At 70.3% G+C, this 57671-nt stretch carries 49 protein-coding genes and 2 tRNA genes (1 of these 51 running past the window's edge); 19 read left to right on the plus strand and 32 right to left on the minus strand.

Annotated elements, in window-relative coordinates:
* From Asi03nite_RS31495 to Asi03nite_RS31530, 8 genes are all read right to left on the minus strand, one after another.
* Positions 1–1295, minus strand: a 1295-nt coding sequence (locus Asi03nite_RS31495) for a chaplin family protein (protein ID WP_203684150.1), incomplete at its 3' end; no start/stop codon positions are given.
* Positions 1296–1574: 279 nt separating this feature from the next.
* Entirely contained in the window at positions 1575–2612 is a 1038-nt protein-coding gene (locus Asi03nite_RS31500) for a hypothetical protein (RefSeq protein ID WP_203684151.1), read from the minus strand.
* 149 nt (positions 2613–2761) lie between these two features.
* Positions 2762–3640 carry a hydroxymethylglutaryl-CoA lyase gene (locus tag Asi03nite_RS31505; RefSeq protein ID WP_203684152.1) on the minus strand — a complete coding sequence of 293 codons (879 nt, stop codon included), beginning with the start codon at positions 3638–3640 and terminating at the stop codon, positions 2762–2764.
* Positions 3640–4971, minus strand: a complete 1332-nt coding sequence (locus Asi03nite_RS31510; protein WP_203684153.1) for an acetyl-CoA carboxylase biotin carboxylase subunit — start codon at positions 4969–4971, stop codon at positions 3640–3642. Before Asi03nite_RS31510 ends, Asi03nite_RS31505 begins: the two co-directional genes overlap by 1 nt.
* Before the next feature lie 113 nt (positions 4972–5084).
* Positions 5085–5690, minus strand: a complete 606-nt coding sequence (locus Asi03nite_RS31515; protein ID WP_203684154.1) for a TetR/AcrR family transcriptional regulator — start codon at positions 5688–5690, stop codon at positions 5085–5087.
* Between the two features lie 209 nt (positions 5691–5899).
* The gene (locus Asi03nite_RS31520; RefSeq protein ID WP_203684155.1) at positions 5900–6286 is read right to left on the minus strand and encodes a hypothetical protein; all 387 of its coding nucleotides are present in this window, start codon (positions 6284–6286) and stop codon (positions 5900–5902) included.
* 350 nt (positions 6287–6636) lie between these two features.
* Positions 6637–7536, minus strand: coding sequence for a sulfurtransferase (locus Asi03nite_RS31525; RefSeq protein ID WP_203684156.1), 900 nt, complete (start codon positions 7534–7536; stop codon positions 6637–6639).
* 20 nt (positions 7537–7556) lie between these two features.
* Positions 7557–8327: an SGNH/GDSL hydrolase family protein gene (locus Asi03nite_RS31530; protein WP_203684157.1), complete on the minus strand. Its 771-nt coding sequence runs from the start codon at positions 8325–8327 to the stop codon at positions 7557–7559.
* Positions 8328–8462: 135 nt separating this feature from the next.
* Here Asi03nite_RS31530 and Asi03nite_RS31535 point away from each other — a divergent pair, with 135 nt between their 5' ends.
* The 3 genes from Asi03nite_RS31535 to Asi03nite_RS31545 all read left to right on the plus strand — a co-directional run bounded on the left by Asi03nite_RS31535 (position 8463) and on the right by Asi03nite_RS31545 (position 11298).
* Positions 8463–10196: a proline--tRNA ligase gene (locus Asi03nite_RS31535; protein WP_203684158.1), complete on the plus strand. Its 1734-nt coding sequence runs from the start codon at positions 8463–8465 to the stop codon at positions 10194–10196.
* Positions 10197–10222: 26 nt separating this feature from the next.
* Positions 10223–10612 carry a CBS domain-containing protein gene (locus Asi03nite_RS31540; RefSeq protein ID WP_203684159.1) on the plus strand — a complete coding sequence of 130 codons (390 nt, stop codon included), beginning with the start codon at positions 10223–10225 and terminating at the stop codon, positions 10610–10612.
* 257 nt (positions 10613–10869) lie between these two features.
* On the plus strand, positions 10870–11298 hold the full coding sequence (locus Asi03nite_RS31545) for a SufE family protein (protein WP_203684160.1): 429 nt from the start codon (positions 10870–10872) through the stop codon (positions 11296–11298).
* A 347-nt stretch (positions 11299–11645) separates the two neighbouring features.
* Here Asi03nite_RS31545 and Asi03nite_RS31550 read toward each other — a convergent pair whose 3' ends face one another.
* Positions 11646–12197, minus strand: a complete 552-nt coding sequence (locus Asi03nite_RS31550) for a YbaK/EbsC family protein (protein WP_203684196.1) — start codon at positions 12195–12197, stop codon at positions 11646–11648.
* 390 nt (positions 12198–12587) lie between these two features.
* Between Asi03nite_RS31550 and Asi03nite_RS31555 the strand changes: the two genes are divergently transcribed.
* Positions 12588–13040 (plus strand): hypothetical protein, encoded by a 453-nt coding sequence (locus tag Asi03nite_RS31555; protein WP_203684161.1) that lies wholly within the window; start codon positions 12588–12590, stop codon positions 13038–13040.
* Here Asi03nite_RS31555 and Asi03nite_RS38655 read toward each other — a convergent pair.
* The 7 genes from Asi03nite_RS38655 to gyrB form a co-directional block, all read right to left on the minus strand.
* A complete protein-coding gene (locus tag Asi03nite_RS38655; RefSeq protein ID WP_275409510.1) occupies positions 12959–13897 on the minus strand; it encodes an NUDIX domain-containing protein in 939 nt (312 codons plus the stop codon). The genes Asi03nite_RS31555 and Asi03nite_RS38655 overlap by 82 nt on opposite strands.
* A gap of 432 nt (positions 13898–14329) precedes the next feature.
* Positions 14330–14402 (minus strand) — tRNA-Ala (locus Asi03nite_RS31565).
* Positions 14403–14412: 10 nt separating this feature from the next.
* Positions 14413–14541 carry a DLW-39 family protein gene (locus tag Asi03nite_RS38170; protein ID WP_221501918.1) on the minus strand — a complete coding sequence of 43 codons (129 nt, stop codon included), beginning with the start codon at positions 14539–14541 and terminating at the stop codon, positions 14413–14415.
* A gap of 101 nt (positions 14542–14642) precedes the next feature.
* A tRNA-Ile gene (locus Asi03nite_RS31570) sits at positions 14643–14716 on the minus strand.
* Between the two features lie 77 nt (positions 14717–14793).
* Entirely contained in the window at positions 14794–15690 is an 897-nt protein-coding gene (locus Asi03nite_RS31575) for a DUF3566 domain-containing protein (protein WP_203684162.1), read from the minus strand.
* 3 nt (positions 15691–15693) lie between these two features.
* Positions 15694–18207 (minus strand): DNA gyrase subunit A, encoded by a 2514-nt coding sequence (gene gyrA / locus Asi03nite_RS31580; protein WP_203684163.1) that lies wholly within the window; start codon positions 18205–18207, stop codon positions 15694–15696.
* Between the two features lie 116 nt (positions 18208–18323).
* Positions 18324–20276, minus strand: a complete 1953-nt coding sequence (gyrB, locus tag Asi03nite_RS31585) for a DNA topoisomerase (ATP-hydrolyzing) subunit B (RefSeq protein WP_203684164.1) — start codon at positions 20274–20276, stop codon at positions 18324–18326.
* Positions 20277–20805: 529 nt separating this feature from the next.
* Between gyrB and Asi03nite_RS31590 the strand changes: the two genes are divergently transcribed.
* Complete coding sequence (locus Asi03nite_RS31590; RefSeq protein ID WP_203684165.1) at positions 20806–21372, plus strand: hypothetical protein; 567 nt, start codon at positions 20806–20808, stop codon at positions 21370–21372.
* Positions 21373–21478: 106 nt separating this feature from the next.
* Here Asi03nite_RS31590 and Asi03nite_RS31595 read toward each other — a convergent pair whose 3' ends face one another.
* The 6 genes from Asi03nite_RS31595 to dnaA all read right to left on the minus strand — a co-directional run bounded on the left by Asi03nite_RS31595 (position 21479) and on the right by dnaA (position 29601).
* Entirely contained in the window at positions 21479–21847 is a 369-nt protein-coding gene (locus Asi03nite_RS31595) for a hypothetical protein (protein WP_203684166.1), read from the minus strand.
* Positions 21848–21996: 149 nt separating this feature from the next.
* Positions 21997–22515: a DciA family protein gene (locus Asi03nite_RS31600; protein ID WP_203684197.1), complete on the minus strand. Its 519-nt coding sequence runs from the start codon at positions 22513–22515 to the stop codon at positions 21997–21999.
* A gap of 474 nt (positions 22516–22989) precedes the next feature.
* The gene (recF, locus tag Asi03nite_RS31605; protein WP_203684167.1) at positions 22990–24120 is read right to left on the minus strand and encodes a DNA replication/repair protein RecF; all 1131 of its coding nucleotides are present in this window, start codon (positions 24118–24120) and stop codon (positions 22990–22992) included.
* Positions 24121–24123: 3 nt separating this feature from the next.
* Positions 24124–24996, minus strand: coding sequence for a phosphogluconate dehydrogenase (NAD(+)-dependent, decarboxylating) (gene gnd, locus Asi03nite_RS31610; protein WP_203684168.1), 873 nt, complete (start codon positions 24994–24996; stop codon positions 24124–24126).
* Between the two features lie 39 nt (positions 24997–25035).
* On the minus strand, positions 25036–26169 hold the full coding sequence (gene dnaN / locus Asi03nite_RS31615; protein WP_203684169.1) for a DNA polymerase III subunit beta: 1134 nt from the start codon (positions 26167–26169) through the stop codon (positions 25036–25038).
* 1602 nt (positions 26170–27771) lie between these two features.
* Positions 27772–29601, minus strand: coding sequence for a chromosomal replication initiator protein DnaA (gene dnaA, locus Asi03nite_RS31620; RefSeq protein WP_239103062.1), 1830 nt, complete (start codon positions 29599–29601; stop codon positions 27772–27774).
* Positions 29602–30211: 610 nt separating this feature from the next.
* Between dnaA and rpmH the strand changes: the two genes are divergently transcribed.
* The 9 genes from rpmH (at position 30212) to Asi03nite_RS38175 (ending at position 39410) form a co-directional block, all read left to right on the plus strand.
* Positions 30212–30349 (plus strand): 50S ribosomal protein L34, encoded by a 138-nt coding sequence (gene rpmH, locus Asi03nite_RS31625; RefSeq protein ID WP_203684171.1) that lies wholly within the window; start codon positions 30212–30214, stop codon positions 30347–30349.
* 36 nt (positions 30350–30385) lie between these two features.
* Positions 30386–30742 carry a ribonuclease P protein component gene (gene rnpA / locus Asi03nite_RS31630; RefSeq protein ID WP_203684172.1) on the plus strand — a complete coding sequence of 119 codons (357 nt, stop codon included), beginning with the start codon at positions 30386–30388 and terminating at the stop codon, positions 30740–30742.
* Entirely contained in the window at positions 30739–30996 is a 258-nt protein-coding gene (yidD, locus tag Asi03nite_RS31635; RefSeq protein WP_203684173.1) for a membrane protein insertion efficiency factor YidD, read from the plus strand. Before rnpA ends, yidD begins: the two co-directional genes overlap by 4 nt.
* Before the next feature lies 1 nt (position 30997).
* Positions 30998–32029: a membrane protein insertase YidC gene (yidC, locus tag Asi03nite_RS31640; protein WP_203684174.1), complete on the plus strand. Its 1032-nt coding sequence runs from the start codon at positions 30998–31000 to the stop codon at positions 32027–32029.
* A 137-nt stretch (positions 32030–32166) separates the two neighbouring features.
* Positions 32167–32769, plus strand: a complete 603-nt coding sequence (locus Asi03nite_RS31645) for a Jag family protein (RefSeq protein WP_203684175.1) — start codon at positions 32167–32169, stop codon at positions 32767–32769.
* A 277-nt stretch (positions 32770–33046) separates the two neighbouring features.
* Positions 33047–34066 (plus strand): 16S rRNA (guanine(527)-N(7))-methyltransferase RsmG, encoded by a 1020-nt coding sequence (gene rsmG, locus Asi03nite_RS31650; protein WP_307834045.1) that lies wholly within the window; start codon positions 33047–33049, stop codon positions 34064–34066.
* A gap of 825 nt (positions 34067–34891) precedes the next feature.
* Positions 34892–35878, plus strand: coding sequence for a ParA family protein (locus Asi03nite_RS31655; RefSeq protein WP_444978651.1), 987 nt, complete (start codon positions 34892–34894; stop codon positions 35876–35878).
* Positions 35875–36936, plus strand: a complete 1062-nt coding sequence (locus Asi03nite_RS31660) for a ParB/RepB/Spo0J family partition protein (RefSeq protein ID WP_203684176.1) — start codon at positions 35875–35877, stop codon at positions 36934–36936. The genes Asi03nite_RS31655 and Asi03nite_RS31660 overlap by 4 nt, the downstream gene beginning before the upstream one ends.
* Before the next feature lie 1409 nt (positions 36937–38345).
* A complete protein-coding gene (locus Asi03nite_RS38175) occupies positions 38346–39410 on the plus strand; it encodes a hypothetical protein (protein WP_239103063.1) in 1065 nt (354 codons plus the stop codon).
* Positions 39411–39932: 522 nt separating this feature from the next.
* On the opposite strand, the gene Asi03nite_RS31670 is transcribed toward Asi03nite_RS38175, so the two are convergent.
* Together Asi03nite_RS31670 and Asi03nite_RS31675 are read right to left on the minus strand one after the other, a co-directional pair.
* On the minus strand, positions 39933–40892 hold the full coding sequence (locus Asi03nite_RS31670) for a D-alanine--D-alanine ligase family protein (RefSeq protein WP_373872192.1): 960 nt from the start codon (positions 40890–40892) through the stop codon (positions 39933–39935).
* A gap of 8 nt (positions 40893–40900) precedes the next feature.
* Complete coding sequence (locus Asi03nite_RS31675; RefSeq protein ID WP_203684178.1) at positions 40901–42199, minus strand: aminotransferase-like domain-containing protein; 1299 nt, start codon at positions 42197–42199, stop codon at positions 40901–40903.
* 165 nt (positions 42200–42364) lie between these two features.
* On the opposite strand from Asi03nite_RS31675, the gene Asi03nite_RS31680 reads away from it, so the two are divergent.
* Entirely contained in the window at positions 42365–43015 is a 651-nt protein-coding gene (locus Asi03nite_RS31680) for a GNAT family N-acetyltransferase (RefSeq protein WP_203684179.1), read from the plus strand.
* 137 nt (positions 43016–43152) lie between these two features.
* Here the strand turns inward: Asi03nite_RS31680 and Asi03nite_RS31685 are convergent, their stop codons facing one another.
* The 8 genes from Asi03nite_RS31685 to Asi03nite_RS31720 all read right to left on the minus strand — a co-directional run bounded on the left by Asi03nite_RS31685 (position 43153) and on the right by Asi03nite_RS31720 (position 52044).
* Positions 43153–44304, minus strand: a complete 1152-nt coding sequence (locus tag Asi03nite_RS31685; RefSeq protein ID WP_203684180.1) for an N-acetylmuramoyl-L-alanine amidase — start codon at positions 44302–44304, stop codon at positions 43153–43155.
* 103 nt (positions 44305–44407) lie between these two features.
* Positions 44408–44734, minus strand: coding sequence for a thioredoxin (trxA, locus tag Asi03nite_RS31690; RefSeq protein ID WP_203684181.1), 327 nt, complete (start codon positions 44732–44734; stop codon positions 44408–44410).
* 16 nt (positions 44735–44750) lie between these two features.
* On the minus strand, positions 44751–45710 hold the full coding sequence (trxB, locus tag Asi03nite_RS31695; protein WP_203684199.1) for a thioredoxin-disulfide reductase: 960 nt from the start codon (positions 45708–45710) through the stop codon (positions 44751–44753).
* A gap of 102 nt (positions 45711–45812) precedes the next feature.
* Positions 45813–46793 carry an RsmA family anti-sigma factor gene (locus Asi03nite_RS31700; protein ID WP_203684182.1) on the minus strand — a complete coding sequence of 327 codons (981 nt, stop codon included), beginning with the start codon at positions 46791–46793 and terminating at the stop codon, positions 45813–45815.
* Entirely contained in the window at positions 46790–47500 is a 711-nt protein-coding gene (gene sigM, locus Asi03nite_RS31705; RefSeq protein ID WP_239103058.1) for an RNA polymerase sigma factor SigM, read from the minus strand. The genes Asi03nite_RS31700 and sigM overlap by 4 nt, the downstream gene beginning before the upstream one ends.
* A gap of 98 nt (positions 47501–47598) precedes the next feature.
* Complete coding sequence (locus tag Asi03nite_RS31710; protein WP_203684184.1) at positions 47599–49152, minus strand: protein kinase domain-containing protein; 1554 nt, start codon at positions 49150–49152, stop codon at positions 47599–47601.
* A 206-nt stretch (positions 49153–49358) separates the two neighbouring features.
* Complete coding sequence (murJ, locus tag Asi03nite_RS31715; protein WP_203684185.1) at positions 49359–51119, minus strand: murein biosynthesis integral membrane protein MurJ; 1761 nt, start codon at positions 51117–51119, stop codon at positions 49359–49361.
* A 49-nt stretch (positions 51120–51168) separates the two neighbouring features.
* A complete protein-coding gene (locus Asi03nite_RS31720) occupies positions 51169–52044 on the minus strand; it encodes a hypothetical protein (RefSeq protein ID WP_203684186.1) in 876 nt (291 codons plus the stop codon).
* Positions 52045–52145: 101 nt separating this feature from the next.
* Between Asi03nite_RS31720 and Asi03nite_RS31725 the strand changes: the two genes are divergently transcribed.
* The 4 genes from Asi03nite_RS31725 to Asi03nite_RS31740 all read left to right on the plus strand — a co-directional run.
* Positions 52146–53576: a CCA tRNA nucleotidyltransferase gene (locus Asi03nite_RS31725; RefSeq protein WP_203684187.1), complete on the plus strand. Its 1431-nt coding sequence runs from the start codon at positions 52146–52148 to the stop codon at positions 53574–53576.
* 454 nt (positions 53577–54030) lie between these two features.
* On the plus strand, positions 54031–55488 hold the full coding sequence (locus Asi03nite_RS31730; protein ID WP_203684188.1) for a glycosyltransferase family 2 protein: 1458 nt from the start codon (positions 54031–54033) through the stop codon (positions 55486–55488).
* Positions 55485–56612, plus strand: a complete 1128-nt coding sequence (locus Asi03nite_RS31735) for a glycoside hydrolase family 113 (protein WP_203684189.1) — start codon at positions 55485–55487, stop codon at positions 56610–56612. The genes Asi03nite_RS31730 and Asi03nite_RS31735 overlap by 4 nt, the downstream gene beginning before the upstream one ends.
* Positions 56609–57671 carry the 5' portion of an ArnT family glycosyltransferase gene (locus tag Asi03nite_RS31740; protein ID WP_203684190.1) on the plus strand. 689 nt of this gene lie beyond the right edge of the window, so only the first 1063 of its 1752 coding nucleotides appear in the window; the start codon lies at positions 56609–56611; its stop codon lies off the right edge, out of view. Before Asi03nite_RS31735 ends, Asi03nite_RS31740 begins: the two co-directional genes overlap by 4 nt.

The raw sequence follows: 57671 nt of genomic DNA on the forward strand, positions 1-57671 counted from the left end.
CCCTTGTTGCCGTGCTGGGGTCCCATCACGTTGCCCGGAGCCTGGCCGCCCTTGGCACCACCGTGGCCCTTGTGACCACCGCCCTTGTGACCACCGCCCTTGTGACCACCGGCTTTGTGGCCGCCGCCCGCGCAGCCGCCCTTGTGACCGCCACCGTTGCCACAGCCGCCGCCGGGGTAGCCGGCGGGGTACTCACCGCCCGGGTAACCAGCGGGGTACTCCCCACCCGGGTAACCAGCGGGGTACTCCCCACCCGGGATCTTTCCGCCCGGGTACTCCCCACCCCCACCCGGGTAACCGCCGGGGTACTCGCCGCCCGGGTAGCCGCCCGGGTACCCGCCACCGCCCGGGTACCCGCCACCGCCCGGGTATTCCCCACCGCCCGGGTACCCGCCACCGCCCGGGTACCCGCCACCGCCCGGGTACTCCCCACCACCCGGGTACCCCCCGCCGGGGTAGCCGGTGTCGCCGCCCCCTCCGGCACCGGGGGCCTCGCCGCCGCAGGCCGGCCCGGCCTGACCAGTGCCCAGCAGAGAGCCGAGCGAGTTGCCGCAGCCGCTGATCGGGCCGATGAGCGGCGCGGCGTACTGTCCACTGCCGACCAGGCTGAGAGTGCCCTGGATGATGCCGTGGTCCCAGCCACCGGTGTGGTCGTCGCCGTGGTGCGACGTCACGGCGCTCCAGCCGAGACCGTTGTCCCCGATCGAGTTGGCGCAGACGCCGCGCGCCGAGGAGACCCCGCCGAAGAGCGAGGTCGCGTTGCCGCACTGGTTGACCGGGATGGTCACCGGCACGGAGAGCTGGGTGCCGTTCAGGAAGCCGACGTTGCCGCCGCTCGCCTGAGTCATGGCGTCCTCCCAGCCACCGTCGGCGACGTGGGTTCCCTCCTGAATGTGGTTGGCGCCGGAGCCGCGGGCCGAGCTCACGCCGAGCAGGCTGTCCGCGTTGCCGTTCTGATTGATCGGCACGGTCACCGGCACGGCGATCTGGGTGCCGCTCAGGAAGCCGGCGTTGTCGCCCGACCGCTGGGCGATGCCCTTGCCGGAACGCGAGGCGCGGGAGCCGTCGGAGACCCGGTTGACCCCGCCGCCGGCCGCGGAGGAGACGCCGCCCAGCGCGATCGCGTTGCCGTTGATGTTCACCGGCATGGTGACCGGGGCGGCGAACTGCGTGCCGTTCAGGGCGCCGAGGTTGGTGGAGGAGACCTGAGTAGCGCCCCGGCCGGTCGACCCGGCGGAGCCGTGCTGGCCGGCCTGGGCGGCCGCCGGGGCCAGCAGCAGGGCTCCGGCTGCCATGATTCCGACACTCAGCGTTTTACGAACCCACGTCTTCTTCATAGAGAAAATGCCTTTCAACAGGGTCGGCAAGGAGTACTGCTTGTTCAATTGGCTGGCTCCGGAACACCTTTTCGGGCACAGCGGCGCCCAGGCTCTGTTTCTCCGGTGGTGACCGCCCGGCGGCGTGCGCCCGGTGCGGTGATGATTTCGGCCGCCGTGCGATTCGCCGCTTGTGCGCAAACGGTTCGGGAATCGCGGGGCCGGGCGGGCGGACACAGCCCGCCGAACGTCACATGACTAGTCAGGTGAGACGGTCGGCGCCTCGGCGTCGTAGCGCCGGACGTCGGCGGCGGGCGCGACCGGGCAGCGGTGGCAGGCCACCGGGCCGATCGCGGTCCCGCCCGGAAGAACGGCCGCCGAGCCGCTCTCCGTGTTCGTTCCCGGGCCACCGGCCGGGATGCCGCTGACCGCCCCGAGGTTCATCCGCGTAGGCGCGGGTCCGTCGCCGGGCTGGTTCTCCCGGATCGTCTCCGGCGCGACCGGCCGGGCGGCCGGGGTGTGCCGGTGGACGTGCGGCCGGGAGCGCGCGCCGGCCCGCCGGGCCGGCGCGTCGGTCTCCGGAACGGCCCGCTGACGGGCCTGGACGCGCGACGCCGGGGGTCCCGACGGATCAGCAATCTCCGGTGCCGGGGCCGGCGTCCGCGGCAGAGCCGCCGGACCGGTCACATCGCTCTCGGCCACGGGCCGCTCCTGGCCGGCTGCGTCCCCGCCACCGGCTTGCAGCGGCGCGGTCGCCGTCAGCAGGGCGTCACCGAGAGGTTCCGCGTCGATCGAGGACTCGTCGTCCTCGACGGGCCCCTCCACCGGCGCGGGAGTTCCGGACACCGGGCTCTCGACAGCCGGGTCCGGGGTTCCGGGAGCCCGCTTCGCGAAGAGAGCCGACTCCTCGGACAGCACGGTGAGGACGCGCTGGTGGATCTCGGGCACGGGCTCCAGCGGCTGGACGGCCGCCTTCAGGAGTTCACCGACCACTGGTTCGTTCTCGGCCACCGGCTCGGCATCGTCCGTGGTGGTCCCGAACAGCGAGCCGGCGACCGGCTCGGCCTCGGGCCCCGCGGCGTGCGCGGCGGCGCCGGTGAGCAGCCACGCCACCCCGGCCAGACCACCGATGACGAGGGCACGCAGGACCCACCGGTGACCGGCACGTCCGGCGCGGCGCTCCGGCCGCCGCCCCGCCCCCTGGTGGTGGGGCGGGGCGAGCGGGGAACCTCCGCGGGTGGACGGCACGGGACCGGACGTCGCGCGCGGTGTGCGCTCGACCCTCCAGCCCGCCATCGGTCCCACCCCTCGTCGTCGGCCTCACGGTTGACGTCCCGGCAGTCCGGAACTGGCGATATCGGCCACTCGGTATTGGTAACGAGGTGAGCGAGCAGAAAGTCACGCGGGCAAATCAGAAAAATCATCGTTGGAATCGGGCGGAAGAATCACACCGTGCGAGTACGCGGACCGGCCCGTAGAACGCCCGACGGAAGTGTTCGCCCAACCAGACGTTCGGCCAGTTCGGCGGCCTGAATCAACTTGTCCAGGTCGATTCCGGTGTCGAATCCCATGTCGTGCAGCATGTGGACGACCTCCTCGGTCGCCACGTTGCCGGACGCGCCCGGCGCGTAGGGGCAACCGCCCAGACCACCGGCACTGGCGTCGAACTCCGTGACACCCAGCTCCAGGGCGGTGACGATGTTGGCGAGGCCGGTGCCACGTGTGTTGTGGAAGTGCAGGAGATCCGGCCGTACCTCGGAAAGCAGGTCTCTGACCCGGCGCGGCGTCGCCATCCCGGTGGTGTCGCCGAAAGCGATGCGGTCCGCGCCGTCGGCGCGGACCCGCGAGACGATGCCGGCCACCCGCGAGGGCGCGATATCCCCCTCGTAGGGGCAGCCGAAGCTGGTCGCCACGATCACCTCGAGGGTGGCGCCGGCCTCGTGGACCAGCGGGATCAGCCCGGCGATGTCGTCCAGCGACTCGTCGGTGGAGCGGTTGAGATTGCGCCGGTTGTGGGTGTCGCTGGCGGAGACCACCACCTCGATCTCCCGGAAGCCGGCGGCCAGCGCTCGCTGCGCGCCGCGGGTGTTCGGGATCAGCGCGGAATACCGTACCCGCGGGTCCCTGCTGATCCGGGACCACACCTCGTCCGCGTCGGCCATCTGCGGGATGGCCTTGGGGTGCACGAACGAGACCGCCTCGATGCGCCCTACGCCGGTCCCGCTGAGCGCGTCGATCAGCTCGACCTTGCCGCCGGCCGGGACCGGGTCCTCGTTCTGCAGGCCGTCGCGGGGCGCCACCTCGCGGATGCTGACGAAGGTCATCACTTCCCCCCTCTCATCCGGGCGACGATGCCGGTGTCGTAGTCGCCGGAGCGGAACTCGTCGTTCTCCAGCAGCTCGGCGAAGAACGGCAGGTTGTTCTTCGGGCCGGCGATCGCGAAGCCGGCGACCGCCGCCTCTGCCTTGGCCAGCGCGTCCGCGCGGTCGGCGCCGAACACGATCAGCTTGGCCAGCAGCGAGTCGTAGAACGGGGTGACCGTGTTGCCCTCGGTGTATCCGGAGTCGACGCGGGCGCCCGCCGGCTCCTGCCACGTCGTGATCCGGCCGGGCCCGGGCAGGAACCGCTTCGGATCCTCCGCGTTGATGCGCAGCTCGACGGCATGACCCGTGGTCTCCGCCGGCACCGTGACATCCTCGCCGGCGGCGATCCGCAGCTGCAGCTCCACCAGGTCGATCCCGTGGATCAGCTCGGTGATCGGGTGCTCGACCTGCAGCCGGGTGTTCATCTCCAGGAAGAAGAACTCTTCGGTGGCCGGGTCGAGCAGGCACTCGACGGTGCCCGCGTTGCGATAACCCACCGCCTCGCCGGCCTTGACCGCGGCCGCCAGGATCCTGGCCCGCAGCTCCGGGCCGACCGCCGGGGACGGGGCCTCCTCGACCAGCTTCTGGTTGCGGCGCTGCACCGAGCACTCCCGTTCGGAGAGCGCGACCACCCGGCCGTCGGCCAGACCGAGGATCTGCACCTCGACGTGCCGCACCCGCGGGAAGTAGCGCTCCAGCAGCACCGACGCGTCGCCGAACATCCGCTCGGCGAACGCCTGCACCTTGCCGAACTCGGTGCGCAGGGCCGCCTCGTCGGCCGCGACGCCCATGCCCATCCCGCCACCGCCGGCCGCGGCCTTCACCATCACCGGATACCCGATCGCGGCGGCCGCCTCCAGCGCGGCGTCGACGCCGGCGACCGGCTCCGGCGTGCCGGGCGCGACAGGCACGCCGGCCGCGGCCATCAGATTCCGGGCATTGATCTTGTCGCCCATCGCGGCGATCGCGTCGGCTCCGGGTCCGACCCACACCAGGCCGTTCGATTCGACGGTACGGGCGAAGCCGGCGTTCTCGCTGAGGAAGCCGTACCCGGGGTGGACGGCCTGGGCGTTGCGCTCCTTGGCGACGGCCAGGATGACGTCGGCGTTGCGGTAGCTCTGCGCCGGGTCGGCCGGGCCGATCCGGACCGCCTCGGCGGCCTCCCGGACGAACGGCAGGTCGGCGTCGGCGTCGGAATACACCGCGATCGTGCGGATACCGAGGCGATTGGCGGTGCGGATGATTCGGCGGGCGATCTCACCGCGGTTGGCGACGAGCAGCGACTCGATCATGAGGCTCCTGTAGGTCGGGGTGCCGGACGCCCTGTGGGACGACCGGTGTTTCCGCCCGGTGACATCGCGGATCACGCGGCGCCGCCGGGTGTCGCCTGTTCTCTTGCCGGCAGCTACCGGCCGGTGAGGGCGTGCATGGTGGCGTCGCGCAGCAGGTCGGCCCGCCGGCGCCGCTCCACCTCCCCGCCCAGGAACGGTGTCGAGTTCATCAGACCGAACGCGGCGTGGGCGAGCACCCGCGCCTCGGCCGGCTGCAGCTCGGGGCGCAGCAGGGTGAGCACACCCACCCATTCCTCCACATAGAGTCGCTGCAGCCGCCGGATCTGGCGCCGTGGCTCCTCCGGCAGGCGGTCCAGTTCGTGCAGGTGCAGCGCGATCACCGCGGGGTTGGCCAGCGCGAAGTCGACGTGGAAGTCGATCAGGTCGGCGAGCGCGGCCTCTGCCTCGGCCGGATGCCGGGCGACCCGCTCACGGCCGCCCTCCAGCAGGCTCTCACTGACCGGGATCAGCGCGGCGACCAGCATCGCCTCCTTGCCGGCGAAGTGGTGGTACAGCGCCGGGCCGGTGACGCCGGCCGCCGAGCCGATGTCGTCCATCGAGACGCCGTGATAGCCCCGGGCCGCGAAGAGTCCGACCGCGATCTCGAGAATTTCGTCGCGGCGTGACCGCCGCCGAGGCGCCGGCGGGGTGGTCCGGTGCCGCTGATCTACCGTCGTCACCTCGTCACTTTAACCCGTCGTCAAGTCCTTGCTTAACGGTCGTTCAGCCGATCGACGGCGGCGCGCGCCTCGGCGTACAACTCGTCGGCGTCCTAGTCACGCTCGGATATCTCCTCCGGCGTCCGCACGGCCGCGACCCGGCTGGCCGAAGTCGATCAGCGTCCGCGCCTGCGGCACAGACACCCGATCGGCGTCCTCGTGTGCCCCGATCAGGCGTAGCCGTTCGGGCGCGCCAACCAGACCGGCCACCGCTTCGGCAGCCCGCCCCGCCGCAGGAACATATAGGCCGGCTCGAATGCGAAGATCCAGTGTTCCCGGCGCACACCAGGCTCTTCAGCCACGCCGGCGGGAAGCTCCGCGTACCGACGAGTAACCATCGCGATCAGCTTCTCGGCCTTCTCGACCTCGTCGGCGTAGTTCAGCGCCATCAGCCGGCGCCGCGGCACGCGCGACCCGCCGGCCTCGCGCAGCGCCTCGGCCGGGGCCTGGAACGTCAGCGCCGCCTCGGCGTCCCGGTCCAGCTGGTAGAGCAACTGCCCGGCCTCCTCGCCGGTCTGGCCCCGCCCGGCCGGGTTGTCGGCCAGCAATTCGACCAACTCGCGGCAGATCTCCAGGGCCCGAGCGGTGTCGTGAAAATCACGCTACATACCGGCCAGTAGGAACCTGGTGTCATTCGCCGGAGCGGTCGGATCCAGCCGCTGGAAACCGAACAGTGTCTCCTCGGCCACCTCCGCCGCCTCCGGCAGACGACCGGCCGCCCGGTAGGCCCTGCGGGCGAACACGCCGACCGGCCGGGCCCCTGCCCGACCGCGAGCGTGACGGTCCCGACCAGGTCGTCACCGCCTCGGCGGGTCGCCGCACGGGCCTCGTCGAGACGGTTCACCGGGCTCCGGTGACTCGCCCGGACCAGCGGCGCGGTCCCCGGAGGCCGCGCCGCCCGGCGAGATCAGCTCAGGCCGCCCGGCTCCGCGCCCTTGGCGATCGGCGCGCGGACCAGGTTGCCCCACTCGGTCCACGAGCCGTCGTAGTTGCGGACCTGCGGGTAGCCCAGCAGATGGTGCAGCACGAACCAGGTGTGGCTGGACCGTTCACCGATCCGGCAGTACGCGATGACGTCGTCCCCCGTCTCCAGACCCAGCTCGTCGCGGTAGATCTTGACGAGCTCGTCGTACGCCTTGAACGTGCCATCGTCGTTCGCCGCGGACTTCCACGGCTTGCTCACCGCGCCCGGGATGTGCCCGCCGCGCAGCGCGCCCTCCTGCGGGTACGCCTCCATGTGGGTGAGCTCGCCGGTGTACTCCTGCGGCGAGCGCACGTCGACCAGCGGCCGCCCGCTGGCGATGTGCCCCATCACCTGGTCGCGGAACGCCCGGATCTCCGCGTCGTTGCGGACCGGCACCGGGTACTCCGCCTTCGGCCGGGCCGTCTTGTCCCGGGTCACCGGGCGCCCCTCGGCCACCCACTTCTGCCGGCCGCCGTCGAGCAGCCGTACGTCGCGGTGTCCGAAAAGACTGAAGACCCAGAGGGCGTACGCCGCCCACCAGTTGAAATTGTCGCCGTAGAACACGATGGTGTCGTCGCGGCCGATGCCCTTGGCCTCGCACATCGCGGCGAACGCGGCCGGGTCCAGGTAGTCCCGGGTGAGCTGGTCGTTCAGCTCGAGATGCCAGTCGACCTTGACCGCGCCCGGGATGTGCCCGGTGTCGTAGAGCAGCACGTCCTCGTCCGACTCGACGACCACCAGCCCGGGGGTGTCCAGATTGTCGGCGAGCCACTCGGTGGTGACCAGTTTGTCAGGGTGTGCGTAGGCCTGCAGCGCCTGCGCCGGATCGTTCGGAACTGACATGCCTGTCACGCTAGCCCTTCTCAGTCCCCGATCGGGCCCAGCACGGGGCGCTTCGCCGTGACGAGATCACCCGACGAACGCCCGCGCAGGTGACGGCCCACCCAGGGGGCCAGGTGCTCCCGGGCCCAGCGCAGGTCCGAGCTGACCGCCAGCCGCCACGGCGTGGGCTGCGGCGCCGACGGGACCAGCATCCAGTCCTCCTCGACCCCGACGCCGAGCGCGTTCAGCACGTGCCCGGCCACCCGCCGGTGCCCCATCTCGGACAGGTGCAGCCGGTCGTCGCTCCACATGCCGCGGTGCAGGTACGCGTGGTCGGCGAACAGGTCGATCAGATACGCCCCGTGCCGCTCGGCGATCTCCCGGAAGCCGTCGTTGAGGATCGCCGCCCGGCCGCCGATCATCCGCTGCCCGCCCGGGATGTGCACCGCCACGTCGGCGAACCGGAACATGATCACGTCGGCGCCGGTGGCCCGGATCCGGGCGATCACCGGATCGATCCGCTCGACCAGCGTGTGCGGATCCACCCGGGGCCGCAGAACGTCGTTCCCGCCGGCCGCGAAACTCACCAGATCGGGCCGCATGGCCAGCGCCGGTTCCAGTTGCTCGGCGATCACCTGGTCCAGCAGCCGGCCCCGGATCGCCAGGTTGGCGTAGCCGAAGTCGGGACCGGAGTCGACCGCGAGACGGGTGGCGACCAGGTCGGCCCATCCGCGATAGGTGCCGTCCGGATACTCGTCGCACATGCCCTCGGTGAAGCTGTCACCCATTGCCACGAAGCTGCGCCAGGCCATCGTTCCCCCCTAACGTCTGTTCAGCTTTGGTTGCCGGATCAGTCTCCACCGGACAGGTAAGCAGCGGAACGTGACGATGGCGACACCTGGATAAGCAGGTGATTTAGTACTACCGCATCTCTACGCTGTGTGGCCATGCTGCTTCGGATGTCCACCCTGCTGCTCAAGACCCTGCGTGAGGAGCCGGCGGACGCGGAGGTGCCGAGTCATCGGCTCCTGGTGCGCGCCGGATTCGTCCGCCGCGCCGCCCCGGGCGGCTACACCTGGCTGCCACTCGGCAAGCTGGTGCTGGACCGGGTCACCACGATCGTCCGCGAGGAGATGGCCGCCGTCGGTGGCCAGGAGGTCTCGTTCCCGGCCCTGCTGCCCCGGGAGCCGTACGACGTGAGCGGCCGCTGGACCGAGTACGGCGACGACATCTTCACCCTCAAGGACCGTCGTGGCGCCGAGCACCTGCTCGCACCCACGCACGAGGAGATGTTCACCCTGCTGGTCCAGGACCTGACCAGCTCGTACCGCGACTTCCCGCTGGTGCTCTTCCAGATCCAGACGAAGTTCCGCGACGAGGCGCGCCCCCGCGGCGGGCTGCTCCGCGGCCGCGAGTTCCTGATGAAGGACGCCTACTCCTTCGGTCTGACAGATCAAGACCTGATTGCGGCGTACGACCGGATGCGCGCCGCCTATCAGCGAATCTTCCACCGTCTCGGTCTGGAGCACACCGTCGTCTCCGCGGTGTCGGGCGCCATGGGCGGCTCCGCGTCGGAGGAGTTCCTGGCGGCCGCCGACGTCGGCGAGGACACCTTCGCCGGCTGCACCGCCTGCGACTACGCCGCGAACACCGAGGCCGTGACGACCCCGGCGCCACCCGCCCGGCCGGTCACGGCGCCGCCCGCGGCGGTGCACGACACGCCGGACACCCCCACCATCGCGGCCCTGGTCGACGTGGCCAACGAGCGCCGGCTGGCCGGCCGGTCCGACTGGACCGCCGCGGACACGTTGAAGAACGTGGTGGTCACCGTGCACCACCCGGGCCGGCCCGACGAGGTGGTCGCGATCAGCGTGCCCGGCGACCGCGAGGTGGACCTCAAGCGGCTGAACGCCGCGCTCGCCCCGGCCACCGCCACCCTTTTCGACGACTTCGCGTCCCGCCCCGACCTGGTCAAGGGATACATCGGCCCGCAGGGCGGCAAGGTGCGTCACCTCGTGGATCCGCGTGTCGCGCCCGGCACCGCCTGGCTGACCGGGGCGAACCAGCCGGGCCGGCACGCCACCGACGTGGTGTCCGGCCGCGACTTCACCCCGGACGGCACGGTCGAGGCCGCCGAGGTGCGGGCCGGCGACCCCTGCCCGGCCTGCGGTGACGGTTCGCTGACCATCCGCCGGGGGATCGAGATCGGTCACATCTTCCAACTCGGCCGGCGCTACACCGAGGCGTTCAAGGTGGACGTTCTGGGTGCCGACGGCAAGCCGGTGCGGCCCACCATGGGCAGTTACGGCATCGGGCTGTCCCGGGCCGTCGCCGCGATCGCCGAGCAGCACCACGACGAGCGCGGGCTGCTCTGGCCGGCCGAGGTGGCGCCGGCCGACGTCCACATCGTCGCGGCCGGCCGGGACGGGCAGGTGGCGGCCGCGCTGACACTGGCCGAAACGCTGGTGCGGGCCGGGATCCGGGTGCTGGTCGACGACCGGCCGAACGTCTCGGCCGGCGTGAAATTCACCGACGCCGAGCTGATCGGCATCTCCCGGTCCGTCGTGGTCGGCCGCCGCTTGACCGAGGGGTACGCCGAATGGCGTGACAGGCTTACCGGAGAGCGCAAGGATGTGCCCCTTGTGGACGTACCCGGGGTAATCGTGGCGACACTGGGGTAAGCGGATGTCGACGGGAGGGCAGAGGCATGGCGAGGCTGGTTGTTGACGCGATGACCCGGCGGGTGGTCTACCTGCCGGAGGACACCCCGCTCGACGAGGCCGCGCAGGCCATGCGGGACCAGGGCATCGGGGACGTGGTGGTGACGCACGGGCCGACCATGGCGGGCATCGTCACCGACCGGGACATCGTGGTCCGGGCCGTGGCCGAGGGCCTGTCCCCGGCGTCGACCACGCTGGGCGCGATCGCCACCCGTGAGCTGATCATGATCGAGCAGAGTGCCACGGTCGAGGAGGCGGTCCAGGCCATGCGCTCCCGCGCGGTCCGCCGCCTCCTGGTCTGCGACGCCGACCGCAAGGCGGTGGGCCTGATCAGCCTCAGCGACGTGGCCCTCCTCCCCACCTCGGCCGCCGCCTGACCGGCCACCGCAACCCTCCGAGCTCCGGCCCTCCCACGTCGGCCGCCGCCCGCTCAGCCGCCACGGCTCTCCCGGCTCCGGCCCGCCCACGTCGGCCTCCGCCCGCTCAGCCGCCACGGCTCTCCCGGCTCCGGCCCGCCCACGTCGGCCGCCGCCCGACCGGCCGTCGCCTCGCCCGTGCCGGCCGGCGGGTCAGGTGACGCGGCAGTCCTCCCTCGGCCGGTCGGTCCTGCACCTTTGCGCGTAGGTTGGTGTTCGTGAGCGACATGCCGCCGAAGCTGGCCCAAATCGTCGAGGAGTTCGCCTCCGCGCCCCGCGACGTCGTCCTGGAAATGCTGCTGGAATTCTCCGACGCGGTGCCGCCCCTGCCCGCCGAGTTGGCCGGGCACGAGGGCATGGAGCAGGTCCCGGAGTGCCAGACGCAGTTCTTCCTCAGGGCCGAGGTCCAACCGGACGCCACAGTGGTCAGCTGGTTCGACTGCCCGCCTGAGGCGCCGACCACCCGGGCGTTCGCCGGCATCCTCGCCGAAGGCCTGGCCGGCGCGTCCGCGACCGAGATCCTGGCCGTGCCGGACGATCTCTACGCTCGCATGGGCCTGGGCCAGGCGATCAGCCCGCTGCGCATCCGCGGCGGCACAGCGATCCTCGGCCGCCTGAAGCGACAGATCGCCGAGCAGTCGAGCTGAGCCTCGCCACGCACGGACGCGCCGCCCGCCAGCTGACCTCCGCGCCGCCCGCCGGGCCGACTTCCGCGCCTCCGGCCGACTTACGCAACTCCGGCCGACTTCCGCAACTTAGGCCGACTTCCGCAACTCCCGCCGCCGGCTGCCCGCTGCCGGCTCTGGCCCAGGCAGCCGGGTGGATCGGCTTGGACGCGGTCGTTCGCCCAGCAGTCCGCCATCCTGCTGGCCGGCTTCGCGGAGACCGAGCGCCGTAAGACCGTAGACACGCTTCAATGACGTTTCACGTGGAACGGTATCGACGCCTATCTACAGAGAGCCCGCAGCCGGCTTGAGTTCCCGGACGCGACCGGTCAGCCGACCTCTTTGGCGAGACCTTCGATGACCTGCGCGCCGGGGAGAGCGCCCAACGCCGGGCCGGCCACCACGATCTTGCTGTGCCGAACCCCCGAGCCGATGATCACGTGCGGGGTGGCGACGACCCGGGAGTCGACAAGGATCGGCCAGTCGGCGGGCAGTCCGATCGGAGTGATCCCGCCATATTCCATCCCGGTCAGCGACACCGCCTCATCCATCGGCGCGAAACTGCACTTCCGGACGTCGAGGTGCCGCCGGATCACCCCGTTCACATCGGCCCGGGTGGTGGCGAGGACGACGCACGCGGCGTACTTCGTCACCTCCCCACGCCGACCGGCCACAATCACGCAGTTGGCGGACTCGGCGAGCGTCACGCCATAAGCCGCGCAGAACGCCGCGGTGTCGGCCAGCCCCGGGTCGATCGGCGCCACCAGCACCTGATCGCCGTCGACTGGGGCGTCCTCCGGCCACACCGCCAGGGCCTTTGCCACCGGCGCGGCGAGCAGATCGGGTCGGGACTGGGCAGGTTCGGTCTTCAGGCTTCCCATCACGTCCGACATCATGACCCCGATCGGCACCGTCAACCACATGGCGCCCCGATGGCCCGCCTCCACCGTGATCCGGCCCACCGCAGTCGATGCCGTTCCAGCCGGCCGCCCGGTTCCCGGAGGCGCACCACTCGTCGTCGGAGCGAACATCCGGATGCAGGGGGCATGGCCCGCGCCTTCGCGCGCGAGCCGGCCCCGGCGGCACGGTTCGCACCTTCGCGCGAGCCGGCCCCGGCGGCACGGTTCGCACCGTCGGTCCTCGCACGCTTCACCGAGCGACGGTAGGGGGAAGGCCCGGAGGCGGCACGGGCAGCGCTGGCCAAACGACGCATATCCGGCTCACCAGGACGTCCTGCCGGGCTGGGCTCAGGTTTTGGCGGATCATGCCGAATGTCTGAGAACGTGAGGGAGGACGAGGTCACGCAGGAACGCAGGACGGCACGCGTCGGAACGGTGAGCGGGCTGGCGTTGATGACCGGCGCCACCGCCATGGCCGCGGTAGGCGGCGGTCACCACTCCGTCTTCGCCACGGTTCTGCTGGGCCTGCTGGCCCTCGGCATGGCACACGCCTTCACCGTCGAGATCCGCCGCCAGGCCCACCGCCGCAGCAACGGACGCTGGGGCCGGCCCGACCTGATCAACATCGCGCTCCTGGCCGGCTGGGCGGTCGTCTCGCTGACGATCGCGGCCTTCCCCTTCCCCTCCTCACCGGTCCGGGTCCTCGCCCTCCTGCTGACCGCCAGCTACGCCACGGCATGCGCCTACTTCGTCGTCGAACGCCGCCGAGCCGCCTCCGTCGTCCTCCCACCCACTCCGTCGATGACCGAGTCGTCCCGGGTCTGACGGGCCGCGAGGGAAGCCCGGGCGGAGGACGGCCTGGCAGGGGAAGCCGGCCGAGACCCGGCGGACGAACCCCGAGAGGAGCCAGCAGTGCGGGCCGCCGACGGAGCCTCTCCCGACGACGCAGGCCGAGACCCGGACGCAGGCCGAGACCCGGCGGACGAACCCCGAGACGAACCGGAAGAGCCGGCCGCGGAAGCCGAAGAAGCGCTGCCCGGGGAAGCCCCACCCGGGGACGTCCCGCCCGAGGAGGTCGATGCGACCGGTGCGGCCATCGTCGGCAACACCACCATCAGCGGCGGCACCGGCACCCCGCTCGTCTCGATCGGCAGCTCCGGCACCGGCAACCAGTCCAACCCGAGCGGCTCCGGCCCGGACCCGTCATCGCGCCCGACCCGTGGCTCCCCGTCGGCCACCGACACCGCGAAGACCGACGTCATCCCCGACGGATACGGCATCTCCAGCACATACCGCAGCTCACTGACCACCAGCCCGGTCTCCTCGAAGACCTCGCGGCGCACGGCCTCCTCGGCCGTCTCACCGGGCTGCAGCCCACCCCCGGGCAAGGTCCACCACTCGCCGCCACCGGACCGGCGGCTGCGTTCGTGCACCATAAGCACACGGCCGTCCCGCACGATCACGGCGGCGGCCCGTCTTCGTTCGCTCACGAGTCGCAGGCTAACCGCCGGGATGCGCGCGCGCAGGCCTACATCATTCCTCTGTGGATAACTGGCAGCCCCGGATCGGGCAAATGCGTACCTACGCCTTCGGAAACGATGACCTGCGGCGCTCCAGCAACGTCCCGGTGAGCTTGATCCCACCCCGCTCCCCGATGTCCGTGATCGCCATCTTGGTGGCATCCGTCACGTCCGGACGGGGGGGCCACCTGTGCGCGGAGAACGGGAGGGCCGGTCGTGGCCCGGCGCCGGTGGTGTCGCCCCGCCAGAAGCCACCGTCTCACCGAGCCGGCAGATCACAATGGAGTCGTACTCACGCGAAGCCGAAGTCTCCGATTGGATGTCCTGATCGGACTGCGTATCGGCGCTCGCGCTCTGAGGGTCAGAACCCGGGCGAGCACGTCGCGACCCCAGGCGACGACGGCCCAGGCAACGATGACCCAGGCGCCACTGACTCCGATGCCGGTGACCCAGGTGCCGGTGACCCAGACGGCGGTGATTCAGGTGCCGGTGATTCAGGTGCCGGGTGATCGGAGCGAGGTGACGGAGCAGGACTCGTACCACCGGAAAAGAATCGAAGCCCGCATCCGGGAAGGATGCGGGCTTCTTCGTCCGTGGAGCCTAGGGGACTTGAACCCCTAACCCCCGCCTTGCAAAGGCGGTGCTCTGCCAGTTGAGCTAAGGCCCCGGACTGCGCCTCAGCGCAGGTCGGGAGCGGTCGTCGCCTCGTGCCACAGCGCGCGCTCGTCGCTGGAAGCCTTGACCTTCTTCACCACCAGCGCGGCGGCGCCGACGACAGCCGCCACGACGAGGAGCTTCTTCAGCATCGGTTACCCCACTCCGGGAATGCGGACGCACAAAGGGTTATAAGCATAACGGGCGATCCATGATCCGCTCTTGTGGCGGACCGGGACCGCCCGATCGCTCGTGGGGCTAGATGGAATCGAACCATCGACCTCAGAGTTATCAGCTCTGCGCTCTAACCGACTGAGCTATAGCCCCTCACCTGCGGACAGAACATTACCGTACCGGGTTGTGAGCCACCAAAGCGGGGGTGGCTCACAACCCGGTCAGCGAGATCAGTCCCGCTCCGCGAGGGTCAGCTCGATGCCGCCGACCAGGTCGGCGCAGACGTTGTAGATGAACGCCCCGAGCGTTGCCAGCGCCGTGAACAGCACGACGTTTACCGCGCCGATCAACATCGAGGTGCCGATGACGCCCCACGCGGTGATCCGGAAGCCGGCCGAGTTGTCGGTGCCACCGCTCGCGCTGACCAGTTCCTTCAGGCTGTCGTTGACCGAGGTCCACACACCCATGGTGTCCAGTGCCAGGTAGAGCACCGAGGTCGCGACGACCACCACGATGAAGAGCACGATCGAGACCGCGAACGCGAACTTCATCACGGACCACGGGTCGATCCGCTTGAGGTTCAGCCGGGCCCGCCGCGGGCCACGCGCAGCGGCCGAGGTGACCGTGGAGCGGGCCGAGCGAACCGCCTCGGAGACGCGGGCGGCCCCGACCGCGGAGGTCCCGCCAGGACCGGCCGGCGCGGTGGCCGACCCGGAGGCCGGCGCGGTGCGCTGTTTGGTGCCGGGCGGCGTCACCGTGGGCGTGGCCGCACCGGCCGGGCGCGTGGCGCCCGTGGTGCTGCCGGGCGTGCTCGCGGGACGCGACGAGGCGGTCCCGGGCGCGGCGCCCTTGCCCTTGGTCACGACCGGAACGGCCGCGGAGGCCTTGGCCACGGCGGGACCGCCGGACTGCCGTTTGGCGTCGGCGTCCGTTCCGGCAGCGGGTTCACCGGGCGGCGGGGCCATGCCCGGCGCCCTGGTGAACTTCGGCGGGGACGGGGCATCGGCGGGGACAGCGGCGCGCCCAGCGGACTCGCGTCCAGCCGACGCGGCGCCGTCCTTCTTCGCCGCATCGTCCGGAGTCGCTGAGGTCCCGGGGCCCCCCGACTTCGCCTGTGTCTCCGGCATCAACTAGTCCTGTTCGTCAGGCTCGTCGGCATTGCGAGCAAGCGCCACGATGGTTACACCTTCTGGGAGGTCCATCAGCTTGACCCCCATTGTGTTCCGATCCCGTGTGCGCCGTACAGGCTTCACGGGAGTCCGGATGACACCACCATTGCTGGTGATGGCAAACAGTTCATCCTCCGGGCTGATCACCAGAGCGCCGACAAGTCCACCACGACGTTCAGTGATCTTCGCGGTGAGCACCCCCTTGCCGCCGCGCCCCTGTACCGGATACTCCTCGATCGGCGTCCGCTTCGCATACCCACCGTCGGTGGCAACCAACACATCCATGCCCTCGCGAACCACCTCCATGGCGAGGAGCTCGTCGTTGTCGCCGAAACGCATGCCGATCACACCGGACGTCGCCCGTCCCATCGGCCGCAGCGCCTCGTCCGTCGCGTTGAAGCGGATGGCCTGGGCGTGCTTGGACACGAGGAGGAGGTCGTCCTCCGGGGCCACCAGAGCCGCGCCCACCAATTCGTCATCCTCCCGCAGGTTGATGGCGATAATGCCACCGCTGCGGTTGGAGTCAAATTCGTCCAGGCGGGTCTTCTTCACCAGACCATTCTTAGTGGCGAGCACAAGGTGGGGCGCGACCTGGTAATTCGGGATCTGGATGACCTGCGCGATGTGCTCGTCCGGCTGGAAGGCCAGCAGGTTGGCGACGTGCTGGCCCTTCGCCACCCGGTTCGCCTCGGGCAGTTCGTAGGCCTTCGCCCGATACACCCGGCCCTTGTTCGTGAAGAACAGCATCCAGTCGTGCGTCGAGATCACGAAGAAGTGCGAGACGATGTCGTCCTGACGCAGGGTCGCACCGCTCACGCCCTTGCCGCCGCGCTTCTGCGATCGATACATGTCGACCTTCGTGCGCTTGGCGTAACCAGTCCGTGTGATGGTTACCACAACGTCCTCGCGCGCGATGAGGTCCTCCATGGAGACCTCGCCGTCGAACGGGATGATCTGGGTCCGCCGGTCGTCCCCGAACTTCTGCACGATCTCGCCGAGCTCCTCGGAGATGATCGCCCGCTGCCGCTCCGGCTTCGCCAGGATGTCCTTGAAGTCGGCGATCTCCAGCTCGATCTTCGCCAGCTCGTCGACGATCCGCTGCCGCTCCAGGGCGGCCAGGCGGCGCAGCTGCATGTCCAGGATCGCGGTGGCCTGGATCTCGTCGACGTCGAGCAGCGTCATCAGGCCCTGGCGCGAGTCCTCGACCGTGGGCGAACGCCGGATCAGAGCGATCACCTCGTCGAGCATGTCCAGCGCCTTGGCCAGACCGCGCAGGATGTGCGCCCGCTCCTCGGCCTTGCGCAGGCGGTACGCGGTCCGCCGGCGGATGACTTCGATCTGGTGCTCGACGTAGTACCTGATGAACTGGGCCAGGTTCAGCGTGCGCGGCACACCGTCGACCAGCGCCAGCATGTTGGCGCCGAACGTCTCCTGAAGCTGGGTGTGCTTGTAGAGGTTGTTCAGCACCACCTTGGCGACCGCGTCGCGCTTGAGCACCAGGATCAGCCGCATGCCGGTGCGGCCGGACGACTCGTCGCGGATGTCCGCGATGCCGGTGAGCTTGCCCTCCTTGACCAGCTCCGCGACCCGCTCGGCGAGGTTGTCCGGGTTCACCTGGTACGGCAGCTCGGTCACCACGAGGCACGGCCGACCCCGCTGGTCCTCCTCGACCTCGACCACCGCGCGCATCCGGATCGAGCCACGACCGGTCCGGTACGCGTCCTGGATCGCCTGCTGCCCGACGATCAGGCCGTAGGTGGGGAAGTCCGGTCCCTTGACGATCTCGAGCAACGCTTCGAGGGTGGTCGCCTCGTCCGCGTCGATGTTGTCCAGACACCACTGGACGGCGGCCCCGATCTCCCGCAGATTGTGCGGCGGGATCTTGGTCGCCATCCCGACCGCGATGCCCTCGGAGCCGTTGACCAGCAGGTTCGGGAAGCGGGCCGGCAGGATCGTCGGCTCTCTGGTGCGGCCGTCGTAGTTGTCCTGCATGTCGACGGTGTCCTCGTCGATGTCCCGCAGCATCTCCATCGCCAGCGGGGACAGCTTCGACTCGGTGTACCGCATGGCGGCCGGCGGATCGTTGCCCGGCGAGCCGAAGTTGCCGTTGCCGTCGATCAGCGGGTACCGCAGCGACCACTGCTGGCCCATCCGGACCAGGGCGTCGTAGATCGACGAGTCGCCGTGCGGGTGGTAGTTGCCCATCACGTCGCCGACCACGCGCGCGCACTTCACGTACCCACGGTCGGGCCGGAATCCGGAGTCGTACATCGCGTAAAGGATCTTGCGGTGCACCGGCTTCAGGCCGTCCCGCACGTCGGGCAGGGCGCGGCCGACGATCACGCTCATCGCGTAGTCGAGGTACGAGCGCTGCATCTCGACCTCGAGACCCACCGGCTCGACGCGCTGGCTCACGCCGCCACCGGTCTCCTCCGGAATCGCGTCGCCGTCAGGGGGTTCGGGAATGTCAGTCACTGTTAACCCTTACTCAAGGTGAAGCCAGACAAATTCGGCCAAAGGCCCGCGAAATGCTGTGGATAACGTTGTGGAAAGAGGCCCAGCTCTGTGGACACGTGACCACCTGCCGGTCATCAGATGTCGAGGAACCGGACGTCCTTCGCATTGCGCTGGATGAACGAGCGCCGGGCCTCGACGTCCTCACCCATCAGCACGCTGAACAGCTCGTCGGCCACGGCCGCGTCGTCGAGGGTGACCTGACGCAGGGTCCGGGTCTCCGGGTCCATCGTGGTGTCCCACAGCTCGTGGAAGTTCATCTCGCCGAGACCCTTGAACCGCTGGATGTCGTCCGGCTTCGCGTTCGGCTTCTTCTGCTGCCGCAGCGCGATCAGCCCGTCCCGCTCACGGTCGGAGTACGCGTACTGCGCGTCGTCACCGCGCTTGTTCCACTTGATCTTGTAAAGCGGCGGGGCGGCCAGGTAGACGTGGCCCTGCTCGACCAGCGGCCGCATGAAGCGGAACAGCAGGGTGAGCAGCAACGTCTGGATGTGCTGGCCGTCGACGTCGGCGTCGGCCATCAGGATGATCTTGTGATACCGCAGCTTGCCGATGTCGAACTCGTCGTGGATGCCGGTGCCCATCGCGGTGATCAGCGACTGGACCTCGTTGTTCTTCAGCACCCGGTCGATCCGGGCCTTCTCCACGTTCAGGATCTTGCCCCGGATCGGCAGGATCGCCTGGTACTTGCTCTGCCGGCCCTGCTTGGCCGAGCCGCCGGCCGAGTCGCCCTCGACGATGAACAGCTCGGTCTCGCGCGGGTCGGTGGACTGGCAGTCGGCCAGCTTGCCCGGCATCGAGCCGGACTCCAGCAGCGACTTGCGCCGGGCCAGCTTGCGTGCCTGCTGCGCGGCGATCCGGGCGCGGGCGGCCTGGTCGGCCTTGGTGATGATCAGCTTGGCGTCGGCCGGGTTCCTGTCGAACCAGTCGGCGAGCTGCTCGTTCGCGACCCGCTGGACGAAGCTCTTCATGTCGGTGTTGCCGAGCTTGGTCTTGGTCTGGCCCTCGAACTGCGGCTCGCGCAGGGTCACCGAGATGATCGCGGCGAGCCCTTCACGGATGTCCTCACCGGACAGTTTCTGGTCGCCCTTGAGGAACTTCTTCTCGATGCCGTACCGGTTCACGATGCTGGTCAGCGCGGCGCGGAAACCCTCCTCGTGGGTGCCGCCCTCGTGGGTGTTGATCCGGTTGGCGAAGGTGTAGACCGACTCGCCGTAGGACTCGTTCCACTGCATGGCGATCTCGACGCCCATGCCGGCCTCGTTGTCCTCGGCGCCGAACTCGATCACCGTCTTGTGGATCGCGCTCTTGGTGGCGTTGAGGTGCCGCACGAAGTCCGAGATGCCGCCCGCGTACATGAAGGTGACCTTGCGGGGCTCACCGTTCTCGTCCACCTGGTCGGGGCGGGCGTCGGTGAAGTTGATGGTGAGGGCGCGGTTCAGGAACGCCATCTCCTGGAGCCGGCGGTAGATCGTCTGGAAGTCGAACTCCACCGTCTCGAAGATGGCCGGGTCCGGCCAGAACTGGACGGTCGACCCGGTGTGGTCGGTGGTCTCGCCCTTGATCAGCTCGTCGGGGACGGAGGCGTTGTACTTCTGCCGCCAGACGAAGCCGTTCTTGTGGATCTCCACCGCCATCCTGGTGGAGAGGGCGTTCACCACGGACACGCCGACGCCGTGCAGACCACCGGAGACCTTGTAGGCCTGGTTGTCGAACTTGCCACCGGCGTGCAGCACGGTCAGCGCCACCTCGACGCCCGGCTTCTTCAGCTTGGGGTGCAGGTCGACCGGGAAGCCACGGCCGTTGTCGGTGACCGAGACCCCGCCGTCGGCCAGCAGGACCACGTCGATGGTGTCGCAGTACCCTGCGAGCGCCTCGTCGACGGCGTTGTCCACCACCTCCCAGATCAGGTGGTGCAGGCCGCGCTCGCCGGTCGAGCCGATGTACATGCCGGGACGCTTGCGAACCGCTTCAAGGCCTTCGAGCACAGTGATGGAATCGGCACCGTACTCCTGATTGTTCTCTGCCACCCTCGGCCGCTTTCTCGCACTGGACCCGGTGAGGCCCCGCACGGGGTTGGCGAGCGTCAAGCAGCGATCGGCGCGCACGATGCACCGGTTGATGACACCGCGGAAGCAGCGGACCACCGGTGGAGCCGTGCACGCCGGTCGCCGCGGACAACCCGCGGATCGTGATCGGCTGGAAAAACCGCGTAGCGTGACGAAGGTGGCTGCGTGTAACAGCCCCGCCACCGTCAAGCACAGTTTTCCCGGTCGCTGTCGATTCTACTCCGCTGAAGCGAGTTGGCGAGGGTGCGGCACCCCTTCCGGGGGCCTGAGGCTTCCATAGCGCGATTCAGCCTGCCTCCCACGTCTCCCCCCACACGGAACCTTCGTCCCGCACAACGGCAAACGCTGTGGCCGGGCGCGCCTGCCGGACCCGGCCCGCACTCACTGCCACACTGCCTGTCAACGGCAGGCGCCGGTGTCGTAACCTCGCCCGCGCGGGCCGTGCATGGCCGAACGGACCGCATGGTCAGGTCGAGGAAGGGTTGCCCCGATGGCGCACGACAAGGGCCTGGACAACGTCGCGGTGCACTGGCCGCGGACGAACCAGTACTACGACCCGGTGGCTCCCGCCGAGTTCGTCGACTTCGGCGCGATCGCCGACGCCCCGGAGATCGCCGCGCCCACCGGTGCGCTCGCGCTGCACATCGCCAAGACCGGCACGGTCCGCGCCACGGCGTACACGGAGCTGGTCGACCTGTTGCTCGGCCTGGAAGGTGTGCTCTACGCCACCGACGCCGCCGCCGAGGACGAGGACCCGGTGATCGACCCGGACGGCTGCGCCTGGATCGCCGGCGGTTTGGAGCGCTTCGTCGAGGGCCACGACAAGTTCGGCGACCTGGTCACCTTCGACACGGTGGCCGAGGTGATGCGCACCGCGATCGCCGGCGGCCGCCTCGCCGAGCAGCAGCTGCGCTGGCTCGACCATCGGCTGGCGGCGCTGCGCGACGACGCCGGCAACGCCCCGCACTGGAGCTTCGCCCGCACCGAGCTCGCGGTCCTGGCCGGTTTCTACCGCCGCTGCGCGGAGCGCGGCTTCGCCGTCTTCGCCGACTACTGATCAGCGCTCCGCGGCTTGCTGAGAAGGTTCCGTGGATCGCCCATCACGGCTTCGCGGCTCGCTGACAGGCCGTTTCCGGTCACCCCGGCCGAACTGAGGATCAAATTCAGGAGCCGGATGTCCTATGTGGGCTTCTGGTCCAGGCCGCCGCTCCCGCGGGGGCCGGGCGCGGCGATCTGGCCGCTGGCGCGTCCAGAACGATCGCCGCACCCTTCTTTGTGCGTGGGTGGTTGCGCTCAAACCGTCCGTCACCTGCGTCGGAGTCCACCGGCGCACGGTCGTGCCCGCGGCCCAGCCACCACATCTCGACGACGATGACCAGCAGCAGCAGTCCGGCGCCGGCCCCCAGGAACAGCGACCACCGCATCCCGTCGCGGACCGAGCCACCGGACGCCGCCGCCCAGGCCGGACTGGCCGCGGCCGCGATGACACCGGGCACGAGCAGCAGAAGTACCAGCAATCGCCGTAGGGCCATGCCCGTTACGACGCTCGCCGGCGCCGATCGGTTGCACGGGCGGCCAAAGATCCGGATATGTCCCCCAGGGACACCCGGATACCGACCACCCTGGTCAACCAGTTGTAGGCGCCCCGCAACAGTAGGTATGCCGCGCAAGGCCAAGCGGCTCAGCCGTAGGTGTCGCGCGGGCCACGGCCCTGGACCCGGCGCGGGCCACGGCTCCACGACGGCGCCGCCGGGCCGTGGATGTTCAGCCGGGTGACGACGTTGTGCCCCACCTCGCCGGCGATCTGCTTGAGCAGCTGCCCGGTCAGCATCCGCAGCTGAGTGGCCCACGCGGTGGACTCCGCCTCCACGGTGAGCACCCCGGCGTCGAGCTTGACCGGCCGGCTGTGCGCGGCGACGTCCGGCCCGACCACCTTCTCCCACGAGCCGAGCACGGTCGCCTCGGCCGTGGGCCGCTCCCAGCCGCGCGCCTTCATCAGGCGCTGCAGCACCGCCCCGAACAGCTGGGGATCCCGCGGATCCGGCCCAGGACCGGAGTACCCGCGCAGCCGTTTCTCGCCGCCGCCCGCGCCACCGCGCCGCCGGGGCTGCCGAGCCGCCTCCCGTCGCTTCGCCAGCGCCGCGTCCAGCACGGCGCGGGCCAGCTCCGGCCCAGCCTTGGCCGCCCCGGCTCCGGCCACGTCGGCACCGCCCGCGTTCGGACCGGCGCCGCCGCCGGCAGCACCCGCACCGGCGTCGGGGCCGGCACCGAGCGTGCGGCCGGCGGGGCCGACGCCCGCGGCGTTCGACCGAGCACCGCTCCCGGTGGCGTCCCCGCCGGCGCGACGAGCGTTCACGCCACCGGCACGACCGCCACGTGGCGCGTCAGGTCCCGGCGACTGCCGATCGTCCGGCCCGCTCATTCCGCCACCCCCTGTGGATAACCACGGTTCCGCCCGCTGGCTGACGACCCGTCAACAGGCGCGCGAGCCCGGCCAGACCCGCCAACCTACACCCGACCCGGCGCGGGGCCGCCCGAACCGCTCCACGGCGCGCTGAGCCCGCGGGAACGGCAACGTGATCATGTGCCGTTCGCCGGCTCGTCCGTACCATCGATGGCAATTGCGGGCAAAGCCCGTGGTTCTCCACAAACCATCCACAGGCGGTCTCCGCGGTCAGAGCGCACGACGCACCGCCCCGGCGGTGACGTCGAAGCGCGCGCCGCGCAGCGCCGCCGGCACGTCCTCCGGCACCGCGCACGTCACCAGCAGCTGGGCGGCGTCGGACACCAGCGCCGCGAGCCGGTCACGCCGCCCGGCGTCCAGTTCCGCGAACACGTCGTCCAGCACCAGCACCGGCTCGATCCCGTCCGACCGCAACAGGTCGTACGCCGCGAGCCGCAGCGCCAGCGCGAACGACCACGACTCCCCGTGGCTCGCGTACCCCTTGGCCGGCAGCTCGCCCAGCGACAGCGCGAGGTCGTCCCGGTGCGGCCCGACCAGCGTCGTGCCGCGTTCGATCTCGGCCGGACGCCGCTCCCGCATCCGCTCCAGCAACGCCGCCTCGAGGGCCGGACGGTCGGCCGGCACGTCCTCGCCGAGCCGCGACGCGTACGCGATCGACGCCGCCGACTTCCCGGCCGCCACCGCGTCGTACGCCTTGGTCAGGTGCGGTCCCAGGGCCGCCGCCAGCTCCAGCCGGCCGGCCAGCAGCTCCGCCCCGTGATGGGCCAGGTGCTGATCCCAGACGGCCAGCGTCGACAGGTCCTGGCCGCGTGTCCCGCCCACCTTGCGGGTCAGGTACGCCGTCCGCAGCAACGCGTTGCGCTGCTTGACCACCCGGTCGTAGTCGGCGCGCACCCCGGCATACCGCGGTTGCCGGGCGACCAGCAGGTCGTCCAGATAGCGGCGCCGCTCGGACGGATCACCGCGGACCAGTTCCAGGTCCTCCGGGGCGAAGAGCACCATCCGCAGCGCGCCGAGCACCTCGCGCGGGCGCCGCACCGGCGACCGGTTGAGCCGGGCCCGGTTCGCCCGGCCCGGCACGATCTCCAGCTCGACCAGCAGCTCGCGGCCATCGTGGACGATTGCGCACCGGATCACCGCCGAGGCCGCGCCGAAGCGGACCAGCGGAGCGTCGGTGGCCACCCGGTGACTGTCCAGTGTGGCCACGTAGCCGAGCGCCTCGATGAGGTTGGTCTTGCCCATGCCGTTCTGCCCGACCAGCACGGACACGCCGGGATCGAGATCGACAGCCACCCGCTCGTAGGAACGGAAGTCGACGAGCTCGACCCGGCGTACATGCATGGATCAGCGCTTGACGGCGTGGCCGCCGAACTGGTTGCGCAGCGCCGCGACGGCCTTCATCGCCGGCGAGTCGTCCTGCCGGGACGCGAAGCGGGCGAACAGCGACGCGGAGATGACGTGCGCCGGCACGGCGAGGCGGACCGCCTCGTCGACCGTCCACCGGCCCTCGCCGGTGTCCTCCGCGTAGCCCCGGATGTTCGCCAGCTTCGGGTCCTCGTCCAGGGCGCGGTCCAGCAGGTCGAGCAGCCACGACTTGACGACGCTGCCCTCCCGCCAGCTCTTGATCACGGCCGGCACGTTCTCCACCAGCTCGGAGGCCTCGAGGATCTCGAAGCCCTCGGCGTACGCGTGCATCAGGCCGTACTCGATGCCGTTGTGCACCATCTTCGCGTAGTGACCGGCGCCGTGGGTGCCGGCGTGCGCGAAACCGAACTGGCCGGCCGGCTTGAGCGCGTCGAAAATCGGCCGGCAGTGCTCCACGATCTCGGCGTCGCCGCCGACCATCAGCGCGTACCCGTTGGTGAAGCCCCAGATGCCGCCGGAGACCCCGACGTCCAGGTAGTGGATGCCCTTCGGCTTCAACCGGTCGGCACGCGGCTGGTCGTCGGTGAACTTGGAGTTGCCGCCGTCGATGATGATGTCGCCCTCGGAGAGCAGCCCCGCGAGCTCGTCGATGGTGTCCTCGGTGATCTTGCCAGCCGGCACCATGGTCCAGACGACGCGCGGAGCGGCCAGCTTCTCCACCAGCTCGGCCAGGTTGGCGACGTCGGTCTTGTCCGCGTTGTGGTCGAATCCGACAACTTCGTGGCCCGCGGCACGCAGTCGTTCCCGCATGTTGCCACCCATTCGGCCGAGACCGATCAGGCCGAGTTGCATGGTGTTCCCCCTAGAAGTGCGAATGTTCCTCGCTCAGTATCAGCGCGTTACCCGGATCGGCATGATCAGATAGCGGTATCCCGGGATGATTTCGCCACTTTCGCCAGCGGGGGAGATCACAGCCGGCTTGAACGCGTCGACGAAGGAGAGGACCGCGGTGGGGGCGCCGAGGTTCTGCAGGCCGTCGATCAGATACTGCGGGTTGAAGCCGATGGTCAGCGCCTCACCGGTGAACTCGGCCTCCATGGCCTCGCTGGCGCGCGCCTCCTCGGTGGTGCCGGCCTCGACCACCAGGCCGTCCTCGCCGAAGCTGAGCAGCACCGGGGTGGTGCGCTCGGCGACCAGCGCGACCCGGCGGACCACCTCGACGAGCGCGGCCACGCCGACCCGTGCCTCGGCGTTGTGCGAGGCCGGGAAGAGCGAGCGGACCGGCGGATAGTTGGCGCCGTCGAGCAGGCGGCTGGTGGTGCGCCGGGTGCCGCCGGCGAAACCGATCATGCCCTCGCCGGCGTTGCCCTGGGCCAGCGCCAGGGTGACCGAGCCGCCCAGCGGGCCCAGCGCCTTCGCCGTGTCGTTCAGCGTCTTCGCCGGGACCAGCGCGTTCAGGCTGATGTCCGGGTCGTCCGGGTTCCACTCGATCTCGCGCATGGCCAGCCTGTACCGGTCGGTGGCCAGCATCGCCATGGTCGTGCCGTTCAGCTCCAGGCGGACGCCGGTCATCATCGGCAGCGTCTCGTCCCGGCCGGCGGCGATGGCCACCTGCGAGACCGCTGAGGCGAACGTGGCGGCGTCGACGGTGCCCGCGCTGGACGGCATGTCCGGCAGGGTCGGATAGTCCTCCACCGGCATCGTGGGCAGGGTGAAACGCGCGCTGCCGCAGACCAGCTCCAGGTGCGCGCCGACGGCGGCGATGTCGACGGGCTTGCCGGGCAGCGCCTTGGTGATCTCGGCGAGCAGGCGCCCGGAGACCAGGGCGGCGCCGTCGGCGTCGGCCTGCACCTCGACGGAGACCTGGCTGGAGACCTCGTAGTCGAACCCGGAGACCTGCAGGCGGCCGTCTGTCACTCGCAGCAGGACACCGGCGAGCACCGGCACTGACGGCCGGCTGGGCAGGCTCTTGGCTGTCCACGCCACGGCGTCGGCGAGCGAGTCTCGCTCCACCCGGAACTTCATGCTGTCCTCCGCGATGCTTCCTCTACGGGGCGTAGGAGCCCACTGAAACTCTATGGCGCTGACGGTGTTCACGTGTGCCCGACCCCGGGTGCGGCGGGCGGTGCGCGGCAGCGGGCCGGCTCGCCGCACGGCACTGACCTACCTTGCCTTGCCCGGCTCCGGAAGCGAAGGGCCGCCACCTGCCGGTGTTGACGCTCTTCCGACTGAATTCCGCGACCCGTCGCCGATGGGCCGGTCCGGAGGTCTGTCACATCTCCGGGCCTGACTGTCTCAACGAGGGGCCGGTGCCCGGAGGCATCGGCGGGATCTGTCCCCCGTCTCTTCCCGGTGGTCCCTCGACGGGGCGCCGGGCTCAGCGGTGCTGAAGCCTGGCACCGATCCCGCTCGGTGCCAAGTGCTCTCGCACCAGCGGCCTGGAGGCCGAGCCTCCAGCCCTTCCACAGCGTGATGATTGCCTTTTGACTCCTATTAGAGAAATAACTAGTCGTCTTCGTAGGCCCTGTGCACTCTGTGGAGAACTTGCGTTTTGGCTGGTGAGAAGCTTATCCACCGGTGAATGACCTGTGGGAAACCCGGGTATAACCGGGGGTCTGTGTCCACAGCGAAGGACTTCCACACGGGTTATCCACCGTTGTCCACCGGCTATCCACCGGTAATCCACTGGGTTTGTCCCCGTCCTGTGGATGACGGTCGGGCCGCCGGCATCCCGTCGTCCACAGATCCTTCAACAGGTAATCCACACCCGTCCACAGGCAGTTGACTAACTGTCTAACGCTCCGTGTCTGTCCACATCGATTTCCCCAGGAGTTGTCCACATCTGTGGTGAACGGGGTGAGCGTTGTCCACCGACTGGGGATAACGCCTGTGGATTCCTGTGGACAAGTGTGGAAAACGTTGGCACGAAACGTACCCGTTCTGGCGTTGACAACTTTGCTCTGGCCGCCCTAAAAAGTTGACATGGAAGGGCATCGATTTAACCAGGTCCGGCCGGATTCTGGGGACAGATCTGTGGACAACCCCGTGTAAAAGCGGTGGATAACTGTGTGGGTTCTCCGTCGTTGCAGGTCAATCCCGTTGTCAGGTGCCTGTGGGGAACTTTGGATTTCTGTGGGAAACCCGGAGACGGGCTGTTGACGCGGTCGGGCGAGGTGCGGGCCTGTGGGCATCCGCGGGGCGATCCCTGTGCGACGCGCGTGGGCGCCTGTGGGAAACCTCGGTTTTTCCTGATCAGGCCGCCTGCGGCACGGTAGGGCCGGCACAACGGGGCGGTGGCGGCGCGACGGGGATGGCAGAGGTGCGACCGGGCGGTGGCGAGCGGCGCGGTGGGCACGACGAGGCGCTGAGCGAGGCGATACCGAGCGGTCGGCGGAGGCGTGGCGCGGCGCCGGCGGGGCGACGTGATCGAGTGGCGCGCAGGCGATAAGCGCGGACGCCGAGGCGGGTCGAGCGGAGCGTGGTGTGAGGCCTTGACCGGGCGGGAGCGGCTGGCCCGAGCTCAGCCACGGCGGGCGGCCCGGAGGGGGTCCGGAGCGGCAGCGGCGTCGGGGGGCCGCTCGGCGGGAGAGGGCGATGCGGTGGTGGCGGGCGCGGCCCGTACCGGAATCAGGTGTTCTGTTTGATCCTGTTGGTCAGCTCGGCGATCTGGTTGTAGAGCGAGCGCCGCTCGGCCATGTGTTGGCGGATCTTGCGGTCCGCGTGCATGACCGTGGTGTGGTCGCGGCCGCCGAAGGCCTGGCCGATGCGTGGGAGGGAGAGGTCGGTCAGCTCACGGCAGAGGTACATGGCGACCTGGCGGGCGTTGACCAGGACCCGGCTGCGGGAATGTCCGCGCAGGTCCTCCAGGGAGACGCCGAAGTAGTCAGCGGTGGAGACCATGATCTGGTCCGCGGTGATCTCCGGGCCGGCGCCGTCCGGCATGAAGTCGCGCAGCACCTCCTCGGCCAGCGAGAGCTGGACCGGGGAGCGGGTGAGGCTGGCGAACGCGGTCACCCGGATCAGGGCGCCCTCGAGTTCGCGGATCGAGTTGGAGACCCGGGACGCGATGAACTCCAGCACGTCGTCGGGGGCGTACATGCGCTCCTGCGCGGCCTTCTTCTGCAGGATCGCGATGCGCGTCTCCAGGTCGGGCGGCTGGATGTCGGCGAGCAGGCCCCATTCGAACCGGGTGCGCATCCGGTCCTCCAGCGTGGCGAGCTGCCGCGGGGAGCGGTCCGAGCTGATCACGATCTGTTTGTTCGCGTTGTGCAGCGTGTTGAAGGTGTGGAAGAACTCCTCCTGCGTCCGCTCGCGGTTCTCCAGGAACTGAATGTCGTCGATCAGCAGGATGTCGACGTCGCGGTAGCGGCGCTGGAACGCCTGCGTCTTGTCGTCGCGCAGGCTGTTGATGAAATCGTTGGTGAACTCCTCGGTCGAGACGTAGCGCACGGAGCGTGCATGCCCCAGGGTGGTTGCGTAATGACCGATGGCGTGCAGGAGGTGGGTCTTGCCCAGCCCGGAGCTGCCGTAGATGAAGAGCGGGTTGTACGCCTTCGCCGGCGACTCGGCCACCGCGACCGACGCCGCGTGCGCGAACCGGTTGGACGAGCCGATGACGAACGTCTCGAACATGTACTTCGGGTTGAGCCGGTTGCCGTCGTTGCCGCCGGGGCGCGGGGACGTGCCCGGACCGCGCAGGTCGATCGGAGTGCGGCCCGGACCGTTGTCACCGCGGGACGGCATGGGGTCGTCGCGGCGGTCGTCCGGGCGGCGCTGGTTCTCACGGAGCTGTGCCGGGTCGGCGGGCATCCGCAGCGCGGCCGCCTCGTTGGGCGCCGGGGGCACGTCGCGTTCCGGATCCTTCTCCGGGGCGCGGGCCGGCGCCGGCCGGTTGGCCGGGGGCGCGGGCGGCATCGGGTCGGCGAAGAGCGCCTCCTGGCCGTCCCGGGCACTGGGCACGTTCCGTACATATGGCGAGGTGGGGGCGGAGTGCTGCGCGGAACCGGTGGGGTACGGCTCGGGCGCGTGGTCCGACGGCCCGAAAGCGGGCTGCTGGTACGGCGGCTCGGGCGGGTACGCCGGGAGCTCCGGCTGATAGGGCCGGGGATCGGGGTTGCGGGGGGAGTCGGCGTAGTGCAGCGGCTGCGGCTCGCGGGGCGCCGGCTCGGACCCGCCCTCGACCGGGGTGCCGTAGACGGTGCCGGGCATGCCGGTGCCGTCCTCCGGCGGGCGGACCGTGACGGCCACCTGGATCGGCCGGTTCAGCCGCCGGGTGAGCGCCTCGGTGATCGCCGGGCGCAGGCGGAGCTCGATGACGTCCCGGGTGTACGCGTCCGGAACCGACAACAGCGCGGTGTCCTCGACGATCGCCCGCAGCCGGGTGAACCGGAGATAGGCACGCTGCTGCCGGGAAGCGATCTCCTCGGACAGTTCGCTGAGCGTGTCCTGCCACAGCATGCCCAGGTCGACCTGATCGGCCACCGCAGCGCCACCCCCATCGCCACCGACCCCCGGTGACCTTGTGTCCGGCCTTCCTCTGTGCCTGTCGGCGCCCGTGCAGGCAAACCGATCGGCTCCCCCAACCCAGCACAGTCAACGCGCTGAACACGCACGGCGCCACCGGCTATCCACAGGTTATCCACAACCCGTGGCGATACCGGTGGCGCTCCCGGCCGGATGGTCGGCAGATTCACCGGAGCCTGTAGCGGCGCGGGCTTGAAACAGGCTCACCGTGGCGAACGATCCACCTGCTTGTCCGGTTTTGGCCGCTGCCTCGTGGTATGCGGACGACCGGGTAAGACCAGCAACCGCGCACGCTAACAGCGCCTGCCGTGCGACTACAACCGCTGTCTCGTCCGGTGCCCGCTCGTTCGCAGGAAAAGATTCACTTTGTGCGTGGAACGACCTGGTGCTCCTTCCGGGTTCCCGCATGTCGGCGTGCCGATCCAGGATATGGTTGACCGCTGCAACCGCCCTGCGTAGGGTTGAGCGGTTGCTCCGCCGCGCTCTGATAAAGTGGCGTCTTGCAGCGGATGCCCCCTGACGTAGTTGAAGACGGAGTTCTGACGTGAGCAAGCGCACCTACCAGCCGAACAACCGCCGGCGCGCCAAGACCCACGGCTTCCGGCTGCGCATGCGCACCCGTGCCGGTCGTGCCATCCTTTCCGCCCGCCGTAACAAGGGCCGCGACAAGCTGTCGGCCTGAGCCGGCGCTTAGTCGGGTCGGAATGCCCAGGTAGTCGTGCTGGCCGCGACGCAACGACTGCGGCGTAGCGCGGACTTCGCCGCAGCGATTCGCGGTGGCCGCCGAGCCGGCCGCGGGACTCTGGTCGTTCACCTGCTTATCGAGGAGCCGGCGCACGCCTCCACGGCGCGCGCCGGCTTCGTCGTATCCAAGGCCGTGGGCAACGCGGTGGTCCGGAACAAGGTCCGCCGGCGGCTGCGCCACCTGGTCCGGCCGCTGCTGACCGAGCTCCCTCCGGGCGCATCGCTGGTGGTCCGGGCCCTCCCGCCGGCCGCCGAGGCGGGCTATGCCGATCTCGCCGCCGACCTCTCGGGCGCGCTCGCGGCGGCCCGGCGTCCCCGGCGGCCGCGATGAGCCCGGCCGCCCGGCTCCTGACCGCCGCGGTCGTCGCGTACCGTCGATACTTGAGTCCGGCGTTGCCGGCCCGCTGTCGGTTCTATCCCTCGTGCAGTGCGTACGCCCAGGAGGCCCTGGCGCGGCACGGCGCGATACGGGGGACGGGCCTGGCGATCTGGCGGCTCCTGCGTTGTCATCCCTTCCACCCTGGCGGGTACGACCCGGTGCCTGACCCGATCCGTCACCGTCCTGCCGATGTGACTGGAGCTTAGATTGAGTCTCGACTGGATCTACTACGCCATTTCGTGGATCCTCCTTCGCTGGCATGCCCTCTGGGACGCGATCGGCATTCCCGACGACCGTGTGCTCGGCACGAACTGGGCCTGGGTCCTCTCGATCTTCTTCCTGGTGGTGACGCTCCGTGTCATCCTCTTCCCGGTCTTCGTCAAGCAGATCAAGAGCCAGCGCGCGATGCAGGCGCTGCAGCCCAAGGTCAAGGCCCTGCAGGAGAAGCACAAGGGTGACCGGGAGACGCTCCAGAAGGAAATGATGGAGCTGTACCGCACCGAGAAGGCCAACCCGCTGATGGGGTGCCTTCCGATGCTCCTGCAGATCCCGGTCTTCCTCGGCCTGTTCCACGTGCTGCGCCACCTCAACCCGAACCTGCCGGAGCGGCTCAAGACGATCTACGGCTGGTCGCTGGAGCAGTTCAACAGCGCCTCGGCGGCGCACCTGTTCAACGCTCCGATCAGCGCGAAGTTCGGGTCGACCGACGCCGAGCTGGCCGCCCTGGGCGCGAACGGCACCACGGTGAAGATCCTGGCCGCGGTCCTGATCCTGCTGATGATGACCACGACGTTCCTCACCAGCCGGCAGATGATCCTCAAGACCGGCTGGGCGGAGGACCCGCAGCAGAAGATGATCCAGCGGCTGATGCTCTACGGCATCCCGTTCTCGCTGCTCATCTCCGGTTCGCTGTTTCCCATCGGCGTGGTCATCTACTGGGTGACGAACAACCTGTTCACCCTGGCGCAGCAGCAGTGGGTGCTGCGGAAGTTCCCGCCGCCGCAGATGGCCGGCGCCAAGAACGGCTCGGCCGCCCGCCCGGTGACCGCCACGTCGCGCGGCGACGACCCGAAGAACCCGGTGCAGCCGGCCCGCGCCGGTGGCCTGTTCGGCCGGAAGAACACCGTGCAGGAGCCGGCGACCCCGGTGGTGGACACCAAGGCGCTCGCCCCGAAGCCGGGCGCCAAACCGGTGAATCCGAAGAAGGGCGCCCGACCGGCGAACAAACCCAAGGGATGATCGCGGCGCGGGCCCGGTGTGCCGGGCTCCGCGCGCTCCCCTGGCTACAGACCTCCCCGCGACACGTACGCATGTCGGGCGGCGCGGGAAACAGCGGACCGATCGTGGTCCGGCCCGAGTGACAACGGAGATGAACCGTGACCGACACCAGTACTCCCCCTGCTTCCGACGCCTCCGCTCCGGAAGCGGTAACAGAGGCATCGGCCGCGGCGGACGCCTCCACCGAGGCCTCCGCGGAGGCCCCCGCAGAGGCGAAGAAGTCGGAGAGCGTCGCCTCGGACAGCGACCTGTTCCGGCAGAGTGAGATCGCTGCGGACTATGTCGAGGGCCTGCTGGACATCCTCGACTACGACGGTGACATCGACGAGCTGGTCTCGGCCGGCCGCCCGATGGTCGAGGTCGTCGGTGGCCGGCTGCAGCCGCTCGTCGGCCAGCGTGGCGCCACGCTGGAGGCGCTGCAGGAGCTGACCCGGCTGGCGATCTTCCGGGCGACTGGATCGCCGAGCCGCCTGCTGCTGGACATCGGCGGGTACCGTGCCGCCCGGCGCAAGGAGCTGGCCGCCGTCGCCCGCAACGCCGTCGAGAAGGTCAAGGAGCACGGTGAGGCGGTTCGGCTGGAGCCGATGTCGGCCTTCGAGCGCAAGTGCGTGCACGACGTGGTGAACGCGATCCCGGGCGTGCAGAGCGAGTCCGAGGGCGTGGAGCCGAACCGGCGCATCGTGGTTCGTGTGGCGGAGTGAGATGACTGACCCTCGCTTCGGCGCGGGGGATGTCGGCCCGGGCGTCTCAACGCCCGGGCCGTCGTCTTTCCCGGCCTCTTCACCGTCCTCGCCCTCCTCGGGGCCGTCCGCTTCCCCGGACTCCTCTCGGCCGGCTTCGTCGGCTTCCTCCGGGCCGGCTTCCTCGTCGGCTTCTGGCTCGTCGTCTTCTTCGGGGGGCTCGCCGGGGTCGTATGCGGCGCGTCCCGGCCTCACCCACGGTGCCGGCAGTTCTCCCGCCCCGCTCGACCGTTCCGCCGTGGACGTCCGGCGGCCGCCCGCCGGGATGGCGGCCGCCGCCGAGGCCGTATTCGGTGAGCGGTTGGAGCTGGCCGGGCGGTTCACCCAGCTACTGGCCACCGAGGGCGTCGTGCGTGGCCTGATCGGCCCGCGGGAGACACCGAGGTTGTGGGAGAGACACCTGGTCAACTGTGGGGTTATGTCCCAGTTATTCCCTTTCGGGTCGTCAGTTACTGACGTCGGATCTGGTGCCGGATTGCCCGGTATCGTGCTGGCTGTGGCCCGGCCAGATCTCGGCATTACGCTGGTCGAGCCGCTGGCCCGTCGTACCGCCTTCCTGGCCGAAGCGGTCGACGAGCTCGGCCTGGACAACGTCACGGTCGTGCGCGGGCGTGCCGAAGAGGTGCTCGATGAGGTGGCCGCCGCGGATGTCGTGACAGCGCGGGCCGTAGCGGCACTAGACCGGCTGGCGGGGTGGTGCCTGCCGCTGGCCCGGGTGGGGGGCAGGTTACTGGCGCTCAAGGGAGCGTCGGCGGAGGAGGAGATCAGTGAACATCGGGCCGCCATCGAGCGGATCGGTGGTGGCGAACCCGAGCTTCGGCTTTGCGGGATCGGTCTGATCGACCCACCGGCGACGGTTGTGGAGATCGTCAAGGTGCGGGAGGTCAAGGCCGGGCGCGGCCGGGGTGGCGGTTCGGGCCGCCGGTCCGGGGATCGTGGCGGGCGCAGGGACGCCGGCGGTGGCTCGGGCCGTGCTGGTGTTGGCGGTGGCTCGGGTCGCGGTGGTGCTCCCGGCGGATTGGGCCGTGGTGGTGCTGGCAGCGATGTCGGTCGCGGTGATGCTGGCGGCGGTTCGGGCCGCGGTGGCTCGGCCGGCTGGTCGGGGCCGGGGGGTGACGGCGCGGGGCAGGGCGGTGCGGGCGGTCGCTCGGGGCAGGGCGGTGGACGGTTCGGTCAGGGTGGCCGGGCCGGAGGGGCCGGTGGCCGGCCGGCCGGTGACGGCCGCGGCGGCGGGCGGGGGAATCCACGGAGGGGATAGATGGCCAGGCGGGGTGCGAGGAAGCGGATCACGCGCAATGCGCGCCCTGCGCCATCACATTCTTCGGAGGTACGGGCGGAGCAGCCCTCTGTCTCCGAACCCGATACGTCGGCGGCCACCCTCGAGCCAGGCACCGCGCGCCGCGATGTTTCACGGGAAACATGCACACCGGGAGGTGTGGCGCAGCCTGCGGTCCCTGATGTGATCGGGCCGCATGGCATGGCATCGGAGGAGCGGAAGTCTGCGCTGAACGATGTCCGCGACCAGGAACCCGCCGAAGCGGCACCGGGAAGCTCCCGGGTCGGTCATCGGCGTACGGGCGAATGGTCTTCCGAGGTCGACCCTCAGCCTGTGGATAACTCGGTCTCTTTTGAGGAGAGTTATGGCGGCAACTTGCGGCTTGTGTCCGGGGTAATGGTGTTTGTCAGTCGGAGTGCGGACGAGAATGCGACGTTGCGCTCGACTCATCCTGTGCACGGACATGGCGACGCTCGCCCGGCAGCCGTAGGCTGGCCAGGCGTCGATAATGTGGACCGGATTTCTCCCGCCGGGACGCATGGTTCGCAGGCCGACCCGTTCCTAGCCAACAGGGATAAAGCGGTGCATGAGTACGGTGTTTCACGTGAAACCGAGTCGCCTCTCGACCGGCCGTCGGGAGTGAACGCGGGCGGATTGCACGCTGGCGAACAGAGTGTGCCTCAGCCCCGGCCCGGCGGTTATCAGTCCACGACGCCCGGCGCGACCTATAGGTATGGAGCATCCCTGCCGCATCAGCAGGACGACTTCCGCGGACCCGCGCCGTCACCGCGGTCGAGCGCCCCCGCGGTGGGCCAGGCGTCCGCCGCACCCATATCGGCTTCACCTACGTCCGGTATCTCCACTTCTGGCGCGTCCGTCCAACCCGACGAGCATGTTTCACGTGAAACGCCGGGCGGGGATGAAGACGATCCGCCCCTGGCCATGGAAGCGTTGCGAGCTGTGCAGATCCTCAACCCGAGCGGCGAGATCATCATGCCGCGCCCGGACCATTCCCGGGTGATTTGCGTCGCCAACCAGAAGGGCGGCGTCGGGAAGACGACCACCACGGTGAACCTGGCGGTGGCGCTCGCGCTCCACGGCAACCGGGTGCTGGTGGTCGACCTGGACCCGCAGGGCAACGCCTCCACCGGCCTCAACGTGCCGCATCACGCCGGCGTGCCGGACGTCTACGACTGCCTCATCGACAACGTGCCGTTGGCCGAGGTGGCCCAGGGCGTCGAAGGCATCCCGAACCTGTACTGCGTCCCGGCCACCATCGACCTGGCCGGCGCGGAGATCGAGCTGGTCTCGGTGGTGGCCCGTGAGTCCCGGCTGGCCCGGGCGATCGCCGGGCACCCGGAGAAGTTCGACTACGTGTTCATCGACTGCCCGCCGTCACTGGGCCTTCTGACGGTCAACGCGCTCTGCGCGGCGCAGGAAGTGCTGATCCCGATCCAGTGCGAGTACTACGCGCTGGAGGGCCTGAACCAGCTGATCAACAACATTAACCTGGTACGCCAGCACCTGAACCCGACGCTTGACGTCTCGACCATTCTGCTTACCATGTACGACCGCCGGACCCGGCTGGCCGACGCGGTGGAGCAGGACGTGCGGAACCACTTCGGAGCCAAGGTTCTGAACGCGGTCATTCCCCGGAACGTGCGAGTGTCGGAGGCTCCGAGCTACGGCCAGTCGGTGATGACCTACGATCCGGGATCACGGGGAGCAACCAGCTACTTCGAGGCGGCTCTGGAGATCGCGATGCGTGGGGTCAACACAGGAGGCACGGCATGAAGAACCGTCCGCGGGGAGGCCTGGGCCGAGGCCTGGGTGCGCTGATCCCCACGGCGCCTGCCGCCGAGCCCGTCGAGAACGGCTCGGAGATCGCCTCGGTGTCGGCAGCCGCCAGCGCGGTCACCGTGGAAGCCGACGGTCTGCCCTCGCCGGCGGTCGCACCGCCCGCTCCCACCCCGGCGCCCGCCGTCGAGAACGAGCTCGCGCCGGTCCCGGGCGCCCGCTTCGCCGAGCTTCCCGTCTCGTCGATCGAGCCGAACGGCAAGCAGCCACGGCACGTTTTCGACGAGGAGGCTCTGGAAGAGCTCAAGACTTCGATCCAGGAGGTCGGATTCCTGCAGCCCATCGTGGTGCGGGAGCTCGGCGACGGACGGTACGAGCTCGTCATGGGCGAGCGCCGGTGGCGTGCGGCCCAGGCGGTCGGCAAGGAGTCGATCCCGGCAATTGTCCGGGACACCCCGGACGACGCGATGCTGCGGGACGCGCTCCTGGAGAACATCCACCGGGCAAACCTGAACCCGCTGGAAGAGGCGGCCGCGTACTCGCAGCTTCTGGAGGAGTTCGGGGTCTCACACGAGGAACTGGCCCGGCGGATCGGACGCAGCCGGCCGCAGATCTCGAACACCATACGGCTGATGAACCTGCCGGCTCCGGTGCAACGACGGGTTGCGGCGGGTGTGCTGTCGGCTGGCCATGCCCGGGCGTTGCTCGGGCTCGATGGTGCCGACGCGCAGGAGGAGCTGGCCGGGCGGATCGTCCGGGAAGGGCTCTCGGTGCGGGCCACTGAGGAGATCGTTCAGCTGGCGCAGCAGGATGGGCCGACGAAGAAGGCCCCGCCGGCTCGACGCGCCAAGGTGCACGCTCCGGCGCTCAACGATCTGGCCGAGCGGCTGTCGGATCGGTTCGACACCCGGGTGAAGGTCGACATCGGGCGCAACAAGGGCAAGATCACTATCGAGTTCGCGACGGTGGACGATCTCGAACGGATAGTCAGCATGATCGGCGTTGAGGAGGAGGGGGCGCGTTCCGACAGCCCGCCCGCCGACTCGGAGAGCTGACTCCTCGCATCGCCTGAAAGCACGCGTCCTGGGACGCGTGCTTTCCTCGTTTTCCGGTTCTGTCAGAGCGATTCTCCTGGGATTTCCAATGCGCTCAGACTCCGACTTCTGGCGGTTTCGGATGCCCAATTTGTGGCTTCTGGAGCCGCTGGCGAGCCGTCCGGCACCCAGATGCTCGCGGGTGGCCCGAATCCGCTCCGGCTCTGGTCTCTGGCGCTTGGACCGCCGATCTGTGGATTTGGCGGGTGGCTGTGTCCATCGGTGGTGGACACCCAGTCTCGACGGCCTGGCGTGGAAGTGATGGCTGGTCTGTCGAGGCCCTGACCGTGGTGGGGTTCACTCTGCTGATCGGATGGAACGGTTGGCTGCATCGCGGTCCGCGAGCGGGAGCTTCCGGAGGGCGCGCTCGCGCCGGCCTGATCTTTCAGTCAGTGTCAGAGCACCGTGGAGGTGAGGCAGTGGCGGATGGTCCCGTTGCCGCCCGTTTCACGTGAAACGCGCGCCGTTGACCGGTATGAGCACGATGGTCCGCAGATCCCCGGACCGCATACCGGTAGGCTTGCATGCTGACGGGTCGACGCTCGGGTGTTGCGGTTTAGCGCCCGGGTCGGCGTCTGCTGCTTCGTGTCTGCCGGCCAGCCTTTATAGCCCAGCGCCGACGGCCCAGCCTCTACTGCCTAACGACTGCGGCCCAGCGCCTCTACCGCCCACCGCCTGCCGCGAAGTTCCCGTAGTCCTGCGGTCCGCACCGCGCGCTCTGCCCCGCGCGGTCCGCACCGCGCGCTCTGCAGTCTGCGGCCTTGACCCTGCACCCTACGGCCCGCGGTCTGCGGGGTGCGGTCTGCGGGGTGCAGGCCGCGGTTGTGGTCGCTTTCGGGGCCCGGAGCCTGCGGTGCGTCAGCCCGACGGCGGCTGCGGCTGGTTCGGTTTCAGGGGGCGGGCGTTGCTGGCTGATGATCACTAACGGGTGGCTTGCGCCACGCCGACGGTGCTTGATGAACCGCGGATCCGAATCTGAGTTGGTGGCGGACACATGGGTCGGGACCACTATCCACAGGCTGTGTGTTACGGAGGTTGAAGGTGGGACGTGGCCCGTTTCACGTGAAACGGTGCCGATGGCCTGGGTGTTGTCCACTGCGCTATCCACAGGGTCAGCAAGCGTTCTACGTCGCGTTTCACGTGAAACAAGTGGGGCTGTGGATAACTTCTGTGGATAACTTCGGGGTCGGTGTGGAGAGTCGCACGCTGACAAGCTTCGACATGGACCGGGTTTTGAATCGCGTTCTGGGATCGACTTCTGGCTTCTTCGCCGGGGCTTCCAAGGTATCCCCCCGATCGTGCGAAATTGACCCGGGACAGCCCGTCCTGACCTGGGCTAAGGTCACGTCGTGTCCGAGAACACCGTCCCCCTGCCTGACTTCACGCGCTGGCCGTCGTTTCCGTTCGAGGGCGACATGCGGGTCAAGAAACTCGCTCCGCCGGTGGAGGTGGAGCCGCCACGGAGCGGTGAGGACGATTCCGAGTGCGTCGCCTGCGGAACGCCTGACGACGCGTACATCTGGGTCTCGGAACGCTGGCGTGTCCGGGCGATGGATCGGCCCACCGGGCTACCGATGGTTCTGATCCTTGAATGCCGATCGCATCTCGACCTCGGTGATCTCCCGAACCTCCTGGCCGCCGAGCTCGGCGTCATGACGGTCCGGCTGGAACGCGCGATCCGTTCGCTCGACGGCGTTGCACGGGTCCACGTGAATCGGTGGGGCGACGGCTCGGCGCACCTGCACATGTGGTTCCTCGCGCGACCGTACGGCCGGCTGCAATTACGCGGAACTTTCCTCTCGCTCTGGGACGACATCCTTCCAGTCATCCCCGAACATCAGTGGCGCGAGAACCTGGCGCTCGTCGCCGCATGGCTCGCTGACTTCGGCGGCAAGGCGATCGCGGAGCCGGCCCACATCGAGTGGGAGTCGTCAGGCACCTTGAACGTGCCGGCCACTGGCGACGACATGGCCCGCGAGGCGGGCCGGCGGCCGGAGACGCTGGGCGACATCCGGGCCGGCGTGGCGGGCGACAGCGGCACCGGCACATTCGGCGGCATGTGGATCAGCGCGGCGGCTGACAACGGGACTGGCACACCGGACGACATGGGGACCAGCACACCGGACGACATGGGGACCAGCACACCGGGCGGCATAGGGGCCAACGCACCGGGCGGTATGCGGGCCGGATCAGCGAGCGGCATGGCGGCTGGCGCGGCGGGCGAGGTCCGGGCCGGAGATCCTCGAGTGCGCCACAGCGATGACCCGACGGCTGGAAGCCCCCCCGGAGCGACGCCAGTGGCGGAGGCGTCACCCACGACCGCGTCGCAGACGCCCACTCCGCTGGAATCCCGCGGGGCGGGCTCTCATGGGACGGGGATCCTCAGTACCGGTGCCGGCAACGCCGCCGCCGGAGCGGGTGAGCCGGAGTCCTAGCGCTGCGGCATCCGATGTTTCACGTGAAACGGCCGTTCCAAGGGGCGGCCGTTTTGTGTGAGCCGGAGCTCGAAGCTCTGGCCTCAGTGAGTGAGGCCATGTGAGAACGGAGGCCGTCGGGGCGGATGAGGTTGGCGGCGTCTGCGAGTCAGAGGGACAGTCACGGTTCCTGGGAGTCTGCCGGGTCAAGGCGGTGCGGTGGCGCCAGGGGCTTTCCGGTGATCAGGGAGTGCCCTTGCGGTGCCGGCGTGGCGTTCTCATCGGTGCCGGTGATGCGTCGGGGATCCCGGTGACGGTGGAATGTCGTGACCCGGTGACGTGGTGACCCGAGGAGTGGTGAGCCGGATCGTGGTGAGCCGGGGTGGCGAGCCGAGGAGTGGTGACGCGGGTCGTGGTGAGCCGGGTTGTGGTGAGCCGGATCGTGATGAGCCGGGGTGGCGAGCCGGGGCGGTGGGCCGGACACGAAAAACGGGCGCGGCCCCTGAAGGGTCGCGCCCGTCGCCCGGAACGGAACAGTGCGGATCAGCGCTTCCGCGCGACCGCCCGCTGCACCAGCGCCGCCAGGGTCGCGCCGAAGTCGATCCCGGCGGCCTGGACCGCCAGCGGCAGCAACGACGTCTCGGTCATCCCCGGCGACACGTTGCAACCAAGCACCTGCGGCCCGCCGTCCTCCGAGACGATCACGTCGATCCGGGACAGGTCGCGCAGCCCCAGCGCCTTGTACGCGTCCAACGCCGTGCTCCTGACCCGATCCTCCACCGCGGGATCGAGGCGGGCCGGCACGTGCCACGTGGTCCGCCCGGCCGTGTACCGAGCGGCGTAGTCGTACACCCCGTCGCGCGGCACGATCTCCACGATCGGCAGGGCCTCCGGACCGGTGCCCAGGTCGACGATCGAGACGGCCAGGCTGGTGCCGCTCACGTACTGCTCCACCAACGCGGTCGCGTCGTACCCGAAACAACCCACCATCGCGGCCGGCAGGTCCGCGGCATCCCGGACCACGGCGGCGCCCAGCCCTGACCCGCCCTGTGCCGGCTTCACCATCAGCGGCAGTCCGAGCCGGGACACGATCCGGTCGAGCACCGCGACCGCACCCAGCTCGGAGAACCGGTCGTGCGGCAACGCCACCCAATCCGGCGTCGGAATCCCGGCCTCGCGCAACCGCGACTTCGCCGACGGCTTGTCCCACGCGAGCCGGGCGGTGCGGGCGTCGGCGCCGACATAGGGCACGCCGCACAGGTCCAGCACCCCGCGCAGCGACCCGTCCTCACCGGTCGCCCCGTGCAGTGCGATCACCACGGCGTCCGGCGGGTCGGCCCGCAACGCCGGCAACAGCGACACGTCCGCGTCGTGCATCTCCGCCTCGATCCCGGTGGACCGCAGCGCGTCCAGCACCCGGCGCCCGGACCGCAGGGAGACGTCCCGCTCGTACGAGAGGCCGCCCGCCAACACCAGAACCCGCAACTCGTCCCGCGTACCCATGGAGGTGATCATGCCAAGTCGGGTCCGGGAGCGTCCGCGGCGGCCGGTCCGCGACGGCGCTGGGAGGAGATGGTGGCGGAGCCACCGAAGACCGCTCGCGTAGCGAGCTCCTGATCCATCACCCCGGACAACCGGCGCACGCCCTCACGAAGCCTGTCCGGCGCCGAGAAGGAGAAGTTCAGCCGCATGTTGCCCCGCCCGGTCCCGTCGGCGTAGAAGCCCGTTCCGGGCACGTAGGCGACCCGGGCCGCGATCGCCCGCGGCATCATCGCCTTCGAGTCCAGCCCGTCGGGCAGGGTCGCCCAGACGAACAGGCCGCCACCCGGGCGGGTCCACGTGGTGCCGGCCGGCATCAGGTCGGTGAGAGCGCTCAGCAGGGCGTCCCGCCGCTCCCGGTAGATCTCCCGGTACACCTTGATCTGCTCGCGCCACGGCATGGTCGTCAGGTACTGCGTCACCGCGCCCTGGGCGAAGGCGCTCGGGCACAGCACGTTCGCCTCGCTCATCATGACCAGCTTCTCCCGGACCGCGTGCGGGGTGAGCACCCAACCGACCCGCAGTCCGGGCGCGAACGTCTTGGAGAACGTGCTGCAGTAGAAGACCCCTTCGCGCCGGCGGGCCCGCAACGGGCGCGGCGCGTCCTCCTCGAACGACAACATTCCGTACGGATCGTCCTCGATCACCAGCAGCCCGGCCCGCTCGCAGATGTCCAGGATCTGCTCCCGGCGCTCCTCGGACAGCGTCACGCCGGCCGGGTTCTGGAAGGTCGGGATCGTGTAGAGGAACTTGGCGCGTGGGGACTCCCGGAGCGCCTCCTCGAGAGCCGCCGGGATCAGCCCGTCCTGGTCCATCGCCACGTGCCGCACCTGTGCCTGGGCGGCCTGGAAGACGCCGAGTGCGCCGACGTAGGTCGGCCCCTCGGCGAGCACCACGTCGCCCGGGTCCAGGAACAGCCGGGCCAGCAGGTCGAGAGCCTGTTGCCCGCCGACGGTGACCACCACGTCGTCCGGTGACGCGCCGGTGATGCCGGACAGGCTCATCACCTCGCAGATCTGCTCGCGCAGCTCGATGGTGCCCTGGCCGATCCCGTACTGCAGGCTGGTGGCGCCCTGCTCGGCGCCGAGCCGGTTGAGCATCTCACCGACCGCGTCGAGTGGCAGCGCGGCGATGTACGGCGAGCCGCCGGCCAGCGACACCACCTCGGGCCGGCTGGCGACGGCGAACAGCGCCCGGATCTCCGACGTGGTCATTCCGCGGACCCGGCGCGCGTAACGGTCGGTGTAGTCGTCCTGAGTAGTACCGGTCATTCGCTTCTCACCCCTCAAAAGGAAATGCGATGAGGGACAGACTAGTCGCCGAATGCATCGAGGACGGGTCACCTATGACGTGACCTGCTCCCGTTCACGGGTGTCGCGACGTACGATTTCCAGGGCGCGGATGTGCGCCGGTCCGCCTGCGCAGGGGAGTCCGTCGTGTCGCGACGCCTGGTCAATCTCACTCTCGACACCCTCGAGGACCTGCCCCGGCCGTGCCGCCAATGTGTGTACTGGGAGCTCGACCCGGTCTCCGCCGAGCGGGCCTGCGCCACCGGTGACCCGGGGCTGGAGAAGGAGGCCTGGGTCTCCCAGACGCTTCTGGAGTGGGGCTCCTGCGGCAAGCTGGCGTATGTGGACGGGCTTCCGGCCGGCTTCGTGATGTTCGCCCCGCCCGCCTACGTCCCCCGCTCGATGGCCTTCCCGACCTCGCCGGTCAGTGCCGACGCCGCGCTGCTCACCACGGCCAAGGTGGTGCCCGCGTTCGCCGGTGGCGGCCTGGGCCGCATGCTGGTGCAGGGCGTGGCGCGGGATCTGACCAAGCGCGGGGTGAAGGCGATCGAGGCGTTCGGCGACGCCAAGCCGGACGAGGACAGCGAGGGCGCCTGTGTCGCCCCGGTGGACTTCTTCCTGTCGGTGGGCTTCAAAACGGTCCGGCCGCATCCGCGCTACCCGCGGCTGCGGCTCGAACTGCGGACCGCGCTGTCCTGGAAGTCGGATGTGGAGTACGCGCTGGAGAAGCTCCTCGGCTCGATGAGCCCGGAGAAGCTGCTCCGCCCGATGCCGGCCGCCAGCTCGATCGAGAACTGACGCCGGCGGCGGGGCTCCGGCACACCCCGGCCGTCCGCGGGACAACCGTCAGACGGCCGGAAAGACAAACGCTAGGCGCGGTCCGCGGACGGATACGGCTCAAGCGTCCCGCGAAAGGCGCGTCCAGCGGACAGGGCTCAGGCGCGGTCCGCGAGAGCCATCCGCAGCTGCCGCACGTCGATCGACCCGGTCGGCACGTCCCGCTCGACCGGGAAGTACATCCGCTGCACCGCGGCCAGGATCGCCTCGACGATCTGTTCCCGGAACATCGGGTTGATCAGCCGCTCCCGATCCGCCGGCGACGTCAGGTAGCCGAGATCCACCCGCACCGTCGGCATCCGGGTCAGGCGCAGCAGATCCCAGGTCTTGGCGTGCGTCCGGCAGTCGTGCATCCCGGTCCGCACCACGATCTCCCGCTGCACCAGGTTGGCCAGCCGCTCCCCGACTGTCGAGCTGAGCCCGCTGCCGGTGCCATAGTGATACGTCGCCACACCCTCGGCCGCGGCCGAGGGATGCCCGTCCAGGTGCAGCGAGATGAGCAGATCGGCACCAAGGCTGTTGGCCAGCGTGGCCCGCTCGGCGCCGCTCATCGGCTCGGCGGGCTGCGGGCCACGGGTCAGGTGCACCCGCATCCCGGCCGCTGCCAGCCGGCCCTCCAGCCGGGCCGCCAGGTCGAAGACCAGGTCCGCCTCGGTCCAGCGCAGCGGCCCGTCGGGCACCACCACGCCTGTGTCGTCCCCGCCGCCGTGACCGGGATCGATCACGATGGTCTTGCCCACGAGGTTCGGCCCGGACTGCCGGAACGCCTCGGCCTCGCGCAGCCACTGCGGGCGTCCGCCGACCACCTTGCGGCCGAGCCGGCGCAGCGCCTTCATGGTCTGCGGGCCACACGAGCCGTCCGGGGTGAGGCCGACCTCGCGCTGGAACTGGGCGACCGCGCGGGCGGTGCGGGCGCCGTAGATGGAGTCGGGGCGGCCGGCGTCGTACCCCATCTCCAGCATGCGCTCCTGGAGGGCGCGGACGTCCTCACCGGTCAGCGCGTCGGGCACCGAGTGGAAGAGGCTGCGTGAGCCGAGCCGCCAGCGGGCGCCGTCCAGCGCGCGCCACGTCTCGTCGCCGACCATGCCGTCCACGCCGAGGCCACGGCTCTGCTGGAAGGCGCGCACCGCGTTCTCGAGGGCCTCGTCGAAGAGGTCCGGCTCGGGATCGGCGAGCAACTCCAGCCCGGCCAGAATCGACCGGATCTCGGAAACGGCAGGACCGGTGTCTCCGCGTCGGATGGACCGCACTCACGACTCCCTAGGGGCGAGAAGGGACGACCTTCCGGAGCGTACTCCGGCGGACAAACAGAGCCCCGCGTCCGTACTCCGGACGCGGGGCGACAGGAAACGATCAGAGCGCGGACTCGATGAAGTTGACCAGGAAGCTCTTCGGCTTGGCGCCGGCCACCGAGTTGATCCGCTCGCCGTCCTTGAAGATGGTCAGGGTCGGCACGGACATCACCTGGTACGCCATGGCGATCTCCGGGTTCTCGTCGATGTTGACCTTGACGATCTCCACCTGGTCACCCAGCTCGGAGTCGGCGATCTCGGCCAGCAGCGGGTCGACCTTCTTGCAGGGCACGCACCACTCGGCCCAGAAGTCCACCAGCACCGGCTTCTTGGACTGCAGCACGTCGGTGGCGAACGTCTTGTCGGTGACCACCTTGGTTGCTCCCACGAGGACCCTCCCGGTCTTACAGCTCTACGAATGAAGCGATGAAGCGCTCGGCGTCCAGCGCCGCGGCACAACCTGTCCCGGAGGCGGTGATCGCCTGCCGGTACGTGTGGTCGACCAGGTCACCCGCGGCGAACACGCCGGGGATGTTAGTGCGGGTGCTCGGGTGCTGCACCTTGACGTAGCCCTCGTCGTCCAGCTCGATCTGGCCCTTGAAGAGCTCGCTGCGGGGGTCGTGGCCGATCGCCACGAACACGCCGGTCACGTCGAGAATTTTCGTCTCGTTCGACACCACGTTGCGCAGGCGCACGCCGCCGACCTTGCCGTCGGCGCCGAGGATCTCCTCGACCACCGAGTTCCACTCGACCTTGATCTTCTCGTTGTCGAGCGCGCGCTTCTGCATGACCTTGCTGGCCCGGAAGGAGTCCCGGCGGTGCACGATGGTCACGGTCTCGGCGAAGCGGGTGAGGAAGGTGGCCTCCTCCATCGCCGAGTCGCCGCCACCGACCACCACGATGTGCTGACCGCGGAAGAAGAAGCCGTCACAGGTGGCACAGGACGAGACGCCGTGGCCGAGCAGCTCCTGCTCGCCGGGCACGCCGATCGGGCGCCACGCGGAGCCGGTCGCCAGGATCACGGCGCGGGCGAAGTACTGCTGGTCGCCGACCCAGACGGTCTTGAGGCCCTCGGTGCCGGCCTCGGTGGGCCTGTCGGTCAGCTCGACCCGGCTGACGTCGTCGGTGACGAACTCGGCGCCGAACTTCTCCGCCTGGGCGCGCATGTTGTCCATGAGCTCGGGGCCCATGATGCCGTCGCGGTGACCCGGGAAGTTCTCCACCTCGGTGGTGGTCATCAGGGCGCCGCCGGACTGCACACCCTCGATCACCAGAGGTTTGAGGTTGGCGCGGGCGGCGTAGAGCGCCGCCGTGTAGCCGGAGGGCCCGGAACCGATGATGATCAGATTGCGGACCTCGTCCACTGCCGACTCCTCAAAGTTTGTCTGCACGCCGGTAGAACGCCATGCTAGGTATTCACCATTCCCCCCGGTCCGGCTCGTGTCCGACCTCACGCGGGAGTGCTGTCAGCGTACCGGGACGGAACCCAGCGTGTCCGCGTCGCCACCGGGCAATCCACAGTCCGGACCGCTGGCCCAGGACCATCCGCCGTTGGCCGCGGTGAATCGCACCACCAGCGCCGGCTCGCCGCCGAAACGCGCGTAGTCGACGGTGTCGGCGGTCAGCGGACCGCCCCCGTTCTCCCGGGCGATCGCGGCGAGGCAGTCCAGCAGCGCCTGCTGGTCCCGCAGCCGGTCGAGCGCGGCGGCACCGGCCGGTCCGGCCATCGTGCTGGCGCCCTCCGGTGGGGCCATCGGCTCCCCTGTGGCACGCCGCAGGCTCTGCGCCAGGGTGCCCAGGGTGTAGTCGGTCCCGCTGTTCAGCGTCTGCCGCGGGGCGGCGGGCGCCGTCGCCTCGCCGGCCGCCGCCCTCGAACCGGCCGTGTCCGAGGCGCCCTCGTTCTGCCCCAGCAGCCCGTATCCGAAGAAGCCGGCGACGCCCGCGGCGATCCCGATCGGCGCGGCGACGCGGACCCAGCGGTGGTTGCCGCGCTTGCGGCGGCGCTGATCGAGGTCAATGACGGTTTGCGGTACGGCGTCGGAACCGCCCCGGTCGAGGCCGCCGATCGGAGGTACGGCGTGCGCCCCGTCCCCGCCCGGCGTAGCGCCGGCCTGTTCTCCCGCCGGTGTCGTGCCCGCGGCCCGGTCCCCGTCCGGTGTCGTGCCCGCGGCCCGGGTCAGGCCCACCTGCGGAACCACGCCGGCCCCGGCCAGCGCCGCGTCGATCCGCGCCACCACATCCACCGGCATCGGCTCCACCGGCAGCTCGCCGAGCAATGCCCCGACCGCAGCCATCCCGGGCTCCAGCAGTTCGAACGCCTCCCGCCAGGCCGGCTCCGCGGCGATCAGCGCGGCCACCCGCTCCGCCTCCGGGGTGCCGTCCAGGGCGCCGCCGGCATAGTCGGCCAGCAGGTCGATGTCGACCCCGTGGAACTCGGCGCCCGTCACCGCTGGTCCCTCCGTTCACGCCCGGTCGGCAGCGGCCGCGCCGCACCCGACCTGGATGGGACGTCGCCGTCGCCGCTCCGGTTCCCGTCGTGTCCCGGTTCACCGGGACCGCCCCGCAGCTCCCGCAGCTGCAACGCCATCCGTGCCCGCCCCCGCGCGCACCGGCTCTTCACCGTCCCCTCGGCGATCCCGAGCATCTCGGCCGCCTCCGCCACGCCATAGCCCTGCACGTCGACCAGCACGATCGCGGCCCGCTGGTCAGCCGGCAGGGCGGCCAGCGCCTCCCGCACGACCAGCACGGTGTCCTGGTCGGGAGTGAGCGCCACGGGCTCCGGCACGGCTGGACCGTCGTGGCCGACGCGGTGGCCGTCCGGCAGCGGCACGGTGGGGTGCGCCTGCCGCCGCCGGATCCGGTCCAGGCAGGCGTTCACCACGATGCGGTGCAACCACGTGGTGACGGCCGAGTCGCCGCGGAACCGGTCGGCCGCCCGGTGCGCCGACAGCAGCGCGTCCTGCACCGCGTCGGCGGCCTCCTCGCGATCGCCGGTGGTGCGCAGGGCCACCGCCCAGAGGCGGTCCCGGTGCCGCCGGACCAGTTCGGCGAACGCTTCCGGGTGACCGGCCACGTGGGCGCGCACCAGTTCGGCGTCGCTCGGCGCGGTGTCGTCCCCGCCGGTCCCGCCGGGTGGCACGTCCCGGAAAGTCACGCCAGCAATGTATGTCATCGGAACTGCCTTCCGGAGTCCCCCGGAATCACGAAAGAGGGGCGGTTTCCCGCCCCTCTTTCCGACGTTCTCGTGCGGGATCAGTAGCCGTACAGCTCGACCTCGTTGACGTTGACCTGGTAGCCCGGGGTGTCCTCGTTCCGGGGCAGCTTGCTCAGGAAGACCAGCACGTACTGGTACTTCTTGTCCGGGTCGAAGCCGTTCAGGATCTGCTTGTCACCGGTGTTCGTGTCGGCGCTGTCGGCGTCGCTGAGCCGGGTGTACGACTTGAGGATCTCCTTGTCGCCGTTCGACGTGTCGCCCGGGTCCTTCGTGCCGGTCCGGATGTCGACGACCGCGCCCGGGGCGGACAGCGAGACCCGCACGTCGGAGAGCGCCCGGGGCTCCTTCAGGCGGATCAGAACGCCCATGCCGTCCTTGCGGTCCCCGAAGTTCGGCGTCGTGTACCAGGACAGCTTCCAGGCGGTGTCGGAGTCGTCGTCGACCACGAACCGCGACTCGCCGCTGTCCTTCCGCTCACCGGGCGGCGGGTCGACGATGCGGACCATGTCGGCGGTCAGCGGAATCTTCTTCGGGTCGCCGAGCGGAGCTTCGCTGGCCGTGCCGGCGTCGCTGGGCTGGGCGCCCACGTTCGCGTCGACCACCGTGGAGGCCGACGGGTCCGGCTTGCCCGAGCCGTTGATCGCGCGGATGCCGAAGACCAGGCCGATCGCCGCGATGATCACCAGCGCGCCGACACCGAGCAGGATCTTCGGTGCGCTCTTGACGGGCTCGCTCGGCCCGCTGCCGGCCTGCACGAAGCGGAGCGGGCCGACCTCCTCGTACTCCTCGTCCTCGGCCGCCGCGTCGAGCCGCCCGAGCTCGGCGGTGAGCGCCTCGGCGGACGGGGCCGCCACCCGCCGGTCGAGCAGGTCCATGGTCAGGTCGTCGAGATAGGCCGGGACACCGGCCCGGACCTGCCGGGGAGTGGTCGGGGTGCCGGAGCCGTCGCGGGACGCGTCGGGCAGCGCCGAACGGCCCACCTCGGCGTGCGGCCAGCGGCCGGTGAGCGCGAAGTAGAGCAGGCCGCCGACCGCGCGGACGTCGGCCTCCGGACTGTCCGCCGCGTCGGCGCGGGCGTCGGCCAGCACGACCCGGCCGTCGTCGCCGATCAGCGTGGTGCCGGGGTGCACGTTGCCGTGGATCATGCCGGTGGCGTGCACGGCGGTCAGGGCGTCGGCGACCGAGTGCGCGATCGCGATCGCCCGGGCCGGGTCCAGCTGGCCCTCGGCGGCGACCAGATCGCGCAGCGACTCGCCGTCGACCCACTCGCGCACCACGTAGGCCCGCTGCTGCTCGTCGATCGCGTCGTAGACGCCTACCAGATTGGGGTGGATCACCCGGCTCGCCGCGACCGCCGCCTGCAGCATCTCGGTGGCGGAGTCGCCGCCCGGATGCCGGAGCACGACCGCGACCGGCCGCCGGAGCACCACGTCGATGCCACGCCACACCTGCCGGCCCGCGCTGTCGTTGTTGACGTGCTGCTCGAGCTGGTACCGCTCGGCGAGGATCTCCCCGGCGGCGGGCTGACCGAAGGTCAAGACCGGTCCGGCCTCGTCGGCCGTGGTCTCATGGCCTTCGCCGACCTGGGTCACCAGTCCTCCCTCGGTGGTGCATTCCTGGGTGCTCGGGGCAGAGTGCTCCTGAGCACATGCCGACAACGACCATACCCGTACGGAGCCATGCTCCGGCAGGTCGTCCCCCGGCGCGGCATCGGCGCGGCCCCGTACGAACGGGTGGTTTTCGGATCAGTCCGGTGGAACCATGCCTGTTCAGGGCAGGTCTGGCGGCCGGCGGTAGCTCACCGGCCGATTTTGCGGCGCACCATCCCGACCACCTGGCTGATCTCCTGCACCCGCAGCACGGTAGCGGCGGCCAGATACGCGACCAGGATCACCGCGCCGCCGACCACCAGCTGGATCAGCGCCTCGATCCGGCCGTCCGGCTCGGCGGCGCCCGGCAGCAGGTGCACGACCAGGTAGCCGAGCCCGGCGGCCACCGCGGCCGCGAGCGCCACCCGGATCAGCCCGGCGGCCACCGAGCCGAGGTTCAGCCGGCCCACCTTGCGGCGCAGCACGGCCAGTGAGATCAGCGCCGAGACCAGGTACGAGACCGCGTTGCCCGCGGTCATCCCGGCGGCCAGCAGCGACTTGCTCAGCATCGCGGCGAACACCAGGTACGCCCCGATCCGGACGGCGACCACCGGCAAGTTGATCAGCGCCACCGTCTTGTTGCCCTGCAGCGCGTAGAACGCGTAGGTGCACAGGTAGCTGACCGACAGCGGGATCACCGCGAACGCGGCGACGGTCAGCACCGTCCCGGTGTCCAGGGCCGCGTCGTGCGTGTAGTTGCCGCCCTCGAAGAGCATCACCGCGATCGGCACCCCGAGCACGGCGTAGACCACCGAGATCGGGGCCAGCGCGGCGACGGTGAGCTTGATGCCGCGGGTCAGGTCGGCGCTGACGTCGGCGTACCGCCCCTCGGCGGCGGCCGCGCTCATCTTCGGCAGCAGTGCCGTCATCACCGACACGCCGATGATCCCGTGCGCCATCATGGTCAGCAGGAAGACGTTGTTGAAGGCCAGCACGCTGGCGCTGCCCTTGCCGGCCACCCGGTTCAGAATCTTGACCATGACGAAGACCGCCACCTGGTTGGCCGCCACGTAACACAGCATCCAGCCGGCCAGCCGGCCGATCTCGCCGAGGCCCAGCGAGCGCGGGTCCCAGCTGAACCGCCAGCGGAAGCCGACCTTGCGCAGCGCCGGCAGCAGGCCGAGCGCCTGCATCACCATGCCGGCCAGGGTGCCGCCGCCGACCAGCGCGATCTGGCCGGCCGAGATGTTCTCGACGGTGAGGTCGCCGCGGCCGAAGACCAGCAGGAAGACGCCCGCGGTGGCGATCACCACCAGGTTGTTCAGGATCGGGGCCCACATCGGCGCGGCGAAGTGCCCGCGCACGTTGAGCACCGCGCCGATCAGCGCCGAGACGCCGGTGAAGAAGATGATCGGCAGGATCAGGTAGGCGAAGTGGGTGACCAGATCCCGGTAGGCGGCGCTGTTCTCGTCGCTGGCCTGGATCGCGGTGATCACCGGCGCGGCCGCCACCACCAGCAGGGTGGCCAGGCCGAGGCTGACCACCGCGAAGGTGAGCAGTTTCTGGGTGAACGCCTGGCCGCCGTCCGGGTCGGCCTTGCGCCGCCGCACCAGCAGCGGGATCAGCACGCTGGACAGGATGCCGCCGAGCAGCAGCTCGTAGATCTGGTTGGGCAGGAACTGGGCGCTGGTGTACGCGTCGCCCACCCCGGCGCCGAGGGCCATGCCGATCAGCGCGTTCCGGACGAAGCCGATGACCCGGCTGACCAGGCTGCCGATTGCCATGATCGCGCTCTGCCCGGTGGTGCTGCCGCCGTCGCCGCCACCGGCGGGCACGTTCTCCGGGGGCAGCGCCTGGTCCCCGCCGGCGGTGAGCGACTGGTCGTCGATCGAGACGACGGTCACTCCGTCCTCCGGGCGCGGGTCACCGTCCGGCGCCGCGTGCGTGCTGCGGTACAGGCCGCCGCTCACCCTTGCCTCCCGAGCCGTACCGATGTTGGAGTCACCATAGAAGAAAACGTCATACGTGGTGACGCAGGAGGGTGCCGGGTTCCGCGCCGGCCAGTGTCTCCACGACCCAGCATGCCTCCAGCGGCGCAAGGGGCTCACTCAGCGCGTCCAGCACGGTCGGATGGTCGCAGCCGGCCTCGGTCAGCGCGCCGAGCAGGGCGGGCACGTCGCGCAGATCACCGGACCCGGCGATGCGTCGGGCCAGTGGGCGCGTCCGGGCGTACCAGCCGTGGTCCGGGAATCCGGCGAGGCGGGCGGCGGCCCGTCGTACCAGATCGGAAAGATCCTCATGGGGGAAGCGCTTGTCGGCGCGAACCTGGTCGCCGCCCTCCGCGGGCCCGCTCAGGGCCGCGATCGCGGCCTCGTCCAGCACCTGTGGCGACGGCACCGGCGGCGCCGGCCACCAGCGGTCCTCGGCGAACAGCGGCAGCGGGGCCTGCTCCGGGCCGGACGGCGCGGGCGGGGGCACCTCGCGGCGCAGCGACCGGTACGCGGCCTCGCGCATCGCGGCCGCCGCGAGATCATCCTCCGCCGTCGGCGGGGCGAACGGCGAGAGCAGCGCGATCACCAGGCCCGGGTGCGGCAGGGTGGGGTCGTCCAGGGCGATCACCCGGGCGCACGTCTCCAGCTCCCACCAGCGCAGCGCCGCCGGATAGGGCCCGGCGGCCGGCGCCCGGCCCAGCTGGACCGGCTCACTGGCGGCCGGTCGGCGCAGACCCAGCGAGCGCTCGCCGGACGGCAGTTCGATCTCCAGGACCAGGGCGTACCCGTCCAGCACCGGAAAGGACGACCAGAGCGAGTCGGGGAGGAAGTCGGCGTCGCTGATCTCGCCCGTCCAGAACCCCGGATCGAGGCTCAGTAGGCGCAGCGCCTCGGAAACGGGCACACGTCCATCCTGCCCGCTGTGTTCCGGAGCGACCACGGCGGCATCCCGCGCCCCACCCACCGCCCCGATGCGGACCTGCGGGCGGATACCCTGGTAACCCCATGTCTGTGTTGAACAACGCCCAGCAGAACGCGGTCGCCGAGTTGCTCCGCGTGTCACCCCTCGCCGATGAGCTGGGGCGCCGTTTCGGCGCCGCCGGCCACGAGCTGCACCTGGTCGGCGGCTCGGTACGGGATGCGCTGCTCGGCCGCCTCGGCGACGATCTCGACTTCTGCACCGACGCCCGGCCGGAGCAGACGCTGGAGGTCGTGAAGGGCTGGGCCGACGCGATCTGGGAGACCGGCCGCGAGTTCGGCACGATCGGCATCCAGAAGAACGGGCTGCGGATCGAGATCACCACGTTCCGGGCGGAGGCCTACGACGGGGTGACCCGCAACCCGGTGGTGTCGTACGGGAGCTCGCTGCTGGACGACCTGTCCCGCCGCGACTTCACCATCAACGCGATGGCCGTGTCGCTGCCCGGTCACGAGTTCACCGACCCGTTCGGCGGGGTGGCCGACCTGGCATCCCGGATCATCCGGACACCTGCCGCGCCGCAGATCTCGTTCGGCGACGATCCACTGCGGATGCTGCGGGCCGCCCGGTTCGCGGCGAAACTGCGGTTCACTGTGGACCCCTCGGTCGTCGCGGCGATGCGGGACATGGCGGCCGACCTCGACCGGATCACCGCGGAGCGGATCCGCGACGAGTTCACCAAGCTGATGTGCGGCGCGGACCCGATCGCCGGTCTGCGCCTGCTGGTCGACACCGGGCTGGCCGACCGCTTCCTGCCGGAGATCTCCGGGCTGAAGCTGGAGATCGACGAGCACGCCCAGCACAAGGACGTCTACGAGCACACGCTGATCGTGGTGACGAACGCGATGCGGCTCGAGGGCGACTCCGGGCCGGACTTCGTGCTGCGGATGGCCGCGCTGATGCACGACGTCGGCAAGCCGGCCACCAAGGCGGTCGGCCGCGACGGGCGGGTCAGCTTCCACCACCACGAGGTGGTCGGCGCGCGGCTCACCAAGCAGCGGATGAAGGCCCTGAAATACCCCAAGGACCTGATCTCGGACGTGGTCGGGCTGGTCGCGCTGCACCTGCGCTTCTACGGGTACGGCCGGGGCGAGTGGACCGACTCGGCGGTGCGCCGCTACGTCACTGACGCCGGCCCGCTGCTGTCCCGCCTGCACAAACTGACCCGATCCGACGTCACGACGCGCAACCGGCGTAAGGCCGGCCAGCTGGCCGCCGACTACGACGCGCTGGAGGAGCGGATCGACCGGATCGCGGCCGAGGAGGACCTGGCCCGGGTCCGCCCCGACCTGGACGGCAACGCGATCATGGAGCTGCTCGGCGTGCCGCCCGGCCCGATCGTCGGCCAGGCCTGGCGGTACCTGAAGGAGCTCCGTCTGGACCGTGGCCCGCTCGATCGCGACGAGGCCGAGGCCGAGCTCTACAAATGGGCCCGAGAGCAGGGCCACATCGCCTGACCGGTCGGCGCCGGGGCCGACGTCCCGGCCCTGATGGCGGCCGGCGCGCCGCGGATCGGCCGCGCCCAACCGGGGTGGACGCGGGCACCGGAGCCTCGCGTCGGCACCGGGAATTCGTCTCGGCGCGAGAGTGCGGTCACTTTGGGTGAGGTCCGGGCCGTCCAAACGGTCAGGCGGGCCGGAACGGCACAAATTACGGCCCGGGGCCGGGCGCAAACATCGGAATTGCGTCGGAAAAGGCCCATGACCGATCCGTCCAAAAGGTGGATGCACCTGGCTTGCCAGGGCCGGTCGATGCTCCATAACCTGCACTTCTGCACGCGCCGGCGGCAATTCCCGGCGCGTCGACGGAGGGTCGGGCGGCATGGCGGGCGAAACGGAAAATGCCGTCGGCAGGCGTTCGGGCGAAACTGCCGCGAAATTGCTGAGCACGGGTCAGAAGGCATTGGCGGGCGTGGTTCTGCTCACGCTGTGCTGCGGCCTGTTCCTGGCCCCTCGACGAACCGTCACCGCGGTGGCCGCCGTGTGCGTCGGCTTCTACCTGGTCTTCGCCCTGTTCAAGATGCTCGTGACGGTGGCCGGGCGCGGGCACCGGACGCTGCTCGGCACGGTGCTGCCCTCCTCCCGCCGGCTGCCGCACTACGGGGTCCTGCTGCCGGTGCACCACGAGGCGAACATGCTGCGCCGGCTGGTGGCCCGGGTCGGCGGGTTGCACTACCCGCGCGAGCTGCTGCACATCTACCTGTTGATCGAGCAGGACGACGAGGAGACCCTGGCGGCGGCCGCCGAGATCGGGCTGCGCGTGCACGGGGACGGCCGGCCGGCGCGAGGGCCGCTGAGTCACGTGGTGGTCGTCGTCATTCCGCCGGGCGGCCCGAGGACCAAGCCGAACGCCATGAATGTGGCATTTCCCCTGGTGGTTGCGGACGGTTGTCGTTACGTCACCATTTATGACGCGGAGGACCGGCCGGATCCGGACCAGCTGCTCCTGGCGGTGGCCACGTTCCGCCTGGCCCGGCGCGATGTCGTCTGCCTGCAGGCGGAGCTGGTCTTCTGGAACGACGACACGAACTGGGTGTCCGCGCTCTACTGGGTCGGCTACAAGGTTCATTTCCGGCATTTTCTGCCCGGCCTGGCCCGGCTCGGCCTTCCGGTCCCGCTGGGTGGCACCTCCAACCACTTCAAGGTCAGCACGCTGCTGGAGGTGGCGCTACCCGGTGGCCTGGTCTGGGATCCGCACAACCTGACCGAGGACGCCGACCTGGGCGCGCGCCTGGCGGCGGCCGGCTACCGCGTCGACCTGCTGGCATCGGTGACGCTGGAGGAGGCGCCGGTCTCCAGCCGGGTGGTCGACAAGCAGCAGCGCCGGTGGAAGGGCGGCTACCTGCAGACAGCGCTGGTGCACAGCCGGCGGCCGGTGCGCGGCGCGGCCCGGATGGGTCCGCACCGGTGGCTGGCGTTCCTGCTGATGACCTTCGGCACGCCGCTGACGTTCCTGCTGAATCCGCTGTTCCTGGCGCTGGCCGCGGCGTGGTTCGGGAGCGGCTGGGAGCCGATCGGCGACCTGTTCCCGGCCCCGGTCTACTACACCGCCACGGCTCTGCTGGTGATCGGCAACTTCGGCATCATGCTGGAGCTGGTCCAGACCACGCTGGCCGAGGCGCCGCGGACCAGGGGCCGGTTCGGCCTGCTGAAGTACATGTTCATGTCCCAGGTGATGTGGCTGTGGATGAGCTTCTCGACGTACGTGGCGGTCTTCGAGCTGCTCACCGGGAAGCGGGGCTGGCACAAGACCCCGCACGGGCACGCCGAGACGGACGACGACCTGGAACCGGGCCTGCTGCTGCCCGCGCAGGTGCCGCAGCAGCGCCAGGCGGCCGCGTTCCACCTCGCCACTCCGGGCGCGCCGTGAACCGGAGCCGGGCCGCCGTCGCGCTGCTGCTGATCGCGACCCAACTGGCCGCCTGCACCCGGCTGGCGCCGAGCGCGCCGCGGCGCCCGCAGCCGGCCGAGTCCCTGCCGGAGCCGTCGCGGTCCGCGCAGTCGGCGGGACCCGCGGTGCGGACCGTCTCCGCAGCCGCGCGGGCCACCACGGCTCAACTGGGCGTCCAGATCTTCTGGCACGGCGTCAACGACCCGGACGCGCTGCGCGCCAACGCCACCCGGCTGCTGGACTATGTGGTCGGTCTGGGCGCGAACAGCGTCGGCATCACGTTCCCGATCTCCGTCGACGGCGCCCGGCCCACCAGGGTCTACGCCACCCCTGGCGTCACCCCGACGCCGAGCGACCTGCGCGAGCTCGTCGCCCTCGCCCGGGAGCGGGGCCTGCGCGTACAGCTGCGGCCCCTGATCGACGAGGCCAACCTCAAGGCCGCCGTGGCCTGGCGCGGGTCCATCGAGCCGCGCAGCGTGAGCGGCTGGTTCACCTCGTACACCAATCTGCTCGTCCCGTTCCTGGAAGCCGCCCAGGAGTCCGGCGCGGACGTCTTCGTGATCGGCTCGGAGCTGGATTCCCTGGTGCGGTACGAGTCGCAGTGGCGCGCCGTCGTGGTCCGGGCCCGCACCCTGTTCAGGGGTCGCCTGGCCTACGCCGACAACTGGGGATCCTGGGCCACCGGGCGGCCCACCGTCCCCGGCGTCGAGCCGGGCGTCGACGCGTACCCCAAACTCGGCGTCGACGACTCGTCGAGCACCGCGAAGATCACCCGGGCGTGGACCGCCTGGTTCGGCAACCGGCCGGCTGACCTGACCCGGACCGTCGTCCAGGAGATCGGCATCGCCGCCACCTCCGGCGCCTACCACGGGCCGGCGGCCTGGCCGAGGGGGCACGAGACGCTGCGGCCGGACATCCAGATCCGCTGGTTCGCCGGGGCCTGCGCGGCGGCGAGATCGTTGCACCTGGCCGGGATCTACTTCTGGACCCTGGACGCCTGGGCGGACCCGGCGAACGCCGCCGGCTACGACGTCGGCTCGTTCATCGGCCGCGGCGACCAGGCGATCAAGGAGTGTTTCGCGAACGGGTGGCCGAGCCGATGACCACGTTTCTGCCGGCCGGCGAGCCGCCCACCGAGCGCCTGGTGACGACGGCCACCGAGCCGCCCACCGAGCGCCTGCTGACCGACACCGAGGAGCCGCCCACCGAACGGCTGGTGACGCTGACCCAGGAAATCCGGATCCGGCACGCGAAGCGGCTGCGCCACGTCGGGGACCGGCCGGCCGGGCGGCGCCCCGACCGCGCGATGCTCGCCGTCGCCCTGGCCGCGACCGTGCTCGCCGTCGCCGCCTGCGTGTACTTCTACCGCACCGACCGGATCCTCGGTTACCACGACACCTACTCGCACCTGGAGATCAGCCGCCGCCTGCTGGTCGGGCGCACCACAGGCATCGCCCAGCTCGGCGCGATCTGGCTGCCGCTGCCGCACCTCCTGCAGTCGCTCTTGGCGTGGAACACGACGCTCTACACCACCGGCCTGGCCGGCTCGATCGTCTCGATGACCGCGTTCGTGGCCTGCGCGGTGCTGATCTACCGGATCGTCCTGGTGTACCGCCCGGACCGGACCGCGCCGGCGGTCACCGGCGCGGCCGTCTTCATGCTCGGCGCGAACCTGCTGCACCACCAGGCGACGTCGATGGACGAGCTGCCGTTCTACGCGTTTGCGCTGGCCGCGACGTACGGCATGATCCGGTGGGCGGACACCGGGCGGCCGAATCATCTGCTGTACGCCTCGATCGCCAGCATGCTGGCGATGCTCTGCCGGTACGAGGGCTGGTTCCTGGCCGGGATGCTGGCCGTCGCGGTCCCGGTGATCGCCCGCCGGACCGGCCACTCCTGGCGCGACACCCGCGGCCTGACCGGCATGTTCGCCGTGTTCGGCGTGCTCACCTCGTCGATCGGCTGGATGCTCTACAACTGGATGATCGCCGGGTCGCCGCTGAACTTCCTGAACGGCCCCAACTCGAGCGCCGACCAGATGGCCCGGCGTACCACGGACGTCGAGACCGGCAGCCTGAGCAAGACCCTGCACGCGTACGGCGGCGCGCTCGTCGCCGACCACGGGCTGGTCCTCCTCGGGCTGGCCGCGGCCGGGCTGGTCG

The organism is Actinoplanes siamensis (assembly GCF_016862395.1).
GTDB lineage: Bacteria > Actinomycetota > Actinomycetes > Mycobacteriales > Micromonosporaceae > Actinoplanes > Actinoplanes siamensis.

What these genes read in the sequence shown, in the direction of transcription:
- Asi03nite_RS31500 (WP_203684151.1), bottom strand. Translation starts at nt 2,612, where the DNA reads ATGGCGGGCTGGAGGGTCGAGCGCACACCGCGCGCGACGTCCGGTCCC.
- Asi03nite_RS31505 (WP_203684152.1), bottom strand. Translation starts at nt 3,640, where the DNA reads ATGACCTTCGTCAGCATCCGCGAGGTGGCGCCCCGCGACGGCCTGCAG.
- Asi03nite_RS31510 (WP_203684153.1), bottom strand. Translation starts at nt 4,971, where the DNA reads ATGATCGAGTCGCTGCTCGTCGCCAACCGCGGTGAGATCGCCCGCCGA.
- Asi03nite_RS31525 (WP_203684156.1), bottom strand. Translation starts at nt 7,536, where the DNA reads ATGTCAGTTCCGAACGATCCGGCGCAGGCGCTGCAGGCCTACGCACAC.
- Asi03nite_RS31530 (WP_203684157.1), bottom strand. Translation starts at nt 8,327, where the DNA reads ATGGCCTGGCGCAGCTTCGTGGCAATGGGTGACAGCTTCACCGAGGGC.
- Asi03nite_RS31535 (WP_203684158.1), top strand. Translation starts at nt 8,463, where the DNA reads ATGCTGCTTCGGATGTCCACCCTGCTGCTCAAGACCCTGCGTGAGGAG.
- Asi03nite_RS31540 (WP_203684159.1), top strand. Translation starts at nt 10,223, where the DNA reads ATGGCGAGGCTGGTTGTTGACGCGATGACCCGGCGGGTGGTCTACCTG.
- Asi03nite_RS31550 (WP_203684196.1), bottom strand. Translation starts at nt 12,197, where the DNA reads ATGGGAAGCCTGAAGACCGAACCTGCCCAGTCCCGACCCGATCTGCTC.
- Asi03nite_RS31555 (WP_203684161.1), top strand. Translation starts at nt 12,588, where the DNA reads ATGTCTGAGAACGTGAGGGAGGACGAGGTCACGCAGGAACGCAGGACG.
- Asi03nite_RS38655 (WP_275409510.1), bottom strand. Translation starts at nt 13,897, where the DNA reads ATGCCACCAAGATGGCGATCACGGACATCGGGGAGCGGGGTGGGATCA.
- Asi03nite_RS38170 (WP_221501918.1), bottom strand. Translation starts at nt 14,541, where the DNA reads ATGCTGAAGAAGCTCCTCGTCGTGGCGGCTGTCGTCGGCGCCGCCGCG.
- Asi03nite_RS31575 (WP_203684162.1), bottom strand. Translation starts at nt 15,690, where the DNA reads ATGCCGGAGACACAGGCGAAGTCGGGGGGCCCCGGGACCTCAGCGACT.
- Asi03nite_RS31590 (WP_203684165.1), top strand. Translation starts at nt 20,806, where the DNA reads ATGGCGCACGACAAGGGCCTGGACAACGTCGCGGTGCACTGGCCGCGG.
- Asi03nite_RS31595 (WP_203684166.1), bottom strand. Translation starts at nt 21,847, where the DNA reads ATGGCCCTACGGCGATTGCTGGTACTTCTGCTGCTCGTGCCCGGTGTC.
- recF (WP_203684167.1), bottom strand. Translation starts at nt 24,120, where the DNA reads ATGCATGTACGCCGGGTCGAGCTCGTCGACTTCCGTTCCTACGAGCGG.
- gnd (WP_203684168.1), bottom strand. Translation starts at nt 24,996, where the DNA reads ATGCAACTCGGCCTGATCGGTCTCGGCCGAATGGGTGGCAACATGCGG.
- dnaN (WP_203684169.1), bottom strand. Translation starts at nt 26,169, where the DNA reads ATGAAGTTCCGGGTGGAGCGAGACTCGCTCGCCGACGCCGTGGCGTGG.
- dnaA (WP_239103062.1), bottom strand. Translation starts at nt 29,601, where the DNA reads ATGCTGTGGCAGGACACGCTCAGCGAACTGTCCGAGGAGATCGCTTCC.
- yidD (WP_203684173.1), top strand. Translation starts at nt 30,739, where the DNA reads ATGAGCCCGGCCGCCCGGCTCCTGACCGCCGCGGTCGTCGCGTACCGT.
- Asi03nite_RS31660 (WP_203684176.1), top strand. Translation starts at nt 35,875, where the DNA reads ATGAAGAACCGTCCGCGGGGAGGCCTGGGCCGAGGCCTGGGTGCGCTG.
- Asi03nite_RS31670 (WP_373872192.1), bottom strand. Translation starts at nt 40,892, where the DNA reads ATGGGTACGCGGGACGAGTTGCGGGTTCTGGTGTTGGCGGGCGGCCTC.
- Asi03nite_RS31675 (WP_203684178.1), bottom strand. Translation starts at nt 42,199, where the DNA reads ATGACCGGTACTACTCAGGACGACTACACCGACCGTTACGCGCGCCGG.
- Asi03nite_RS31725 (WP_203684187.1), top strand. Translation starts at nt 52,146, where the DNA reads ATGTCTGTGTTGAACAACGCCCAGCAGAACGCGGTCGCCGAGTTGCTC.